This window comes from Edaphosphingomonas haloaromaticamans, assembly GCF_001853345.1.
Classification (GTDB): Bacteria; Pseudomonadota; Alphaproteobacteria; order Sphingomonadales; family Sphingomonadaceae; genus Sphingomonas_E; species Sphingomonas_E fennica.
In genome coordinates this window covers 1825413-1877312 of sequence record NZ_MIPT01000001.1, presented here as the reverse complement: position 1 = coordinate 1877312, position 51900 = coordinate 1825413, and the positions used below count along the sequence as shown (strand labels likewise).

Annotated in this window: 44 protein-coding genes and 1 tRNA gene (1 of these 45 cut by a window edge); 27 read left to right on the top strand and 18 right to left on the bottom strand. The window is 66.7% G+C overall.

What is annotated here, in order from left to right:
* Window positions 1–442, top strand: a 442-nt coding sequence (locus BHE75_RS08540) for an NAD-binding protein (protein WP_191225167.1), incomplete at its 5' end; no start/stop codon positions are given.
* A gap of 24 nt (window positions 443–466) precedes the next feature.
* On the opposite strand, the gene BHE75_RS24420 is transcribed toward BHE75_RS08540, so the two are convergent.
* The gene (locus BHE75_RS24420) at window positions 467–625 is read right to left on the bottom strand and encodes a hypothetical protein (RefSeq protein WP_170112671.1); all 159 of its coding nucleotides are present in this window, start codon (window positions 623–625) and stop codon (window positions 467–469) included.
* Window positions 626–835: 210 nt separating this feature from the next.
* Between BHE75_RS24420 and rimO the strand changes: the two genes are divergently transcribed.
* From rimO to argC, 5 genes are all read left to right on the top strand, one after another.
* Entirely contained in the window at window positions 836–2173 is a 1338-nt protein-coding gene (rimO, locus tag BHE75_RS08535; protein WP_070935653.1) for a 30S ribosomal protein S12 methylthiotransferase RimO, read from the top strand.
* A gap of 63 nt (window positions 2174–2236) precedes the next feature.
* Complete coding sequence (locus BHE75_RS08530) at window positions 2237–3622, top strand: leucyl aminopeptidase family protein (RefSeq protein ID WP_070933616.1); 1386 nt, start codon at window positions 2237–2239, stop codon at window positions 3620–3622.
* Between the two features lie 231 nt (window positions 3623–3853).
* Window positions 3854–4186 carry a MarR family transcriptional regulator gene (locus BHE75_RS08525; RefSeq protein WP_041864980.1) on the top strand — a complete coding sequence of 111 codons (333 nt, stop codon included), beginning with the start codon at window positions 3854–3856 and terminating at the stop codon, window positions 4184–4186.
* Window positions 4110–5051, top strand: coding sequence for a C40 family peptidase (locus tag BHE75_RS08520; protein WP_254684400.1), 942 nt, complete (start codon window positions 4110–4112; stop codon window positions 5049–5051). The genes BHE75_RS08525 and BHE75_RS08520 overlap by 77 nt, the downstream gene beginning before the upstream one ends.
* A complete protein-coding gene (gene argC / locus BHE75_RS08515) occupies window positions 5048–5986 on the top strand; it encodes an N-acetyl-gamma-glutamyl-phosphate reductase (RefSeq protein ID WP_070933614.1) in 939 nt (312 codons plus the stop codon). The genes BHE75_RS08520 and argC overlap by 4 nt, the downstream gene beginning before the upstream one ends.
* Window positions 5987–6299: 313 nt before the next feature.
* Here the strand turns inward: argC and clpX are convergent, their stop codons facing one another.
* The 6 genes from clpX to BHE75_RS08485 all read right to left on the bottom strand — a co-directional run bounded on the left by clpX (window position 6300) and on the right by BHE75_RS08485 (window position 12805).
* On the bottom strand, window positions 6300–7568 hold the full coding sequence (gene clpX / locus BHE75_RS08510) for an ATP-dependent Clp protease ATP-binding subunit ClpX (protein WP_015460174.1): 1269 nt from the start codon (window positions 7566–7568) through the stop codon (window positions 6300–6302).
* Between the two features lie 110 nt (window positions 7569–7678).
* Entirely contained in the window at window positions 7679–8353 is a 675-nt protein-coding gene (gene clpP, locus BHE75_RS08505; protein WP_015460173.1) for an ATP-dependent Clp endopeptidase proteolytic subunit ClpP, read from the bottom strand.
* Between the two features lie 71 nt (window positions 8354–8424).
* Window positions 8425–9387 carry a glycosyltransferase family 2 protein gene (locus BHE75_RS08500; RefSeq protein ID WP_070933613.1) on the bottom strand — a complete coding sequence of 321 codons (963 nt, stop codon included), beginning with the start codon at window positions 9385–9387 and terminating at the stop codon, window positions 8425–8427.
* Between the two features lie 67 nt (window positions 9388–9454).
* Complete coding sequence (locus BHE75_RS08495; protein WP_070933612.1) at window positions 9455–10486, bottom strand: acyltransferase family protein; 1032 nt, start codon at window positions 10484–10486, stop codon at window positions 9455–9457.
* A gap of 547 nt (window positions 10487–11033) precedes the next feature.
* Entirely contained in the window at window positions 11034–12653 is a 1620-nt protein-coding gene (gene tig / locus BHE75_RS08490) for a trigger factor (RefSeq protein ID WP_070933611.1), read from the bottom strand.
* A 67-nt stretch (window positions 12654–12720) separates the two neighbouring features.
* A tRNA-Leu gene (locus tag BHE75_RS08485) sits at window positions 12721–12805 on the bottom strand.
* A 288-nt stretch (window positions 12806–13093) separates the two neighbouring features.
* Here BHE75_RS08485 and BHE75_RS08480 point away from each other — a divergent pair.
* On the top strand, window positions 13094–14578 hold the full coding sequence (locus BHE75_RS08480; RefSeq protein ID WP_070933610.1) for a DUF1254 domain-containing protein: 1485 nt from the start codon (window positions 13094–13096) through the stop codon (window positions 14576–14578).
* 201 nt (window positions 14579–14779) lie between these two features.
* Here the strand turns inward: BHE75_RS08480 and BHE75_RS08475 are convergent, their stop codons facing one another.
* The gene (locus BHE75_RS08475) at window positions 14780–17035 is read right to left on the bottom strand and encodes a ribonuclease R family protein (protein WP_438830583.1); all 2256 of its coding nucleotides are present in this window, start codon (window positions 17033–17035) and stop codon (window positions 14780–14782) included.
* Window positions 17036–17191: 156 nt separating this feature from the next.
* Between BHE75_RS08475 and BHE75_RS08470 the strand changes: the two genes are divergently transcribed.
* From BHE75_RS08470 to BHE75_RS08450, 5 genes are all read left to right on the top strand, one after another.
* Window positions 17192–17800, top strand: coding sequence for an NADPH-dependent FMN reductase (locus BHE75_RS08470; protein ID WP_070935647.1), 609 nt, complete (start codon window positions 17192–17194; stop codon window positions 17798–17800).
* Complete coding sequence (locus tag BHE75_RS08465) at window positions 17797–18234, top strand: FKBP-type peptidyl-prolyl cis-trans isomerase (RefSeq protein ID WP_070933609.1); 438 nt, start codon at window positions 17797–17799, stop codon at window positions 18232–18234. Before BHE75_RS08470 ends, BHE75_RS08465 begins: the two co-directional genes overlap by 4 nt.
* 20 nt (window positions 18235–18254) lie before the next feature.
* Window positions 18255–18548, top strand: coding sequence for a putative quinol monooxygenase (locus tag BHE75_RS08460; protein WP_070933608.1), 294 nt, complete (start codon window positions 18255–18257; stop codon window positions 18546–18548).
* Window positions 18549–18919: 371 nt separating this feature from the next.
* The gene (locus BHE75_RS08455) at window positions 18920–20056 is read left to right on the top strand and encodes an FAD-dependent oxidoreductase (protein ID WP_070933607.1); all 1137 of its coding nucleotides are present in this window, start codon (window positions 18920–18922) and stop codon (window positions 20054–20056) included.
* Window positions 20057–20360: 304 nt separating this feature from the next.
* The gene (locus BHE75_RS08450) at window positions 20361–21905 is read left to right on the top strand and encodes a 2-isopropylmalate synthase (protein WP_070933606.1); all 1545 of its coding nucleotides are present in this window, start codon (window positions 20361–20363) and stop codon (window positions 21903–21905) included.
* 48 nt (window positions 21906–21953) lie between these two features.
* On the opposite strand, the gene BHE75_RS08445 is transcribed toward BHE75_RS08450, so the two are convergent.
* Both BHE75_RS08445 and BHE75_RS25195 read right to left on the bottom strand, forming a co-directional pair.
* Window positions 21954–23552 (bottom strand): hypothetical protein, encoded by a 1599-nt coding sequence (locus BHE75_RS08445; RefSeq protein ID WP_015460162.1) that lies wholly within the window; start codon window positions 23550–23552, stop codon window positions 21954–21956.
* A gap of 72 nt (window positions 23553–23624) precedes the next feature.
* Window positions 23625–24197, bottom strand: coding sequence for a serine O-acetyltransferase (locus tag BHE75_RS25195; protein ID WP_302622702.1), 573 nt, complete (start codon window positions 24195–24197; stop codon window positions 23625–23627).
* Window positions 24198–24588: 391 nt separating this feature from the next.
* Here BHE75_RS25195 and rpoB point away from each other — a divergent pair, with 391 nt between their 5' ends.
* From rpoB to ung, 4 genes are all read left to right on the top strand, one after another.
* Entirely contained in the window at window positions 24589–28743 is a 4155-nt protein-coding gene (gene rpoB / locus BHE75_RS08435; protein WP_070933605.1) for a DNA-directed RNA polymerase subunit beta, read from the top strand.
* Window positions 28744–28829: 86 nt separating this feature from the next.
* On the top strand, window positions 28830–33083 hold the full coding sequence (gene rpoC / locus BHE75_RS08430) for a DNA-directed RNA polymerase subunit beta' (protein ID WP_015460159.1): 4254 nt from the start codon (window positions 28830–28832) through the stop codon (window positions 33081–33083).
* Window positions 33084–33142: 59 nt separating this feature from the next.
* Window positions 33143–33322, top strand: a complete 180-nt coding sequence (locus BHE75_RS08425) for a hypothetical protein (RefSeq protein WP_070933604.1) — start codon at window positions 33143–33145, stop codon at window positions 33320–33322.
* An 11-nt stretch (window positions 33323–33333) separates the two neighbouring features.
* A complete protein-coding gene (ung, locus tag BHE75_RS08420) occupies window positions 33334–34020 on the top strand; it encodes a uracil-DNA glycosylase (protein WP_070935643.1) in 687 nt (228 codons plus the stop codon).
* 12 nt (window positions 34021–34032) lie between these two features.
* Here the strand turns inward: ung and hisI are convergent, their stop codons facing one another.
* Window positions 34033–34392: a phosphoribosyl-AMP cyclohydrolase gene (hisI, locus tag BHE75_RS08415; protein ID WP_070933603.1), complete on the bottom strand. Its 360-nt coding sequence runs from the start codon at window positions 34390–34392 to the stop codon at window positions 34033–34035.
* 124 nt (window positions 34393–34516) lie between these two features.
* Here hisI and purF point away from each other — a divergent pair, with 124 nt between their 5' ends.
* Both purF and BHE75_RS08405 read left to right on the top strand, forming a co-directional pair.
* A complete protein-coding gene (gene purF / locus BHE75_RS08410; RefSeq protein WP_015460156.1) occupies window positions 34517–35977 on the top strand; it encodes an amidophosphoribosyltransferase in 1461 nt (486 codons plus the stop codon).
* Window positions 35974–36711 carry an SDR family NAD(P)-dependent oxidoreductase gene (locus BHE75_RS08405; protein ID WP_070933602.1) on the top strand — a complete coding sequence of 246 codons (738 nt, stop codon included), beginning with the start codon at window positions 35974–35976 and terminating at the stop codon, window positions 36709–36711. The genes purF and BHE75_RS08405 overlap by 4 nt, the downstream gene beginning before the upstream one ends.
* A gap of 21 nt (window positions 36712–36732) precedes the next feature.
* On the opposite strand, the gene BHE75_RS08400 is transcribed toward BHE75_RS08405, so the two are convergent.
* From BHE75_RS08400 to BHE75_RS08375, 6 genes are all read right to left on the bottom strand, one after another.
* Window positions 36733–37482: a queuosine precursor transporter gene (locus tag BHE75_RS08400; protein WP_070933601.1), complete on the bottom strand. Its 750-nt coding sequence runs from the start codon at window positions 37480–37482 to the stop codon at window positions 36733–36735.
* Between the two features lie 46 nt (window positions 37483–37528).
* Window positions 37529–38530, bottom strand: coding sequence for an NADPH:quinone oxidoreductase family protein (locus BHE75_RS08395; RefSeq protein ID WP_191225165.1), 1002 nt, complete (start codon window positions 38528–38530; stop codon window positions 37529–37531).
* Between the two features lie 44 nt (window positions 38531–38574).
* The gene (leuD, locus tag BHE75_RS08390) at window positions 38575–39168 is read right to left on the bottom strand and encodes a 3-isopropylmalate dehydratase small subunit (RefSeq protein WP_070933600.1); all 594 of its coding nucleotides are present in this window, start codon (window positions 39166–39168) and stop codon (window positions 38575–38577) included.
* Complete coding sequence (locus BHE75_RS08385) at window positions 39168–40016, bottom strand: N-acyl homoserine lactonase family protein (protein ID WP_084653026.1); 849 nt, start codon at window positions 40014–40016, stop codon at window positions 39168–39170. The genes leuD and BHE75_RS08385 overlap by 1 nt, the downstream gene beginning before the upstream one ends.
* Window positions 40013–41452: a 3-isopropylmalate dehydratase large subunit gene (gene leuC, locus BHE75_RS08380; protein WP_070933599.1), complete on the bottom strand. Its 1440-nt coding sequence runs from the start codon at window positions 41450–41452 to the stop codon at window positions 40013–40015. The genes BHE75_RS08385 and leuC overlap by 4 nt, the downstream gene beginning before the upstream one ends.
* 61 nt (window positions 41453–41513) lie before the next feature.
* Window positions 41514–42845, bottom strand: coding sequence for a serine hydrolase domain-containing protein (locus BHE75_RS08375; RefSeq protein ID WP_015460149.1), 1332 nt, complete (start codon window positions 42843–42845; stop codon window positions 41514–41516).
* A gap of 251 nt (window positions 42846–43096) precedes the next feature.
* Here BHE75_RS08375 and rplU point away from each other — a divergent pair, with 251 nt between their 5' ends.
* The 3 genes from rplU to BHE75_RS08360 all read left to right on the top strand — a co-directional run bounded on the left by rplU (window position 43097) and on the right by BHE75_RS08360 (window position 44496).
* The gene (gene rplU, locus BHE75_RS08370) at window positions 43097–43462 is read left to right on the top strand and encodes a 50S ribosomal protein L21 (RefSeq protein WP_015460148.1); all 366 of its coding nucleotides are present in this window, start codon (window positions 43097–43099) and stop codon (window positions 43460–43462) included.
* A gap of 25 nt (window positions 43463–43487) precedes the next feature.
* Window positions 43488–43757, top strand: a complete 270-nt coding sequence (gene rpmA / locus BHE75_RS08365; RefSeq protein ID WP_015460147.1) for a 50S ribosomal protein L27 — start codon at window positions 43488–43490, stop codon at window positions 43755–43757.
* Window positions 43758–43932: 175 nt separating this feature from the next.
* Window positions 43933–44496, top strand: coding sequence for a GNAT family N-acetyltransferase (locus BHE75_RS08360; protein ID WP_015460146.1), 564 nt, complete (start codon window positions 43933–43935; stop codon window positions 44494–44496).
* 84 nt (window positions 44497–44580) lie between these two features.
* On the opposite strand, the gene BHE75_RS08355 is transcribed toward BHE75_RS08360, so the two are convergent.
* Window positions 44581–45426 carry a metal-dependent hydrolase gene (locus tag BHE75_RS08355; RefSeq protein ID WP_070933598.1) on the bottom strand — a complete coding sequence of 282 codons (846 nt, stop codon included), beginning with the start codon at window positions 45424–45426 and terminating at the stop codon, window positions 44581–44583.
* A 44-nt stretch (window positions 45427–45470) separates the two neighbouring features.
* On the opposite strand from BHE75_RS08355, the gene BHE75_RS08350 reads away from it, so the two are divergent.
* The 6 genes from BHE75_RS08350 to BHE75_RS08325 form a co-directional block, all read left to right on the top strand.
* A complete protein-coding gene (locus tag BHE75_RS08350; protein WP_041864976.1) occupies window positions 45471–46064 on the top strand; it encodes a TetR family transcriptional regulator in 594 nt (197 codons plus the stop codon).
* 31 nt (window positions 46065–46095) lie between these two features.
* Window positions 46096–47145, top strand: a complete 1050-nt coding sequence (gene obgE, locus BHE75_RS08345; protein ID WP_070933597.1) for a GTPase ObgE — start codon at window positions 46096–46098, stop codon at window positions 47143–47145.
* Window positions 47130–48272 carry a glutamate 5-kinase gene (gene proB, locus BHE75_RS08340; RefSeq protein ID WP_015460142.1) on the top strand — a complete coding sequence of 381 codons (1143 nt, stop codon included), beginning with the start codon at window positions 47130–47132 and terminating at the stop codon, window positions 48270–48272. Before obgE ends, proB begins: the two co-directional genes overlap by 16 nt.
* 11 nt (window positions 48273–48283) lie before the next feature.
* Window positions 48284–49189, top strand: a complete 906-nt coding sequence (locus BHE75_RS08335) for an NAD-dependent epimerase/dehydratase family protein (protein WP_070935638.1) — start codon at window positions 48284–48286, stop codon at window positions 49187–49189.
* A 546-nt stretch (window positions 49190–49735) separates the two neighbouring features.
* Window positions 49736–51346, top strand: a complete 1611-nt coding sequence (locus BHE75_RS08330) for a hypothetical protein (RefSeq protein WP_254684399.1) — start codon at window positions 49736–49738, stop codon at window positions 51344–51346.
* A 286-nt stretch (window positions 51347–51632) separates the two neighbouring features.
* Window positions 51633–51900 carry the 5' portion of a PDZ domain-containing protein gene (locus BHE75_RS08325; RefSeq protein ID WP_051128757.1) on the top strand. The gene runs 179 nt beyond the window's last position, so the window shows 268 of its 447 coding nt (coding positions 1–268); it begins with the start codon at window positions 51633–51635; its stop codon lies beyond the right edge, outside the window.

Sequence of the window (51900 nt, the reverse complement as noted above, 5' to 3'; positions counted from 1 at the left end):
GCGCGCCCGCGCAATGATCATATCGGCGGGCCGCGACGACACGTCGATCCTGATCGTGCTGACGGCGCGCAGCCTGGCGCCCGACCTGCCGATCAGCGTGGTGATCCGTTCGGAGGATAACGAGGCCCTCGCGCGGCAGGCGGGCGCCACCACGGTCATCAATCCGGTGAGTTTCGCGGGGCTGCTGCTGGCGGGATCGACTCAAGGGTCGCACATCGCCGAATATATGGCGGATCTTGCCGCGGCGGACGGCAGGGTAGCGCTGAACGAACGGCCCGTCACCGCGGAGGAGATCGGGCGGCCGCTGTCGAGCATCGCCACGGGCCTTGGCCTGCGCATCTATCGCGACGGCAAGCCCCACGGCGCCTGGGACGACGCCGCGTCGGAGCTCAGGGCCGGGGATGTCATCGTCGAGATCAAGCCCCGACGCCCCCGGCCCTGACGGCACCGGTTCATATATTTCCTCTTATCCGACCGATCCGGCCTTGTCCCGGCACTGCTCCAGGCAGCGTTCCAGTTCCTCGGCATAATCGATCAAGATCTTGACAACGCTTTGATTATGAGAGAGCGCCGCTATACGGCGGGCTCGTTCAGCCTCCTTCTTGATGGCCTCGGGCCGTTCCATTTACTAACTCCAAACGCTACACGCCCCATGCGATTGCGCCCTCCTCAATTCGCGGGATACGGGGGTTGAACACCTGTCGCGTCACAAGACGGACCCAACCGGCACAAACCTTGACCATGGTTGAGATTCGATAAATTTTTGCGCCGCAGCACGGCGAAATCGCTCCCCCTCTCGCAAAATGCCTCGCGATCCACTATGTGGCGCGCGCTCATGACAACGACACTCCCCTCCGCGCCGAAGGTCGGCATGGTTTCGCTCGGCTGCCCGAAGGCGCTGGTGGACAGCGAACGCATCCTCACCAAGCTGCGTGCGGACGGCTACGAAATGTCCGGCAATTACGACGATGCCGATGTCGTGCTGGTGAACACCTGCGGCTTCCTCGATTCCGCCAAGGAGGAAAGCCTGGAGGCGATCGGCGAGGCGATCGCGGAAAACGGCCGGGTGATCGTCACCGGCTGCATGGGCAATGAAGCGGAGGTGATCCGCCAGCGTTTCCCCGGCGTGCTCGCCGTCACCGGCCCGCACCAGTATGAAGCGGTGGTCGGCGCCGTGCACGAGGCCGCGCCCGTGCCCCCTTCCCCCTTTCTGAACCTGGTGCCGGAACGCGACCTGAAGCTGACCCCGCGTCACTACAGCTATTTGAAGATTTCCGAAGGCTGCAACCATCGCTGCGCCTTCTGCATCATCCCTTCGATCCGGGGTGATCTCGTCAGCCGCCGGCCCGACGCGATCCTGCGCGAGGCGGAAAAGCTGGTCCAGGCCGGGACGAAGGAACTGCTGGTCATCAGCCAGGACACCTCGGCCTATGGCGTGGACATCCGGCACCAGCCCCGCGCCTGGAAGGGCGGCGAGGTCCGCGCGCACATGACCGATCTCGCCCGCGAGCTGGGCAGGCTGGGCGCCTGGGTGCGGCTCCACTACGTTTACCCCTATCCCCATGTCGATCAGGTCATCCCGCTGATGGCCGAGGGGCTGGTGCTCCCCTATCTCGACATTCCCTTCCAGCATGCGAGCCCCAAGGTGCTGAAGGCGATGAAGCGCCCGGCGAACGAGGCCAAGGTGCTGGAACGGCTGAAGGCGTGGCGGGCCATCTGCCCGGATATCGCAGTCCGATCCTCCTTCGTCGTCGGCTTCCCCGGCGAGACGGAGGAGGACTTCCAGTATCTGCTGGACTGGCTGGACGAAGCCCAGCTCGACCGCGTCGGCGCCTTCCGGTTCGAGCCGGTCGAGGGCGCTGCCGCCAATGCGCTGCCCGATCCGGTGCCGGAAGAGGTTAAGGAAGAGCGCTACGCCCGGGTCATGGAGAAGACCGCCGCCATCTCCGCTGCCAAGCAGCGCGCGAAGATCGGCCGCACGCTCGACGTCATCATCGATGCGGTCGATGCCGAGGACGGCGGCGCCACCGGCCGGTCCAAGGCCGATGCGCCGGAGATCGACGGCGAGGTCCATCTGCGCGATGCGGGCCACCTGAAGCCCGGCGACATCGTCAGCGTCGTCATCGAGGATGCCGACGATCACGACCTGTTCGGGGCGCTGCCCGGCGCCTGAAGCGTGGGGCAAGGCGTGGAAGCCCGTCTCGCGCGCCGCCATTTTATTGGCTAGGAAGGCGTCATGACGGATTTCGCGCCCCTGCTGCAGCCCGATCGCGGGCAGCCCGCCCACCTCCTCTACACCGTCCGCAAATCGGGCTTCGACGAATGGTTCGCCGGCCAGCCCGAACGCGCGCGCGGCGCGCTGGAAGCCGCCTTGTTCAAGGGCAAGGCCGGCCAGTTCGCGCTGATCCCCGGCGCCAAGCCCGATGACTGGGCCGTCGCGCTGGGCCTGCCCGAGGAAACAGGGCCGTGGGATCTGGCCGGCGCGGCGGCGCGGCTGCCGGCGGGCACCTATCGGCTGGCGGAAGGCGATGCCGGGCCGGCGGCGCTGGGCTGGCTGCTCGCCCATCATCGCTTCGATCGCTATCGCGGCGAGGCGGAGCCCATTCCCGAACGGATATTGCTGACCGCCGATCCCGCGCGCATCGACGATATGGTGCGCATCGCCGGCGCCGTCGCGCTGGTCCGCGATCTGGTCGATACGCCCGCCGCCGACATGGGGCCGGCGGAGCTTGCCCATGCGGCGGAGGCTGTGGCCAACGCCAACGGCGCCAACTTCACCGTCACCCAGGGCGACGCGCTGGCCCAGGGCTTCCCGATGATCGCCGCCGTCGGCCGCGCCGCCATCCGCGAGCGCGCGCCACGGCTGATCGAGCTGGAATGGGGCGATCCCGCCCACCCCCGCATCGCCATCGTCGGCAAGGGCGTGTGCTTCGATTCCGGCGGGCTGGATATCAAGCCTTCCTCGGCGATGCTGCTGATGAAGAAGGACATGGGCGGCGCGGCGCATGCGTTGGCGCTCGCCTCGCTCGTCATGCAGGCGCGCCTGCCGGTGCGGCTGCACCTGCTGATCCCGGCCGTCGAGAATGCGGTTTCCGGCGATGCCTTCCGCCCGGGCGACATCCTCAGGAGCCGCAAGGGCCTCTCCGTCGAGATCGGCAATACCGATGCGGAGGGACGGCTGGTGCTGGCCGATGCGCTGGCGCTGGCGGCCGAGAAGGAACCTGCGGTCATCATCGATTTCGCGACGCTCACCGGCGCGGCGCGGGTGGCGCTCGGCCCCGACCTGCCGGCCTTGTTCGCCAACGAGGACAGGCTGGCGGACGACCTGATCGCCGCCGCCGCCGCCGTTTCCGATCCCATATGGCGGATGCCGCTATGGGCCGGCTATGCCGACATGCTGAAATCCACGATCGCCGACATCAACAATGCCGGCGAAGGCGGCATGGCGGGCTCCGTAACGGCGGCCCTGTTCCTCCAAAAGTTCGTGCCGGCCGCCATCCCCTGGGCGCATTTCGATACCTTCGCCTGGCGCCCGTCCGCCAAGCCCGGCCGCCCGCGCGGCGGCGACGCGCTGGGCCTGCGCGCCGCGTGGGAGATGTTGCGGACCCGTTTCGGCGGATAGGCGGCATCTGCAAATCGGCTTGCCGGCGTTTGCGCCAGAATTCGCCGGGGCGAATTTTCAAACCAACGCTCACGCGGCACGCTGCGTCCCCGCGACCCGCAATTTTTTTACGCTGCCGTGACGATGGGATGAAACCAGCAGGGCGCTGGCTGGTTGTTGCGGATGTGGGCCGATCCCCGCCCCCGCCTGCAACGAGGAGTCCCGGTGACGGACAGAGCACTCTCCGACTGGATGGACGCCCTGGTGCGTTATGTCCGATCGGGCAGTCCCGATCTCACCAACCGCCAGATGGCGCTGCTGCTGGCGGTTTACCTTGCCCCCGGGCCACATACGGTCCGCGGCCTCGCCCAATTGCTCGGTGTTTCCAAGCCCGTCGTAACGCGCGCCTTGAACACGCTCGGCAGCCTCGGCTATCTGCGCCGCGAACGGGACGAGTCCGACCGGCGCAACATATTCGTCGCGCGCACGGACAAGGGAGCGGAATTCCTTGCAAGCTTCGCAAGCCTCATCGCGGCTCGGCCAGAGCCGCACCAGCATCGGCACGCCGGCGGCTCCGCGGGCTGAACGCTTTCGCCTGACGGGGCCGAGCGTCCGGCTCGATCCGCGCATCTACGCCGTCCGCAAGGACATTGCCGATATCGCGCTGGCCGACCGGGTCTTCGCCCCCCATTATGCCGAGGCCGAACAGGCGCGCGTCGCCGTGCCGTCCGTGGCGCTCCGCGAAGGCCCTTCGGATGATGCCCGCGCCGTATCCCAATTGCTGTTCGGCGAAGGCTTCGCCGTGATCGACAGCGAGGGCGGCTGGGCCTGGGGCTATGGACTGCACGATCATTATGTCGGCTATCTGCCCGCCGCCGTCCTGGGCGATATGGGTGCGGAGCCCGATCATGTCGTGCGGGCGGCCTCGGCGCTGGTGTTCGCCGATGCGGACATCAAGTCCCCGGTCGTCGCGACGCTGCCGATGGGCAGCCGCTTCGCCGCCACGGCGGAAGGCGCGTTCCTCAGGGCCGAAAACGGCTTCATCCATTCGCGCCATGCCGGCGCCATCGCCGCCGCCGAACAGGATGTGGTGGCCGTCGCCGAACGGCTGCTCGGCCAGCCCTATCGCTGGGGCGGGCGCGGCGGCGACGGCGTCGATTGCTCGGGCCTCGTCCAGACGGCCTTCGCGCTATGCGGGCTGGCCGTGCCCCGCGACACCGATCAGCAGGCCGAAGCGATTGGCGAGGAGATCGCGGACGGCGCGGCGCTGCGACGCGGCGACCTGATATTCTTCCCCGGCCATGTCGGGCTGATGGCGGACGGCGAGACGCTGGTGCACGCCAACGCCCATTGGATGGCCGTCGTCCGCGAGCCGCTGGCCGATGTGATCGCCCGGCTGCAACCTGAACACGAAAAGCCCGTCCTTTCGCGGCGGAGAGTATTGCCATGACAGTGAAGGTCTTCATCGACGGCGCGGCCGGCACCACCGGCCTGGAAATTCGCGAGCGGCTGGCCGACCGGAGCGACGTGGAGCTGCTCCACATCGCCGAGGACCGGCGCAAGGATGCCGATGCGCGCGCCGAGATGCTCAACACCGCCGATGCGGTGGTCCTCTGCCTGCCGGACGATGCCGCGCGCGAGGCGGTGGCCCTGATCGCCAACGATACCACGCGGGTGATCGATGCTTCCACCGCGCACCGCACCGCGCCGGGCTGGACCTACGGCTTCGCCGAGGTGGAGCCCGGCCGCCGGGCGGAACTGGCGACCTCCACGCGCGTGTCCAATCCGGGCTGCTATCCCACGGGCTTCCTGGCCCTGGTGCGCCCCCTCGTCCGCGAAGGGCTGCTGGCGGCGGATGCGCTGCTCTCGGTCAACGCCACGTCCGGCTATTCGGGAGGCGGCAAGTCGATGATCGCCGCGTTCGAGCATGCCCATGTGCCCGACGCCACCGACACCGCCTTCCGCATCTACGGCCTCGGTCTCGGCCACAAGCATGTGCCGGAAATGCAGGGTCATGCGGGCCTTGCCCATCCGCCCATCTTCCTGCCGGCGGTGGCGCGCACCTATCGCGGAATGCTGGTGGAGGTGCCGCTGCACCCGCTATGGCTGAAGGGCGGCCTCGCCGACGTGCGCGATGCGCTGGTCGAGGCCTATCGCGGCAGCCCGGTCGTCCATGTCGAAACGGCCGGCGATCAGGCGCTCCTCACGCTCGAGCAGGCGGCCGGCACCGATCGGCTGGAACTCTACGTGTTCGGCAACGCCGCCACCGGCCAACTCCGCCTCGTCGCCGCGCTCGACAATCTCGGCAAGGGTGCGGCCGGCGCCGCCGTCCAGAACCTCAACCTGATGTGTGGCCTGGGCGAAACGGCGGGGCTGCGACTGTAAAGGCCGCCGCCACCGCGGGGGCAAACCGCCTCCGCAACACACTCGCCATTCCCGCGAAGGCGGGAGCCGTAGGCCAGCGCAGCTAATCCATTGTGTCGGGAGCTATCGGCTCAATCAGGCCGGCCGCATCCGGGGAGGAGGCGTGGGACGCGCTGCTCCAGCTTGCGAAAGTGGCGAGCGAAGCGCAGCGCAAGCATCAGCATCGCCCGGACGACCACCCGCCCAAAACGAACCGCCCGCGAAGCTGCCCAACCTCTCGGCGGGGCATCCTCGCGGGCGGCAATCGCTTTATCAGGTGTGGAGCCTGCCGGCGTCAGGCCGCCGGGCTGGCTTCCTTGCCCTTCTTGGTGAAGACGCGGACGGGCTCCTTGCGGCCCTCGACCACATCCTTGTCGACCATGATCTCGTCCACCCCGTCCATCGACGGCAGGTCGAACATGGTGTCCAGCAATATGCCTTCCAGGATCGATCGCAGGCCGCGCGCGCCGGTCTTCCGTTCGATCGCCTTGCGGGCGATGGCCGAAAGCGCCTCGTCGGTGAAGCCCAGCTTCACGTCCTCCATCTCGAACAGCTTCTGATACTGCTTCACCAGCGCGTTCTTCGGCTCGGCCAGGATCTTCACCAGCGCCGGCTCGTCCAGGTCCTCCAGCGTCGCGATCACCGGCAGGCGGCCGACGAACTCGGGGATCAGGCCGAACTTCAGCAGGTCCTCCGGCTCGCACTGGCGCAGCACCTCGCCGGTGCGGCGTTCCTCGGGCGCGGCCACATAGGCGCCGAAGCCGATCGACTTGCCCTGCAGGCGATCGCCGATGATCTTCTCCAGGCCGGAGAAGGCGCCACCGCAGATGAACAGGATGTTCGTCGTGTCCACCTGCAGGAATTCCTGCTGGGGATGCTTGCGCCCCCCCTGCGGGGGCACGGAGGCGGTGGTGCCTTCCATCAGCTTCAGGAGTGCCTGCTGCACGCCCTCGCCCGAAACGTCGCGGGTTATGGAGGGGTTGTCCGCCTTGCGGCTGATCTTGTCGATCTCGTCGATATAGACGATGCCGCGCTGCGCCCGCTCGACATTATAGTCGGACGCCTGGAGCAGCTTGAGAATGATGTTCTCCACATCCTCGCCGACATAGCCCGCCTCGGTCAGAGTCGTCGCATCCGCCATGGTGAACGGCACGTCGAACGTCTTGGCCAGCGTCTGCGCAAGCAGCGTCTTGCCGCAGCCGGTGGGGCCGACGAGCAGGATGTTGGACTTGGCAAGCTCCACCTCGGCGCCCTTGGCGCCATGGGCCAGCCGCTTGTAATGATTGTGGACCGCGACGGAGAGCACGCGCTTCGCCTGGCTCTGGCCGATCACATAATCGTCCAGCACCTTGCAGATTTCCTGCGGGCTGGGGACGCCGCCATCCTTCTTGCTGACGAGGGCCGACTTCGTTTCCTCGCGGATGATGTCGTTGCACAGCTCGACGCACTCGTCGCAGATGAACACGGTTGGGCCGGCGATCAGCTTGCGCACCTCATGCTGCGATTTCCCGCAGAACGAGCAATAGAGAGTGCTCTTTGAATCGCCGCCACTCAGCTTGGTCATACTTCTTTCCTTCGGCCGGGAAACGCCAGCCGTTCGCAGCGCGGATATCCTAAACCCGCTTTTTCCCGGCGGGCAATGCCGAATCTGCCACCGCCCGCCGTAGAAACAGTTTAAGCCGCCGCAGCCTCCTCGGCCGGCGTGGGACGCTTGTCGAACACCTCGTCGATCAGGCCGAATTCCTTGGCCTCATCGGCCTCGAGGAACTTGTCGCGGTCCATCGCGGTCTCGATGGCTTCCAGCGACTTGCCCGTATATTTCGCATAGAGCGAGTTCAGGCGATGGCGCATCCGCAGGATTTCCTTGGCCTGGATCTCGATGTCGCTGGCCATGCCCTGCGCGCCGCCGGACGGCTGGTGGATCATGATGCGGGAGTTGGTGAGCGCGATGCGCATGCCCGGTTCGCCGGCGGCGAGCAGGAAGCTGCCCATCGAGGCGGCCTGGCCGATGCACACCGTGCCGACGCGCGGGCGGATATATTGCATGGTGTCGTGGATCGCGAGACCCGCCGTCACCACGCCGCCCGGCGAGTTGATGTACATGAAGATGTCCTTCTTCGGATTCTCCGCCTCCAGGAACAGGAGCTGGGCGGTGATGATCGAGGCCATATGGTCCTCCACCGCGCCGGTCACGAAGATGATCCGCTCGCGCAGCAGCCGCGAATAGATGTCGAAGCTACGCTCGCCGCGGTTGGACTGTTCGATCACGATGGGCACCAGCGCGCCGGTGATCGGGTCGACACGATACCCCGGAGGAGCGAACTGGCCGGTCTCGAACGGATTGTGCATGGGAAAATCTTGGTCCTTGTGCCTCTCTAGCCTTCGCAACATCGGCGTTCGCGGAGCCGAGTTCAAGGGGATTAGGCGCGCGCCCGGGATTCGCCGCCCGCCCCCGGCGCCGGCAGCGCCAGATAGGCCAGCCGCCTCACCTCCCGCCGGCCGCGCACCACCGTATCGAGGATGATGCCGCAAAAGCCGTTCAGGAAGGCGAGAATCATGAGGCCGGTGGAAAGCAGCGCCGTGGGCATGCGGGGGACGAGGCCGGTCTGCGCATAGGTGATCGCCAGCGGGATCGCGAGGATGACCGCAAGCGCCGCAAGCGCCGCGCCCACCACCCCGAAATAGACCACCGGCCGCTCGATCCGGAACAGGGTCAGGATCGTGTTGAGGATGCGCCAGCCGTCGCGATAGGTGGAAAGCTTGGAGGCCGATCCTTCCGGCCGCGCGCCATAAGCGGTGACGATCTCCGCCACCGGCATGCGCAGCTCCAGCGCGTGGACGCTGATCTCGGTCTCGATCTCGAACCCTTCGGAAAGCACCGGGAAGCTCTTGACGAAGCGGCGGGAGAAGACGCGGTAGCCGGACAATATATCGCTGAAAGTGCGCCCGAAAATGCGCGCGAGAATGCCCGTCAGCAGCCGGTTGCCCAGCCGGTGGCCCCGGCGATAGGCGGCCTCCACCTCGGATTTGCGCGCGCCGACCACCATGTCCAGCCGCTCCTCGACCAGCAGGCGCACCATCTCCGGCGCGGCGGAGGCATCGTAGGTCGCGTCTCCGTCCGCCATCACATAGACGTCCGCCTCCACGTCGGCGAACATGCGGCGGACGACATGGCCCTTGCCCTGCATCCGCTCCGTGCGGACGATCGCGCCCGCGGCCTCGGCGACGGCGGGCGTCCCGTCCGTGCTGTTATTATCATACACATAGACGACCGCATCGGGCAGCGCGGCGCGAAATGCCGCGACGGTGCCGGCAATGGCGGCGGCCTCATTATAGCAGGGCAGGATCACCGCGATGCGGGTTGGGGCGGCCTCGAATGTCATGGGCCGCGTCTCTAATGGGCAAAGGTTGAAATGTCTCTAGCCCGGCGATCCCGATTTCCGGCCGGCCTCACCCCCCGCCGCTCAGCGCCAGCGAGGGTTCCGAGCGGGGCCGCCGCCGGGGCTGGCCGATCAGGAAGCCCAGCGCGGGCGCGAATCGCATCATCGCCACCTCGACGAGGATCGGCCCCGCCAGCCCCAGCACGATCCCGATCACTGTGACGGAAAACAGATCGAAGCCGATGCGGTTCGCCAGCGACAGAAAGACGAAATGATAGAGGTAGATGGTGAAGGAATAGACGCCGATCCGCGCAAGCAGCCCGATCCGGGGGAAGAAGATCAGCAGCCCCCCGCAGGCGAGCAGGCCCAGCGCCAGCGCCGCCGGCGAATCCCGCCCGCTGCTCATGCCCCGCGCCATAAGCATGAAGTTGATGGCATAGACGATGATCGTCGCCGCCAGCAGCCACGGCCAGCCCCGCGCCATCCGCGGCGTGATCTCATCCCGAAAGAGGTAGATCGCCGCCCCTCCGAAGAAGAAGGGCGCCAGATAGAAGGCGTTGCCGATGGCATAAGCCTGGATCTGCCGCAGCGGACTGAAGAAAAGCAGGCATGCCGCCGCCAGCGCGATCAGCGTCGCGCGGCGGCGCTGCTGGGGGAACAACACGTCCAGCGCGGCCGCCGCCACGAACACGCAGAATATCGCCGGCAGGAACCAGAGATGTTCATAGGGCAGGACCAGATGGCCCAGCATGCAATCGGTGTCGCACGGCGCGCGCCGCCCCAGCATGTTCTTGGCCAGGATCAGGATGATCGTGGTGAAAATGCAGGGGACGAGGATGCGCCAGCCCTTCTTCCGCACGAAACGGGCATAGCCGCCCGGCGCCACCGGATGCATGGCGTAGATGCACCCCGCGATCATGCTGAACAGCGGCATGCGGATGGAAAGGAACGCCTGCTCGGCGATCAGCGAAAGCGTCCGATCGCCATGCCCCATCGCCTCGGTCGCGCTCGTCACGCTGTGAAAGGCGACGAGCAGCAGGCAGGCGAGCCCCCGCACCGAATTGATGCGCTCCCTGTCGGAAAGCGATCCTGCCGCGATCATCGCATCCCCGGATTCGGATAAAGCCCGAGTCCAGTCGCCTTCGCCGGCCGGCGCAAAGGCGATAAGGCATATCAGCCATAAGGAAGGCCACCCTATCCTTATGGGCATCATATCGGGTGGAATCGGCATGGCCGCACGCCACCCGAACCCGAAGCTCCGTCACCCCGGACCTGATCCGGATCGATCGTGCGCTGACGTATCGAGGAGCGGCAACCTCGAACCAGCCCCTCACCATCAAGCGTCATGCCAGCGCAGGCTGGCATCGTCTCGACATTTATGCCGCGTCTGCCGCGCACATGGAAACGGACCGAGCAGCTCCGAAGGGAAGGAGCCGCTTGAACCGCTCGCGATGCCAGCCTGCGCTGGCATGACGTTTCGGGTTCGCCGTTTCACTTGGCGTTGCGGGCATGGGCATGGGCTTGCGCGCCCACCCAAGCCGCCGAACACAGGTCGCCAGCCTCGCGCGCTCCGGTCCAACCCACCCCATCAGAAAACAAAAAGGGGGACGTTTCCGCCCCCCTTCTTCGTTCATCTGACCGGCAAGGCCTTATTCGGCGGCCTTCTTCTTGGCCGGAGCCTTCTTCAGCTTGGCCGGAGCCTCGGCGGTTTCCTCCACCGGAGCGTCCGCCTTCTTGGCGGCGGCCTTCTTCGCCGGCGCCTTCTTGGCGGGCTTTTCCTCGGTCACGGCTTCGGCCGGGGCCTCATCTTCCTTGGTGGCTGCCTTCTTCGTCGCAGCCTTCTTGGCCTTGGGCTTCTCGGCATGGTCGTGATCATGGTCATGATCGTGGTGATCATGGCCGCAGCCGGGGCCGTGGACATGGCCGCTGCCGATGCTGTCGTCATCCGCCTCGATCGCGGCTTCCAGCTCCTCGCGGGTCACGGCGCGGTCGCTGATCTCGGCCTTGTCGAACAGGAAGTCGACGACCTTGTCCTCATAGAGGGGAGCGCGGAGCTGCGCGGCCGCCATCGGGTCCTGCTGGACATATTGGATGAAGCGCTCGCGATCCTTGGGGCCATACTGCTGGGCGGCCTGGATGATCAGGCGCTGCATTTCCTGCTGGCTCACCTCGACGCCGTTCTGCTGGCCGATTTCCGACAGCAGCAGACCCAGGCGCACGCGGCGCTCGGCAATCGCCTGATAATCGGCGCGATCCTTCTCCATCTCCGCGCGGGCGGCTTCCGGGTCGGCCTCGTGGCTCGCTTCATGCTCGAGCTGCGCCCAGATCTGGCCGAATTCGGCCTCGACCATCGACGGCGGCACCGGGAAGTCGTGGCTCGCGGCGAGCTGGTCGAGCAGCTTGCGCTTCATGTGGGTGCGGGTCAGGCCGTTCAGTTCCTGCTCGATCTGGCCCTTCAGCAGATCGCGGAGCTGATCGATGCCCTCCAGGCCCAGGCCCTTGGCGAATTCGTCATCCGCCTTGGTTTCCTTCGGCGTCTTCAGCTCGGTCACCTCGACCTCGAAGATCGCTTCCTTGCCCTTCAGCGAATCGACCGGATAGTCGGCCGGGAAGGTCACGACGACGCTGCGCGCCTCGCCCTGCTTGATACCGATCAGCTGGTCCTCGAAACCGGGGATCAGGCGGCCGGAGCCGATCTCGATCGACATCGCCTCACCGGTGCCGCCTTCGAACGGCTTGCCGGCGACCGAACCCGCGAAGTTCATGACGACCAGGTCGCCTTCCACGGCCGGATGGCCTTCGGCGGCCGGGTCATAGCTCTTCTGCTGCGAGGCGATGCGATCGACGGCGGCGGCGATCTCGTCCTCGGTCGGCTCCACCGTCAGGCGCTCGAGCTTCAGGCCCTCGATCGCGGGGGTGGGAACGTCGGGCAGCACTTCCAGGCTGATCTTCACCTCGGCATCCTTGCCGGGGGCATAGCCTTCGTCCAGCTCGACGGCCGGCTGCACGGCCGGACGGAGCTTCTGCTCGACGATCAGCGACTGCACGCCTTCCTGAACCGCCTTGTTCAGCGCTTCCTGCTCCAGCGCGGGGCCGTGCATCTTCTTGACGAGGTTCGCCGGCACCTTGCCCGGCCGGAAGCCCGGCATGCGGATCTGCGGGGCGACCTGCTTCACCTCGGCGTCGACGCGCGCGAGAATGTCCTTGGCCGAAATCGTCAGCGTGTAGGCGCGCTTCAGCCCCTCGTTCAAAGTCTCGACAGTCTGCATCGGGTTTCTTCCAGAGCCTTCCGGGTTGAATTTCGTTTGGCGCACTCCGCGAACATGTCGCGGAATCTGGTGCGGGCGAAGGGACTCGAACCCCCACATCTTGCGATACTGGAACCTAAATCCAGCGCGTCTACCAGTTCCGCCACGCCCGCAGGGACCGCCGGTCGGCGGGGTCTATAGCAGGAGACACGCGCGGAGCAAGCTGGAACGGTGCCAAACCCCGCCCCCACGCGCATCATTGCGTCAATATTGTTTCGGGACCGTGCGAGAATGGGGCCACGCCCATCCGGAGGGCGCCGACCCTCCCGCAGCGTTGGCGGCATGGCACCTTGATCGCGCGCGCCACCGCGAATTTCCTGAGCTTCGTTTGCGGGTATGTCCCGATGGTTAGTCCATCGAGGGCAATCTAACCTCGCCCCGGAAGATCGAGGTGAGCTGCCATGACGGACATCCCCTATGTCACACGCCAGTTCATGCCGGCGCATCCCGATCTGAAGAACGGAGCCGGCATCCCCGCCAGCCTCGGCTACCAGGCCTATGTCGAATCGCTCGCCCGGATCATCTATTATTGGGGCTATCCCGCAGTGGATGGCTTCGGGCGAACAAGCTCCTGGGACGTCATGAAGGAAGCCGGTCCGGGCGCGACGATGGGCCTCTTCCCCGGCGCCCCCAAAAACCGCATGGGCTATCTCGACGATTATATGTCCCCGGCCCAGCGCAAGGTCGTCACCCCTAATGCGGATACCATCTACGGCGTCAGCTTTGCCGACCTCAGCGTCGAACCGCTGGTGATCCAGACGCCCGTCGATGTGCCGCCCGGTCATTACTGGACGATACAGATCGTCGACATCTTCACCACCGTGACGCATCAACTCGGCTCGGCCTCATACACACCCGGCGGCAAGCTTCTGCTGGTAGGGCCCGGCTGGCAGGGCGAGAAGCCGGATGGCTTCATCGATGTGCTGCATTCGGCAACCGCCGTGGCCGGGCTGTTCGGACGCAGCTTCACCGCCCATTCGCCAGAGGACAAAGCCAGGGCGCGTCGCGTGCTCAACCAGATCGGCGTCTATCCGTTGAGTGAGGACGCACCCGAACGCAAAACCTTCGATTGCGAGGCCAGCGCGCGCAACAAGGTCTATCCGGCGGGCGTCACCGCAGAAATGCTGGAACGAGATCCCGATCTGCTGCGCATTCGCCCGGTCGATGCGCGAAAGTTCTGGGACGATCTGGAAAAAATGCTCGATGCCAACCCGGTTGTCGGGCCGGACGATGCGCCCATGGCGGAACAGGCGCGCGCATTGCTCGCCCTGCGTAAATCATCCGATCAATGGCGAACGCTGCTCGACCGCGTGGCGCTCGCCGCCGATGCCGAACTGCACGCCGCCGCTCGCTATGATCAGGTCGGCGTCGACGCCGGAAACGGCTGGCAGCGGCAGGAAAATAGCGGCGTCTGGGGTAGCGACTGGTTCGGTCGCGCACTCGCCGCGGTGATCTATATCTACGTCAACGATTATCACGAGGCGATCTACTTCATCCGCGGCACGGACGCTGATGGCGCGCTGTTGCAGGGCCGCTATCGCTATGCGATCCGGTTCGAGAAGGGTCAGCTTCCACCGGTCGATCCAGCCCGCGGCGGTTTCTGGTCGCTCACCATGTATGACCGGGATTATTATATGCTGGCACGGAGCCCGAACGACCGAAACAATATCGGCCGGGTCAATCTCGACGCGAACGAGCTTAAATTCGCCGATGATGGCTCGCTGACACTGATCCTCTCGCACGAGGAGCCCACGGACACCGAGGGCAAGGCGAACTGGCTCCCTGCCCCTGACGACCAGTTCGCCCTGCTGATGCGAACTTACGTGCCGACCGAACCGATCCTCAACGGCAATTACAAATTGCCCGATGTGAAGCGGGCCGGCTGAAATACTCGCCTGCCCACAGAGCGAGTCACATCCTCAACGCCTGTTCCCCCGCTCGACCTTCCGAACGAAGGGCGACAATCGGCCCACAAACTCCCAAAGCGGCCGTGGTCCGCATTTGCCCACACTGCCCACATCGTTCGAAAATCCGCGAAGGCCGGCGCCCAGACAAAATGCGCCTTTCCGCATCTTCAAACGGCTCTTTCAGCGCCCCCGTCCCTGATGGCGGATATTGCCGGGCCGTCCGCGCCGTCCCATCACGCGCCTGTCCTTGCCGCCCCGGCGCACGGGCATGTGGCTGGCGCCTTCGGCCAGCTCGAAACGCAGGCTGCCGCTGATCGGATTGGCCTCCACCAGCCGCAGCTTCAGCTTCATGCCGGGCGTATAGCGATCGCCGGATTCCTCGCCCTCCAGCGCCTGCGCGGCCTCGTCGTAACGGAAGCGCTCGGCCCCCAGCGTGGATACCGGCACCAGCCCGTCGCCCCCCAGCCCTTCCACCGTGGCGAAGAAGCCGAAGCTCTGCACCCCGGTGATCCGCGTATCCATGAGGTCGCCGACATGGGTGGCGAGATAGGCCGCGACATAGCGGTCGATCGTCTCGCGCTCCGCCTCCATGGCGCGGCGCTCGGCCTGGCTGATCGCGGTGCCCAACCGCTCCATCGCGGCGGCGTCCTCCGCCGTCAGCCGCGTCGCCTTCGCATCGGGATCGAGGCCATAGGCGCCCACCAGCGATCGGTGGACGATCAGGTCGGCATAACGGCGGATCGGGCTGGTGAAATGGGCGTAGCTGCCCAGCGCCAGCCCGAAATGGCCGGCATTGCGGGGCGCGTAATAAGCCTGCGTCTGGCTGCGCAGCACCTGTTCCATCACCTGCGGGCGGAAATCCACATCCTCGCCGATACGAGCCAGAAGCTGGTTGAAGGTGGCCGGGCGGATCACCTGCCCCAGCGCGAACTCGACCCCGAAGGTCTTGAGATAATCCTTCAGCGCGACCAGCTTTTCGCGGCTCGGCGGCTCGTGGACGCGATACATCACCTCCGCCTTCTTCGCCTCCAGCGCCTTGGCGGCGGCGACATTGGCGGCGATCATATAATCCTCGATCAGGCGGTGGGCATCCAGCCGCTCGCGCGGGGCGACCGAAAGGATGCGCCCCTTCTCGTCCAGCACCACGCGCCGCTCGGGCAGGTCGAGGTCCAGCGGCTCGCGTGCGTCGCGGGCGCGGGCCAGGGCCGCCCAGCACGCCCAGAGCGGGCGGAGCGCGCCTTCCACAAGCTCCCTCGGGAAGGGATCGCCCACGAGATCGCCATCGATCGCCGCCTGCGCATCCTCATAGGCGATGTTGGCCGCGATGCGGACGAGCGCGCGGGTGAAGCGCCAGGCGACCAGCTTGCCGTCCTTCGATATGGTCAGGTGGCAGGCCATGGCCGCGCGATCCTGCCCGGCCTTCAGCGAGCACATGTTCGCGCTCAGCGTCTCGGGGAGCATCGGCACCACGCGATCGGGGAAATAGACGCTGTTGCCGCGCTTGCGGGCCTCCTTGTCCAGCCGGCCGCCGGGGCGGACGTAGAAGCTGACGTCGGCGATGGCGACGATCGCGCGGAAGCCGCCGGGATTGGCGGGGTCGTCGTCGGGCGCGGCCCACACCGCATCGTCATGGTCGCGCGCGTCGGCGGGATCGATGGCGACGATCGGCAGCGCGCGCAGATCCTCGCGCCCATCGCCCAGCGGCAGCGCGGCGACGCGCTCGGCCTCCTCGATCGTTTCAACCGCGAAGGCGTTGGGAATGCCGTGCTTGTGGATCGCGATCAGGCTGAAGCTGCGCGGCGCGAAAGGATCGCCCAGCCGCTCGCTCACCTTCACCGTCATCCGCGGCGGGCGGCCGGTCTTTTCGGCCAGCACCAGATCGCCCGGCTCAGCCTCGCCGGCATCCGAAACCGGCCAGTCGCGCTTCTCCCGCTTGTCGACCGGCTTCAGCCACAGCCGATCGCCCTCGGCATGGAGCACGCCCAGCACCAGCTCCTCGCCGCGTGCCAGCTTCTTCATCGGGTGGGCGATCCAGCCGGCGCCCTTCTCCTCGGTGCGGGCGAGGATGCGATCGCCCGGCCCCAGCGCGGAACGGCGGCCGCGCTCCTGCACCCGGAGGCGTGGCGGCGGGGTTTCCGCCTGCCAGCTTTCCGGAACCGCGATCGGCTGGTCCCCATCCACGTCGACGATGCGCAGCACCGTGACCTTGGGCACCCCGCCCATCCTGTGGAAGGCGCGGCCGGGGGCGCTGTCGATCAACCCTTCGTCGGCCATGTCCTTCAACAGGGCCTTGAGCGCGATCTTGTCCTGCGCGGAAAGGCCGAAGGCGCGCGCGATCTCCCGCTTGCCGGCGGGTTGATCGGACTGGGCGATGAAATCCAGTATCTGCTGGCGGCTCGGCAGGCCGGGGCTTTGGCGACGGGGCATCGCCGTCATGTAGGCCGAAGCCCGGCCGCCGTCACCCCGGCCCGGGCTCTTTTGCCGGAAGGCCATCGCCATGGCGGGATGGCCACGCCGCACGCCCTGTCCGTTCGGACGTTGCGAAGGCCGGGGGCGCATGGCAATCGCATCGCCACCATAAGGGAGACAATGATGCCGGATTCGACCGCCACCAAGCCGTTCATCGTCGGAATCGGGGNCACTGCCAGCGCCAATTCCTCGACCGAGCAGGCGCTGGCGATCGCGCTCACCTCGGCCGAGCGGGCCGGCGCGGAAGTCAAGCTGTTCGGCGCGGCGACGCTCGCCGCCCTGCCGCATTACATGACCGAGGCAAGCCCCGCATCCAGCGAGGGCCGCGAGCTGGTGGAGGCGGTGCGCCGCGCGGACGGCGTGATCATCGCGAGCCCCGGCTATCACGGCTCGATCTCCGGCCTGGTGAAGAACGCCATCGATTATCTGGAGGAAACCGCGAAGGACGCGCGCGTCTATCTGGATGGCGTGCCGGTGGGGCTGATCGCCACGGCCTATGGCTGGCAGGCGACCGGCAGCACGCTCGCCACGCTGCGTTCGATCGTGCACGCGCTGCGCGGCTGGCCGACCCCGCTGGGCGCCGCGATCAACAGCTCGGGCGGCATCTTCAAGGCGGGCGTGTGCAGCGATGCCGGCGCCAATAACCAGCTCGAGCTGGTGGGCAAGCAGGTGTTCGAGTTCGCCCGGCTGCGCCGCGCCGATCCCAGCGTGACGGAGACGACGGCGGGATGAGGCCGCTTGCCGCGCTGATCGCGCCCGCCATTGCCATCGCCCTTCCCCTGCCCGCCACCGCCGCGCCGACGGCCCAGCCGGCGATGCAGAAGACGGCATCCGGCATCCAGTATCAGGTGCTGCGCCCGGCCAGGACGAAGGGCAAAGGCCCCCACCCGGCCGCCACCGATCGCGTGCAGGTGAATTATCGCGGCATGCTGGCGGACGGCACCACTTTCGACGCGAGCCGTTATGACGAGCCGGCCACCTTCGCGCTGGACGAGGTGATCCCCGGCTGGACGGAGGGCGTGCAACTGATGGAGCCGGGGGCGAAATATCGCTTCATCATCCCGCCGGAACTGGCTTACGGTGAGGGCGGCGCCGGCGGTGTGATCCCGCCCAACGCCACGCTGACTTTCGATATCGAGCTTCTTGCCATCAACCCGCCGGAATGACGGCAGACAGGAGGAAGACCATGACAGTCGCCAGGCACTATATCATGAATGCCGTGGAAGGCAGGGACGCCACGCTGGAAACCGCGCTGCGCGACCTGGCGGACAAGGTGCGCGCAATATCCGGCTGCCAGGGCGTGGAATTGCTGCGCGACATCGGCAACGAACGCCGCTTCATCTTCATCGAGAAGTGGGATTCGGTGGACGCGCACAAGGCGGCGGGCCCGCAGCTCGGCAAGGATGCGCTGGCGCCGATCCTCGCGGTGCTCGATGGCCCGCCGGACGGCGATTATCTCGATTATCTGAAAGTGGTCTGATCCACGCGCGCCCCGGCCGGCCAGCGGCTCCGGGGCGCTTTTTTTTCAAGCCCGGCCCACGCGGACGATTGCGGCCATCGCGGTGCGATCGGCTGCCTTCGGGCGTGGCAGAGGCAGCATCTTTCGAAAATTGGCACGTCGCGCCTCGGCGGGGCGTTGTCCGACACGGCGGACTGGTCTAGCATCGGCGCCGTCGCGAAAAACGACCGCCGGGTCAGAGCATCAAATGCTTGCCAGGCCGTCGAATATACGTCGGCCATGCGATCGGCATGGTCCGGCCAGCGTCTCCGTAAGCAACCGCCTGACGACCTGTCGGGTCGATGGCAGCCGCCAGCGTCGATCGACGCTGGCGCGACAATTGGAGCGCTGAAATGCGAAAGGAGATTGCGATCGTCGGTGCCGGGCTGGGCGGCCTCATGCTGGCCCGCGTCCTGCACGTGAACGGCATCCCCGCGACGATCTACGAAGCCGAGGCAACGGCCAGCGCGAGGGCGCAAGGCGGCCTGCTCGACATCCACGAACATAATGGCCAGCGCGCATTGCGGGATGCGGGCCTGCTCGATGCATTTCAGGGCCTCGTCCGCCCCGGCGAGGATGCCAAACGCGTCGTCGACCAGAACGGCAACATCCTGTTCGACAGCCCCGGCGATCGCGCCTCCACCCGTCCCGAAGTGGATCGGGGCGAGCTTCGAGACATGCTGATCGGGTCGCTTCCGGCCGGAACGATCCGATGGGGCCGCAAGGTCACCTCCATCGCGACGGATCGCGGCCGCCACATGATAATCTTTGCCGATGGCGCGACAGTCGCGGCCGATATGGTCGTGGGCGCGGACGGCGCCTGGTCGAAGGTCCGGCCGCTCCTCTCCGATGCCAGGCCCGTCTATGCCGGCACCTGCTTCATCGAGATAGCGCTGCTCGACGGCAGCGCGCGCCATCGGGCATCCATCGACGCGATTGGCAGCGGCACGCTCATTGCGGCCGCTCCGGGCAAAGGCATCATGGCCCACCGCTACGCGGACGGGACCGGGCGCGGCTATGCGGCGCTGGACAAGCCCGAGGATTGGATCCGCACCATCGACTTCGGCGATGCGCGGGCCGGCCTGGCACATGTCGCGGGCCATTTCGAAGGATGGGCGCCGCATCTGACCGCGTTCATCATCGACAGCCAGATCGAGCCGCTCCTTCGCCCGATCTATGCGCTGCCGGCCGCACATCGCTGGAATCGGGTGCCGGGACTAACGCTGGTCGGCGATGCGGCGCATCTGATGTCCCCTTTCGCCGGCGAAGGGGCCAACCTGGCCATGCATGACGGCGCGGAACTGGCCAAAGCGATCATCCGCCACCCCGACCACATCGAAGCCGCGCTCGCGGCTTATGAAACTGATCTGTTTCCCCGCAGCCGCGAAGCCGCCGAAGCATCCGCCCGGAACCTGGCGCGCTTTTTTGGCGATGGCGCGCCGTGGAGCGTGGTCGAGCTGTTCCAGCAGATCGCGCATGCGGTCGCCTGAAGCGGATTGCCCTAACGGCCTGTGCCGGGGCGAGGCGCCCTCCGCCGGTTGCGGGACCGCGGGCTCGATCGCGGCAGCCGCCCGCCTCAACGCAATAATATTACGCAGAATCGCGCTGGACTTTGTTAACCGATCCACGTTAAGGCCCATGGCATGTTGTCGTGCCGCGGCCTTCTCCTGCTTCGACTTACGCGCCCTTAGGCGCGCGATTTCGCTTGGCCCCATCCATGGGGCTTCAGGCCACGGCGTCTAAGGGCAAGGCAAACCACCCCGAACGACAACCCTGCGACAGGAGCAGGCCCCCGTGACTACCAACGACACCATTCTGATTTTCGATACCACGCTGCGTGATGGCGAGCAGTCGCCCGGCTGCTCGATGAACCTCGAGGAAAAGCTCCAGGTCGCGGCCCAGCTCGAAACCATGGGCGTGGACATCATCGAAGCCGGCTTCGCCATCGCCAGCCAGGGCGATTTCGAGGCGGTGAGCGAGGTCGCCCGCCAGTGCCGGAAGGCGACCGTGGCCAGCCTCGCCCGCGCGGCGATCGCCGATATCGATCGCGCCTGGGAAGCCGTGCGCCATGCGGCGAAGCCGCGCATCCACACCTTCATCGCCACCTCCCCGCTCCACATGCGCGTCAAGCTCAACAAGAGCCCGGAGGAAGTGCTGGAAGCGATCCAGCGCACCGTTTCCCACGCCAGCGGGCTCTGCCCCGACGTGGAATGGTCCGCCGAGGACGCGACCCGATCGGAGCCCGATTTCCTCGCCCGCGCCATCGAGACCGCGATCGCCGCCGGCGCCCGCACGATCAACCTGCCCGATACGGTGGGCTATGCGACGCCGGAAACCTATGGCGCGATGTTCCGCGACATGATCAACCGGGTGCCGAACGCGGACCTCGCCGTCTTCTCCACCCATTGCCACAATGATCTGGGCCTCGCCGTGGCCAACACGCTTTCGGCGGTGATGGCGGGCGCCCGCCAGGTGGAATCGACCATCAACGGCATCGGCGAGCGCGCCGGCAACGCCGCGGTGGAGGAAATCGCCATGGCGCTGAAGGTGCGGCACGATGTGATGCCGGTGCGCACCAACATCGTATCGACCGAAATCACCCGCGCCAGCCGCATGGTTTCGGGCATCACCGGCTTCCAGGTGCAGCCGAACAAGGCGATCGTGGGCGCCAACGCCTTCGCGCACGAAAGCGGCATCCACCAGGACGGCATGCTGAAGGATGCCTCCACCTACGAGATCATGACCCCGGAAAGCGTGGGCGTATCCACCTCCAACCTCGTGATGGGCAAGCATTCCGGCCGGGCGGCCTTCCGTTCCAAGCTGGAGGAGCTGGGCTATTCGCTGGGCGACAATGCCTTCCAGGATGCCTTCGTCCGCTTCAAGGCGCTGGCCGATGCCAAGAAGGCCGTGTTCGACGAGGATATCGTCGCCCTCGTCGACGACGAGGTGCTGCGCGGGCACGACCGCATCCAGGTGAAGGAGGTGGAGATCCACTGCGGCACCGGCCCGGCCCGCGCCATCCTGACCCTGGAGATAGACGGCGAGGAAAAGACCGCCGCCACCCGCGGCAGCGGCCCGGTGGACGCGCTGTTCGCCGCGATCGGCGAACTCGTGCCCCACGATCGCGGATCGCTGGAACGCTATGAGGTCCATGCCGTCACCGGCGGCACCGATGCGCAGGCCGAGGTTTCGGTGCTGCTTTCGGAGGATGGCCGCACCACGCGCGGGCGCGGCGCGCACCATGACACGCTCGTCGCCTCGGCGCGGGCCTATGTGAACGCGCTCAACAAGCTGATGGTGAAGCGCGGCCGCGCGCCGGTGGACGTCGCCGCCGGCTGAGGCCCGGAAGGAGGGCGGCGGACGACCGGCATCGCCCCTCGCCCTCCCTTATTTGCCGGCGAGGAAATCCTCCGCCGCGCGGCGCTTGGGCGTCTGATCCATCGGCTGGCCGCCATATTCGCGCAGGCCCCAGGCCCCGAACGGGCCATAGGGGCCGGTGGCGGCATAGAGCGTCATCGTATCGCCGACCCGGCTTTTCCACGCCGCCAGATATTTGCGATAGACGTCATACATCCGGGGATCGCGGTTGAGCTGCGCCACTTCGGCGGCGTGCGGCGGATAGACCAGATGCTGCCCCGCCTCATAGGCGATGTAGCGCTTGCCGTAACGGGTCGCGACCGCCTTGTTCGCCAGCGCCTTGCCGATGGCGGCGTCGACGTCCTTGTCGAGATAGGCGAAGATGTTGGCCGGATCGAGGATCGTCGCGCGCTCGCCCCGGAAGGTCGAGTTGCCGAAATAGGGCGCCGTCGCCACGGCATCCACGAATTTGGCGGTGTCGCGGAAGCCCAGCACCGCCTCCGTCCCCTGCGGCCCGGCATTCTGGGTGGCGACGACGCGGACCAGCCGGCCGGGATCGGCCTTGAACACGTCGGTCCAGATCCTGTTCATCCACGTCGCCTTTTCGGCATAGCGGAGCACGATCACCCGATACTGGTCGCTGTCCAGCCCCTCCTTCAGCCCTTCCGCCTGCGCCTGCTTGGTCACGGGGAAGGCCAGGTTCCAGACCTCGTTGGACATTTCGACATAGGCCTTGCGGCCGGGCGCCAGATTGTCCCGCACATATTCGGCGAAGCGGCGGACATAATCCTCGTCCGCATTCCAGTGCATGTGAAACCAGGGATCGACCTTCGCCTCGTTGGCGAGCGCCACCATATATTCCACGGCAGGCCCCGCCGGCCCGTTCTGCTCGAGGCTCCCGGTCGTGGCGCGGGTGGCCCAGCTCACCTCGGCATTCCCGTTCACCTTCTGCCAGTCGAGGAAGCGGACGAGGCTGAAGCCCGAAAGCGACTGGAGGAAAGCCGGCGCGAAAAGGGCCGTCGGCGAGGCCGATTTCTCCCGGCAATCGATCCCGCGCACCGGATCGGCCGCGTCGATCCGGCTCAGCGATATCCAGGCGCCCTTGGGCTTGCCGCCGTTGCTGCCCGGCCAGTCGAAATCGAAGGCATTGCCCGATTGCGAGGCGTTGCGCGCGCCGCCGCCGGGGGCAAGGCTGCCCTTCCCCTGCCAGGTGCAGCGGATGCGGACCGCATTGGCGCCATAGACGCCCTCGGGTATCGCCAGCGATCGGTGCATGACCTCGCCGTCCTGAAGCGAAATAGGCATGCCCGCGGCATTGAGGCGCGTCGCATCGATCTTCTTCCAGCCGCGCTGCCCCTTGATCTCGCTGGCCCAGCCCCCGCCGATCGCGAGGTTCATGAAGGTGCGCTCGCCGCCCCAGGTGCTGAGGCCGGCCAGGTTGAGGCCGAGCGTGGTGGGCGGCACCGGGCCGGGCGCGACGGGCGCGGCCGGCGCATCCCCGCCGCCGCCGATCAGCAGCGCCGCGCCGAGCCCGCCCGCCGCCAGCGCCGCCGTCGCGATGCCGACCAGGATACCGGCGCGGGCCTGGCGCCTACCGCCCCCGGAAGCCGTGTTCAGCCGCAGCGCCATCCTCTCATCCCCATTCCACGCCCGCCAGCGGGCCGCCTGATCCTTATGACGGGCAAAGCCGCCGGACGCGACCTAAAGCGTCTCCTGCTCGCGACCGCGCAGTTCCGCCTCGTCCCTCACGCCCACCGGCCGCGCCGGCGCGCCGACCATGATCGTGCGCGGCGGCACGTCCGAAAGCACCACCGCGTTGGCGCCGATCAGCGCGTGATCGCCGATCGTGACGCCGCCCAATATCCGGGCGCCCGCGCCGGCCTCCACCCAGCAGCCCAGCTTGGGCGCGCCGCCCGGCCCGCGCTTGCCGATCGTCACCTGCTGGAACAGGCAGCAATTGGGGCCGATCTCCGCCTCGGGATGGATGACCACGCCGTTGGGATGCGGCAGCAGCATTCCCCCGCCGATGGAGACGTTGAGCGGAATATCCGCCCCGGTCACGACGCTCCAGAAGCGATGGCGCAGGATGGCCGATCGCCGCGCGATCGCCGCGAACGGCCCGTGCCGGGCGGCCGCCCGCTGATAATCGCGAATGCTGCCGATCAGGGCGCGCGAGGGCGTCCAGGACCAGCGCCGGCGCCGCTCGCGCGACCAGTCCGGCCGCCAGCCGGCTTCGTCCCGCGCCAGATCGCCACTCCTGATATCGCCCTTCACCCGCCTCACCTTCATCCGACCGGCCACTTGCCTTCGCGACCATGGCTATCCAAATGAAGCGCCGGGCGAAACCGCTAATCGGCCATGCCGGCAAACGGGTGCGGTGAAACCCCTTGGCGAAATCCAACAGCCGCCCTATATAGCCCCCATACGGATTTCACGGCCTTTTCGACCCGCCTTGGGAGGGGAAGGCCGCTTCGTCCGCTTCCGGGACACGGCCTGCTTTGCGCACAGGCCGCGACGAATGGGGAGTTTGGCGAGGTTCTACCAGACGCAGGCAGTGCGGTTCCGACGGCCCGGACCCGCACTTTTTTTCGTGGGACCTACCCCGCGAATCGGCTGCGATCCGCTGCGAGGCGGGTGAATTTTTGATCGGACGCGAGGACAAAATATGGCGACCCAGGCGGCATCCGGCCAGGCCCTCATCAACACAGCGAAGAAGCGCATCCGCAAGGTTTTCGGCAACATCCACGAAGTGGTGCAGATGCCGAACCTGATCGAGGTGCAGCGCGAAAGCTACGAACAGTTCCTGCGCTCCCGCCCCGAGGACGCTTATGTCTCCGGCCTGGAAAAGACGCTGCGCTCCGTCTTCCCGATCCGCGATTTCGCCGGCACCGCCGAACTCGACTTCGTGAACTACGAACTCGAGCCGCCGAAATATGACGTGGACGAGTGCCGCCAGCGCGGCATCACCTATGCGGCGCCGATGCGCGTCACGCTGCGCCTGATCGTGTTCGAGGTGGACCCCGATACGGAAACCCGCTCCGTGCTCGATATCAAGGAGCAGGACGTCTACATGGGCGACATGCCGCTGATGACGGAGAACGGCACCTTCTTCGTCAACGGCACCGAGCGCGTGATCGTTTCGCAGATGCACCGTTCGCCGGGCGTGCTGTTCGATCATGATCGCGGCAAGACGCACGCTTCGGGCAAGTATCTCTTCGCCGCCCGCGTCATCCCCTATCGCGGCTCGTGGCTCGATTTCGAGTTCGATGCCAAGGACATCGTCAACGTCCGCATCGACCGCAAGCGCAAGCTGCCGGTCACGACCCTGCTCTATGCGCTGGGCCTGAACGGCGAGGAAATCCTCAACCATTTCTACGGCCGCCTCACCTGGGTCCGTGGCGAGGGCGGCTGGAAGGTGCCCTACACCCCGGAGAACTGGCGCGGCCAGAAGCCGAATTTCGACGTGGTGAACGCCGATACCGGCGAGGTCGTGTTCACGGCCGGCACCAAGATCAGCCCCCGCGCCGCCAACAAGGCCGGCAAGGACGGCCTGACCATGCTGCTGATCCCGACCGACGAGATCTACGGCAAATATTCGGCCTATGACCTGATCGACGAGCAGACCGGCCGCATCTGGATCGAGGCCGGCGACGAAGTGACGCCGGAAAATCTCGAGCTGCTCGACCAGGCCGGGCTCGAGAAGCTCGAGCTTCTCGACATCGACCATGTCTCGACCGGTCCGTGGATCCGCAACACGCTGAAGGCCGACAAGGTCGAGGACCGCGATCACGCGCTGTCCGAAATCTACCGCGTCATGCGCCCCGGCGAACCGCCGACGAAGGAAACCGCCGAAGCGCTGTTCGCCGGCCTGTTCTTCGATCCCGAGCGCTATGATCTCTCGGCCGTGGGCCGCGTGAAGCTCAACATGCGCCTCGACCTCGACGCCGAGGATACGGTGACGACGCTGCGCAGCGAGGACATCCTCGCCGTGGTGAAGACGCTTGTCGACCTGAAGGACGGCAAGGGCGAGATCGACGACATCGACAATCTCGGCAACCGCCGCGTGCGTTCGGTGGGCGAGCTGCTGGAGAACCAGTATCGCGTCGGCCTGCTCCGCATGGAGCGCGCCGTGAAGGAGCGCATGTCCTCGGTCGACGTGTCGACCGTCATGCCGAACGACCTGATCAACGCGAAGCCGGCGGTCGCCGCCGTGCGCGAGTTCTTCGGCTCCTCGCAGCTCTCGCAGTTCATGGACCAGACCAACCCGCTGTCGGAAGTGACGCACAAGCGCCGCGTCTCCGCCCTCGGGCCGGGCGGTCTCACCCGCGAGCGCGCGGGCTTCGAGGTGCGCGACGTGCACCCGACGCACTATGGCCGCATCTGCCCGATCGAAACGCCGGAAGGCCCGAACATCGGCCTGATCAACTCGCTGGCCTCGTTCAGCCGCGTCAACAAGTACGGCTTCATCGAGACGCCGTATCGCAAGGTCGTGGACAACAAGGTCACCAACGAGGTGGTCTACCTCTCCGCCATGGAAGAGGCCAAGCACACGATCGCCCAGGCGAACGCGGAGCTGGATGCCGAGGGCCGCTTCGTCGAGGAACTCGTCTCCTCCCGCCAGGCCGGCGAGTTCCTGATCGCCCCGCGCGACCAGATCACGCTGATGGACGTGAGCCCGAAGCAGCTCGTGTCGGTCGCCGCCTCGCTGATTCCGTTCCTGGAAAATGACGACGCCAACCGCGCGCTCATGGGATCGAACATGCAGCGCCAGGCCGTGCCGCTCGTCCGCGCCGAGGCGCCGTTCGTCGGCACCGGCATGGAAGAGACGGTGGCGCGGGATTCGGGTGCCGCCATCGGCGCCCGCCGCTCCGGCATCGTCGACCAGGTGGACGCGACCCGCATCGTCATCCGCGCGACCGAGGAGGTCGAGGCCGGCAAGTCGGGCGTCGACATCTACACGCTGATGAAGTTCCAGCGCTCCAACCAGTCGACCTGCATCAACCAGCGTCCGCTGGTGAAGGTGGGCGATGTCGTCCGCAAGGGCGACGTGATCGCCGACGGCCCGTCGACCGAGTTCGGCGAGCTGGCGCTGGGCCGCAACGCGCTCGTCGCGTTCATGCCCTGGAACGGCTACAACTACGAGGACTCGATCCTCATCAGCGAACGGATCGTGAAGGACGACGTGTTCACGTCGATCCACATCGACGAGTTCGAGGTGATGGCCCGCGACACCAAGCTGGGGCCGGAGGACATCACCCGCGACATCCCGAACGTCGGTGAAGAAGCGCTGCGCAACCTCGACGAGGCCGGCATCGTCTACATCGGCGCCGAGGTGGAGCCGGGCGACATCCTGGTCGGCAAGATCACGCCGAAGGGCGAAAGCCCGATGACGCCGGAAGAAAAGCTGCTGCGCGCCATCTTCGGCGAAAAGGCCAGCGACGTGCGCGACACCTCGCTCCGCCTGCCGCCGGGCGTGGCCGGCACGATCGTCGACGTCCGCGTGTTCAACCGCCACGGCATCGACAAGGACGAGCGCGCGATGGCGATCGAGCGCGAGGAGATCGATCGCCTGCGCAAGGACGCCGAGGACGAACGCGGCATCCTGAACCGCGCGACCTTCGCGCGGCTTCGCGAAATGCTGCTGGGCCAGGTGGCCACGGCGGCGCCCAAGGGCGTGAAGAAGGGCGTGGAAATCGACGCCGAGGTGCTGGATTCGGTCGAGCGCCACGAATGGTGGAAGTTCGCCGTGCAGGACGACGCCCGCCAGGCCGATCTGGAAGCCGTGAAGGCGCAGTATGACGACGCCGCCGGCGTCATCAAGGCGCGCTTCGAGGACCGGGTCGAGAAGCTGCAGCGCGGCGACGAGCTGCCGCCGGGCGTGCTGAAGATGGTCAAGGTGTTCGTCGCGGTGAAGCGCAAGCTGCAGCCGGGCGACAAGATGGCCGGCCGTCACGGCAACAAGGGCGTCATCAGCCGCATCCTGCCGGTCGAGGACATGCCGTTCCTGGAGGACGGCACCCCGGTCGATCTCGTGCTCAACCCGCTGGGCGTGCCTTCGCGCATGAACGTCGGCCAGATCTTCGAGACCCATCTCGGCTGGGCCGCGCGCGGCCTGGGCAAGCAGGTGACCGAGGCGCTGGAAGCGTGGCGCGAAGCCAATCCCAACCCGGAGGCGGCGGCCCCGCCGGCCGCGGTGGTGGAACGGCTGAAGACGATCTACGGCAATCAATATCATGCCGAGATCGACGCCCGCAGCCCCGACCAGATCGTCGAGATGGCGAAGGTGCTGAAGAATGGCGTGCCGATGGCGACGCCGGTGTTCGACGGCGCCCGCGAGGCGGACGTGTCGGCGATGCTGACCATGGCGGGTTACGACACGTCGGGTCAGGTGGAGCTGTATGACGGCCGCACCGGCGAGGCGTTCGATCGCCGCGTCACCGTGGGCTACATCTACATGCTGAAGCTCCACCACCTGGTCGACGACAAGATCCACGCGCGTTCGATCGGGCCGTACAGCCTCGTCACCCAGCAGCCGCTGGGCGGCAAGGCCCAGTTCGGCGGCCAGCGCTTCGGTGAAATGGAAGTGTGGGCGCTCCAGGCCTATGGCGCCGCCTACACGCTCCAGGAAATGCTGACGGTGAAGTCCGACGACGTGGTCGGCCGCACCAAGGTCTATGAAGCGATCGTCAAGGGCGACGATACCTTCGAGGCCGGCATCCCGGAGAGCTTCAACGTGCTCGTCAAGGAAATGCGGTCGCTGGGCCTCAACGTCGAACTCAAGAGCATCGAGGACGACGGCCTGGCCGAGGCGGCGGAATAAGGGGTTCCGGGCGCTGCCTTTTCGAAGGCCGCGCCCGCATCCTCCCCCCAGCCGTCCGTAGATTTGCCCTCTAGAGGGAAGAGAAAATGAACGAACTCACCAATTTCGCCAATCCGATCGCGAAGCCCGAGACCTTCGACCAGATCCGCATCGGCATCGCCTCGCCGGAACGCATCCGTTCCTGGTCGTTCGGCGAGATCAAGAAGCCCGAGACGATCAACTACCGCACGTTCAAGCCCGAGCGTGACGGCCTGTTCTGCGCGCGCATCTTCGGTCCGATCAAGGATTACGAATGCTTGTGCGGCAAGTACAAGCGCATGAAATACAAGGGCATCGTCTGCGAAAAGTGCGGTGTCGAAGTCACCGTCTCGAAGGTCCGCCGCGAACGCATGGGCCATATCGAGCTGGCGGCGCCCGTCGCGCACATCTGGTTCCTGAAGTCGCTGCCGTCGCGCATCGGCCTGCTGCTCGACATGCAGCTCAAGCAGCTCGAGCGCGTGCTCTACTTCGAAGCCTATATCGTCATCGAGCCGGGCCTGACCCCGCTTGAGAAGTATCAGCTCCTCACCGAGGACGAGCTTCTCGAGGCGCAGGACGAATATGGCGAGGACGCCTTCACCGCCGGCATCGGCGCCGAAGCCGTGCGCAAGATGCTCGAAAGCCTCGATCTCGAGGGCGAGCGCGTCGATCTTCTCAAGGAACTGGCCGAGACCAAGTCGGAGCTGAAGCCCAAGAAGATCATCAAGCGCCTGAAGGTCGTCGAAAGCTTCATCGAATCCGGCAACCGCCCGGAATGGATGATCCTGGAAGTGATCCCGGTCATTCCGCCGGAACTGCGCCCGCTGGTGCCGCTGGATGGCGGCCGCTTCGCGACGTCGGACCTGAACGACCTCTATCGCCGCGTCATCAACCGCAACAACCGCCTGAAGCGGCTTATGGAGCTGCGCGCGCCGGACATCATCGTCCGCAACGAAAAGCGCATGCTGCAGGAAGCCGTCGACGCGCTGTTCGACAATGGCCGTCGCGGCCGCACCATCACGGGCGCCAACAAGCGTCCGCTGAAGTCGCTGTCCGACATGCTCAAGGGCAAGCAGGGCCGCTTCCGCCAGAACCTGCTCGGCAAGCGCGTCGACTATTCCGGCCGTTCGGTGATCGTGACCGGTCCGGAGCTGAAGCTCCACCAGTGCGGCCTGCCGAAGAAGATGGCGCTCGAGCTATTCAAGCCGTTCATCTACGCCCGCCTGGACGCCAAGGGTCTCTCCATGACCCTGAAGCAGGCCAAGAAGTGGGTCGAGAAGGAACGCAAGGAAGTCTGGGACATCCTGGACGAGGTGATCCGCGAGCATCCGGTGCTGCTGAACCGCGCGCCGACGCTCCACCGCCTCGGCATCCAGGCGTTCGAGCCAGTGCTGATCGAAGGCAAGGCGATCCAGCTTCACCCGCTGGTCTGCTCGGCCTTCAACGCCGACTTCGACGGCGACCAGATGGCCGTGCACGTCCCGCTCTCGCTTGAGGCGCAGCTGGAAGCGCGCGTCCTCATGATGTCGACCAACAACATCCTGTCGCCCGCCAACGGCAAGCCGATCATCGTGCCGTCGCAGGACATGGTGCTCGGTCTCTACTATCTCTCGATGGAGAAGCAGGGCGAGCCGGGCGAAGGCATGCTGCTGGCGGACATGATCGAGGTCCACCAGGCGCTCAACACCGGTGCCGTGACGCTCCATACCAAGATCGTCAGCCGCGTCCCGCAGACGGACGAGGCCGGCAACCAGTATATGAAGCGCTACGAGACCACGCCGGGCCGCATGCTGCTGGGCGAATGCCTCCCCAAGAGCCACAAGGTGCCCTTCGAGACGGTCAACCGCCTGCTCACCAAGAAGGACATCGGCGACGTGATCGACGAGGTCTATCGCCACACCGGCCAGAAGGAAACGGTGCTGTTCGCCGACGCGATCATGGCGCTGGGCTTCCGTCACGCCTTCAAGGCCGGCATCTCGTTCGGCAAGGACGACATGGTGATCCCGGCGGCGAAGGACCCGCTGGTCGAGGAGACGCGCACGCTCGTGAAGGATTACGAGCAGCAGTATCAGGACGGCCTGATCACCCAGCAGGAAAAGTATAACAAGGTGATCGACGCCTGGTCGCGCTGCGGCGACCGCGTGGCGGCCGAGATGATGAAGGAGATCCAGGCGGTCAAGACGGACCCGGAGACCGGCCGCGAGAAGCCGATCAACGCCATCTACATGATGGCGCATTCCGGTGCCCGTGGCTCGGCCGCCCAGATCAAGCAGCTTGCCGGCATGCGCGGCCTGATGGCCAAGCCTTCGGGCGAGATCATCGAGACGCCGATCATCTCCAACTTCAAGGAAGGCCTGACCGTCCTTGAGTACTTCAACTCCACCCACGGCGCCCGCAAGGGCCTCGCGGATACGGCGTTGAAGACCGCGAACTCGGGTTATCTCACCCGTCGTCTGGTCGACGTGTCGCAGGATTGCGTCGTCGTCGAGCTGGATTGCGGCACCGAGCGCGCGCTGGAGATGAAGGCGATCGTGCAGGGCGGCGCCACCATCGCCTCGCTGGGCGAGCGTATCCTGGGCCGCACCACGGCCGAGGACATCGTCGACAGCAAGACGAACGAGGTGGTGATCCCCGAGGGCACGCTGCTCGACGAGGCGCACATCGTGCAGATCGAGGCGATCAGCCTCCAGTCGGTCAAGATCCGCAGCCCGCTGGTCTGCGAATCGAAGAACGGCGTCTGCGCGGCCTGCTACGGGCGCGATCTCGCCCGCGGCACGCCGGTGAACATCGGCGAGGCCGTCGGCGTCATCGCGGCGCAGTCGATCGGCGAGCCGGGCACGCAGCTGACGATGCGGACCTTCCACATCGGCGGCGCCGCCCAGCTCAACCAGGAATCGAACCTGGAAGCCGTGGCGGACGGCACGCTCGTCTATCGCGACGTGCCGACGATCATCGACCCGCGCGGCCGCCGCCTGACGCTGGCCCGCAACGGCGAGATCGCGATCCTCGACATGGATGGCCGCGAACGCGCCACCCATCGCCTGCCCTACGGCGCCACCCTGCTGGTGGAAGACGGGGCGATCGTCTCCAAGGGCGATCGCATCGCGGAATGGGACCCCTCGTTCAGCCCGGTCATCACCGAAAAGGGCGGTATCGTCCGCTTCCAGGACATGATCGAGAACCGCACGGTTCGCGAGGAAACCGACGAAGCGACCGGCATTTCGCAGCGGGTGATCGTGGAAGATCACCTCAAGTCGAAGAAGGACGACTTCCGTCCGCGTATCACCCTGCTCGACGAGAGCAGCGGCGAGACCGGCGTGTCGCGCCTGATCCCGGGATCGATCGTCGCGGTCGAGGACGGCCAGACCGTGCAGGCCGGCGACGTGCTTGCCCGCGTGCCGCGTGAAGCCGCCAAGACCCGCGACATCACGGGCGGTCTGCCGCGCGTGGCGGAGCTGTTCGAAGCGCGCAAGCCGAAGGAAAATGCGATCATCGCCAAGGTCTCCGGCCGTGTCGAATTCGGCAAGGACTATAAGGCGAAGCGCAAGATCCTGATCCGTCCGGAAGATGGCTCGGAAGCGATCGAATATCTGATCCCGAAGTCGAAGGTGATCGACGTTCAGGAAGGCGACTACGTGAAGCGTGGCGACAACCTGATCGGCGGCAGCCCGGATCCGCACGATATTCTGGAAGTGCTCGGCATCGAGCCGCTTGCCGAATATCTCGTGTCGGAAATCCAGGAAGTCTATCGACTGCAGGGCGTGAAGATCAACGACAAGCACATCGAGACGATCGTCCGTCAGATGCTGCAGAAGGTTGAGATCACGGCGGCCGGCGATTCGACGCTGCTTCCGGGCGAACAGCTCGACCGGATCGAGATGGACGAGGTGAACGAGAAGCTGGTCGCCGAGGGCAAGCTGCCCGCGGAAGGCAAGCCGGTGCTGCTGGGCATCACCAAGGCCTCGCTCCAGACCCGCAGCTTCATCTCGGCCGCGTCGTTCCAGGAAACGACCCGCGTGCTGACCGAGGCTTCGGTGCAGGGCAAGATCGACACACTCGATGGCCTGAAGGAGAATGTGATCGTTGGCCGCCTGATCCCGGCCGGCACCGGCGCGGGCATGAACCGCCTGCGCGTCACCGCCTCCAGCCGCGACGCGGCGCTCCGCGCCTCCCAGAAGGCGTGGCAGGCCTCTCTCGTCGCGCCGGAAACGGCCGCCGAGGAGCACGCCGCGGAACTCCGCCGCCCGGTGGAGGACGACACGGGTGACGATCCCCTGGGCGCGGTGGTCGGCGAGGACTTCACCACCGAAGACCTCGAATAGGACCAGCCCGTCCGGGCAGGAATGAACGACCCCGCCGGAGCGATCCGGCGGGGTTTTTCATGGCCGGCAGGGGCCGCCGCCCGAAGGGGCTGGCATCCGCCACCGCCCCGCTTTATCCTCCCGCCATGATCGCCAAAGTCATCATAATCGCGCTTCTGGCGCTGTTGCTGCTGCCGATGCTCGCGGGCATCCGCGCCTTCCGCCGGCTCCCCCGCGATCAGCAACCGCCCGAGGAATGAACGCCACCGCGATGTCCGATACGATCAAGCTGCACCAAAGCTGGAAAGGCCCGCTGGCGCCCGAATTCCAGGCTCCCCACATGGCCGCGCTCAAGCAGTTCCTGCTCGACGAGAAGGCGCGCGGGCGGCGCATCTTCCCCAAGGGCAGCGAATATTTCCGCGCGCTGGACCTGACGCCGCTGGAGGATGTGCGCGTCGTCATCCTCGGCCAGGACCCCTATCATGGCGAAGGGCAGGCGCATGGCCTCTGCTTCAGCGTGCAGCCGGGCGTGCGGACGCCGCCGTCGCTGGTGAACATCTACAAGGAAATGCAGGCCGATCTCGGCATCACCCCCGCCCGCCACGGCTTCCTGGAACATTGGGCGAAGCAGGGCGTGCTGCTACTCAACAGCGTGCTGACCGTGGAGATGGGCCGCGCCGCATCCCATCAGGGCAAGGGCTGGGAACGCTTCACGGACGCGGTGATCCGCCTCGTCAACGAACGGGCCGAGCCCACGGTGTTCATGCTCTGGGGCGCCTATGCGCAGCGCAAGGCGGCCTTCGTGGACGACAGCCGCCATCTGGTGCTGAAGGCGCCCCACCCCTCCCCGCTATCGGCGCATAACGGCTTCTTCGGCTGCCGCCATTTCTCGAAGGCCAACGCCTTCCTCACCGCCAAGGGGCGAGAACCGATCGACTGGGCGCTGCCGGACGTGTGAGGGCGGGGTGGATCACGCCCGCACCAGCACCCCGCCTTCGATCCGGCGATAGAAGCAGTTCGGCGCCCCCGTATGGCAGGCGGGGCCGGCCGGCTCGGCCTTGATCCAGATCGCGTCCTGATCGCAATCGACGCGCATCTCCGCGACCCGCAGCACATGGCCGCTGGTTTCCCCCTTGCGCCACAGGCTGCCGCGCGAACGCGACCAGAAATGCGCCTCACCGGTTGCGATCGTCCGCTCGATCGCTTCTGCGTTCATATGCGCCACCATCAGGACGTCCCCATTACGGACATCGGTGACGACGGCGGTAACAAGCCCCGCCGCATCGAATTTCGGTTGGAATTCCGTGCCGGTTTCGCGATCCTGATCCATGGATCGGGGCCTATCGCGGCGGATGGAATCCTACAAGCTGCAACGACACGGTTACAAAGGGGCGACAAATGGGAAAGGCATCCCTATATGCCGCGCCAACAGGATCACCCGACGGGCGCACGCGATGATCACGACTAATCCTTTCGACGACGACAAGCTCCGCGAGGAGTGCGGCATTTTCGGCATCTGGGGCGCGGAGACCGCGTCCGCCATGGTGGCCTTGGGCCTCCATGCCCTCCAGCATCGCGGCCAGGAAGCCGCGGGCATCGTAAGCTGGGACGGCCGCGCCTTCCACGCGCACCGCGCGATGGGCCACGTCGCCGGCAATTTCGACCGCGACGACGTGATTCGCGGCCTGCCGGGCAATGTCGCCTGCGGCCACGTCCGCTATTCGACGACCGGCGAGACGGCGCTGCGCAACGTGCAGCCTCTGTTCGCCGAGCTTTCGTCCGGTGGTTTCGCGGTCGCGCATAACGGCAACCTCTCCAACGCGATGAAGCTGCGTCGCGAACTGGTGCGCCGCGGCGCGATCTTCCAGTCGACCAGCGACACAGAAACGATCATCCATCTGGTCGCCACCTCCACCTATCGCACGCTGCTCGATCGTTTCATCGATGCGCTGAAGCGGGTGGAAGGCGCTTATTCGCTGATCTGCATGACGCCCGAGGGCATGATCGCCTGCCGCGATCCGCTGGGCATCCGCCCGCTGGTGATGGGCCGTATCGGCGATGCCTATATCTTCGCGTCCGAAACCGTGGCGCTGGACGTGGTTGGCGCCACCTTCCTGCGCCAGGTGGAGCCGGGCGAGATCGTGATCGTCTCCGAACAGGGGATCAAGTCGCACCGGCCGTTCGCGCCGGTCAGCCCGCGCCCCTGCATCTTCGAGCATGTCTATTTCTCGCGCCCCGATTCGATCGTGGACGGTTCCTCCGTCTACGGCGTGCGCAAGCGGATCGGCGCGCAGCTCGCCATGGAAAATCCGGTCGAGGCCGATCTGGTCGTCCCCGTGCCGGATTCGGGCGTGCCGGCGGCGATCGGCTATGCCCAGCAATCGGGCATCCCGTTCGAGCTCGGCATCATCCGGTCGCATTATGTGGGCCGCACCTTCATCCAGCCCGGCGATCAGGTCCGCCACCTCGGCGTGAAGCTGAAGCATAACGCCAACAAGGAATTGCTGGACGGCAAGCGCATCGTGCTGATCGACGATTCGATCGTGCGCGGCACCACCAGCGTGAAGATCCTGCAGATGCTGCGCGATGCGGGCGCGGCCGAGGTGCACCTGCGCATCGCCAGCCCGCCGACGCGGCATAGCTGCTTCTACGGCGTCGACACGCCGGAACGCGCCAAGCTGCTCGCCGCGCAGATGACGGTGGCGGAAATGGCGACCTATATCGGCGCCGACAGCCTTGCCTTCGTCTCGGTCGACGGCCTCTACCGCGCACTGGGCGAGGACATGCGCGAGGAAGGCACCCCGCAATATTGCGACGCCTGCTTCACCGGAGATTATCCGACCCACCTGACCGATCAGGACGAAGTGGCCCCCGCCGATCAGCTTTCGCTGCTCGCCGAACGGGTGGTCGCATGACGGCGAGGCCGCTGGAAGGCCGCACCGCACTCGTCACCGGCGCCTCGCGCGGGATCGGCGCGGCCACGGCCGAGGCGCTGGCCGCGGCCGGCGCCCATGTGATCCTGACGGCGCGCACCGCCGGCGGGCTCGAGGAAGTGGAAGGCCGCATCCACGCGGCCGGCGGCACCGCCACCATCGCCCCTCTGGACCTGACCGATGGGGAGAGCATCTCCCGCCTCGCCACAGCCATCGCCGGCCGCTGGCCGAAGCTCGACATCCTCGTGCTCAACGCCGCCACCCTCGGCACGCTGGCGCCCGTGCCTGCGATCGACGGCAAGGAATTCGCCAAGGTGCTGGCGCTGAACGTGGTAGCGCAGCAGGCGCTGATCGCGGCGTTCGATCCGCTGCTGAAGGCGGCGGATGCCGCGCGCGTCATCGGCATCACCTCCAGCGTCGGCGGGTCTCCCAGGGCCTATTGGGGGGCCTATGGCGCCTCCAAGGCGGCGCTGGAAACGCTGCTGCTGGCCTATGCGGACGAAGTGGCCAATCTGGGCGACGTCCGCGTGGCGATCGTGGATCCGGGTGCCACCGCGACGAAGATGCGCGCGCGCGCCTTTCCCGGCGAGGACGCAGCCACCCTCAAACCCGCATCCGTGGTGGGTAACGCGATCGTGGAGCTGCTGGCCCGCGATTTCCCGACCGGCCACCGCGTGCGAGTGGAAAGCGCGCCGGCAGCCCAGGCGGCGGAATAACCGGCCGCCGCAGCCCGGCGGTTACAAACGTGTTCGGAAGGGCGTGAAATTGGTGTCCTCATCGAAGATGTCGACACCTTCGCGGCGCTTGAGGAAGCCGACGACGACATAGGTGACGGGCGTCAACAGCGCCTCCCAGCTCACCTTCAATATCCACTGCGTTATCAGCACCTTGAAAACGAGGGCATGGGTCCATTCCGCGGCGCCCCAGAAGGCCAGCGGATAGAAGATCAGGCTATCCACGCCCTGCCCGACGACCGTGGAACCGATCGTGCGGGTCCAGAGATGCCGGCCCTGCGTCCACACCTTCATCCGGGCCAGAACGTAGGAATTGGCGAACTCGCCAGCCCAGAAGGCGGTGATGGACGCGAAGACGATGCGCGGCACCTGGCCGAACACCTGCTCATAGGCGGCCTGCCCGCCCCAGCTTTCGGCCGGCGGCAGCGCCACCACCACCCACGACATCAGCGCCATGAACAGGAGGGCGACGGTGCCCACCCAGATGCAGCGCCGGGCGCGGGCATAGCCATAGACCTCGGTCAGGACATCGCCGATCACATAGCCCAGCGGGAAGAAGAGGATGCCTGCACCGAACGGCCAGAGGCCGATGCCCGGCAGGTCGATCACTGCCACCTTGCCTGCGCCCAGCACGTTCGACAGCAGCATGATCGCGACGAAGGCCGCCATCACGAAATCGAAATAGCGCAGCGGACGCGCGCCCAGCGCCCCCGCCTCGACCGCGATCGGCCGCCCCTGCTCTGCCCCGTCCATGACGGTGGAGACTAGAGCCGAGCGCGCCTGATGCAAGTGCCCGCGGTCACTCCGAAATCTTCACGACCAGTTTGCCGATCGCGCCGCGCGAGCCCATTTTCGCAATGGCATCCCCCCCTCGGGCGAAGGGGAACACCTCCGACACCACCGGCGCGATGCGCCCCTGTTCCCACAGGTCGAAAAGCTGGGCGATCCGCGCCCGGTTCGCCTTGGGGTCACGCGCCGCCCAGGCACCCCAGAACACGCCGCAGACGTCGCAGCTCTTGAGCAAAGTGAGGTTGAGCGCGAGCTTGGGGATGCCGGCCGGGAAGCCGACCACCAGATAACGCCCTTCCCAGGCGATCGAACGCAGCGCCGGCTCGGCATAATCGCCGCCGACCGGATCGTAGATCACATTGGCGCCGTCCGGGCCGACCGCCGCCTTGAACTGTTCGGCCAGCGCCTTCGACTGATCCTTGTCGAACGGCGCGCGACCATAGATCACCACCTCGTCCGCGCCGGCCTTGCGCACGGCCTCGGCCTTTTCCTCGCTGGAGACGGCGGCGACCACGCGCGCGCCGAACGCCTTGCCCAGTTCCACGGCCGCCAGGCCGACACCGCCGGCCGCGCCCAGCACCAGCAGGGTTTCACCCGCCTTCAGATGCCCGCGATCGAGCAGGGCGTGGATGGTGGTGGCATAAGTGAGGAGCAGCGCCGATGCTTCGACGAAATCGCGGCCTTCGGGCAGACGGTAGCATTTGACCGCATCGACGGCGACCTTCTCCACCATCCCGCCATGGCCGGTGGTCGCGACCACGCGATCGCCGATGGCCCAGCCTTCCACGCCTTCGCCCACCGCCGCGACGGTGCCGGACACCTCGGCGCCCGGCGCGAAGGGGCGCTGCGGCTTGAACTGATATTTGTCCTCGATGATCAGCACATCGGGATAGTTGATCGCGCAGGCCTTTACCGCGATCAGCAGTTGTCCGGGGCCGGCAACCGGATCGGCAAGGTCGAGCAGCTCGAGCGTTTCGGGGCCGCCGGGAGTGGTGGACAGCAGGGCCTTCATGCGCGTCTCCTCATATCAATTCTGTTTTTCGCCTGTTCCGGCGATCAGCCGGCCTTGGCGGCCAGCCAGGGCCGCTCGCCCGCGATCCTCGCCTCATAGGCGGAAATCGCTCCGTCCCGCGCCAGCGTAAGGCCGATTTCGTCCAGCCCCTGCATCAGGCAGTCGCGGCGGAAGGGATCGATCTCGAAGACGAAGCGGTCCTGGAACGGTGTCGTCACGGTGCGGCTTTCGAGGTCGACCGTGATGGGGTGATCCTTTGCCACCTCCAGCAGCCGGTCCACCGCTTCCTGCGGCAGGACGACGGTGACGATGCCGTTCTTGAAGGCGTTGCCGGAGAAGATATCCGAGAAGCTGGGCGCGATCACCGCCTTCACGCCCATGTCGCCGAGCGCCCAGGCGGCATGCTCGCGGCTGGAGCCGCAGCCGAAATTGTCGCCGGCGATCAGGATCGGCGCGCCGGCATAGGCCGGATCGTCGAAGACGTTGCCCGGTTCGGCACGGATCGTCTCGAACGCGCCCCGGCCCAGGCCCGCGCGCGTGATCGTCTTCAGATAATGCGCCGGGATGATGACGTCGGTATCGACGTTCTTGCGGCCGAGCGGATAGGCCCGGCCCTCGACGGTGGTGATGGGGTCCATCAGTCTGCGGCCTCCGGAAATGCGGGGAGCCGGGCGACGTCGGCCGGCTCATGTTCGATGATGACGGTGGGCTTCAACGCCGCGACGATCGCGTCGAAGCGCTGCTGGCTGGAAAGCGTGGCCACCCGATCCATGTTGAAGCGCGCGACGCCGTGGACGGGTATCTGGTCAGAGACATGGTAGAGATCGCCGGTGATCAGCACTGGCCCCTTGTTGGAAAGCCGGACCAGGAGGCCGTGATGGCCGTTGGTGTGGCCGGGCAAGGCGAGCATGACGACGCTGCCGTCGCCGAACACGTCCTTGTCGCCCACCACGCCCTCGCTGGGGGCGCCGCCCTTGAGCCACGGATCGAGCCGGGCGGCATCGACCAGCGGATTGCGGGTGCCGGACTGGAGTTCGGCCAGGTCCGCCGCGCCGATCAGCAGCTTCGCCTTCGGGAAGCTGGCCGCCTGGCTGGCGTGATCATAATGCATGTGGCTGATGCCGAGGATCGACACGTCCTGCGGCCGGACGCCGATATCGCGGAGCTGATCGACCAGGGTGCGGGCCAGGCTGACGCGGACGCCGGGCACGGGTTCCTCCTCCCGCCCCGCCAGCTCCGCGCCGAAGCCGGCATCCCACAGCATATAATCCTGGCCGTGACGGATCAGGTAGCAGCTTATCACCATGTCCTTGCGCTTGCCGGCGAGGGCATAGCTGTCCGCGAACATGTCCAGATCCGCGTTCTTCACCCGCCCGCAATCGAGCCGCCAGAGCTTGACGCCGGCTGCGGGGGCGGGCGGCGCGGACGGGGCGGGAGCGGCCGCGACGAGCGCGAGGCCCGCCGCCAAGGCCGCCCGCAGCCTCAAGCCGATCCTCCGACGAGATCGCGCACGTCGGTGAGCCGGCCGGTGACCGCCGCCGCCGCCGCCATGGCGGGCGAAAGCAGATGGGTGCGCGCGCCCGGCCCCTGCCGGCCGACGAAGTTGCGGTTGCTGGTGGACGCGCAGCGTTCGCCCGACGGCACCTTGTCCGGGTTCATCGCCAGGCACATCGAGCAGCCCGGTTCCCGCCACTGGAAGCCGGCCTCGATGAAGATGCGGTCGAGCCCCTCGGCCTCGGCCTGCCGCTTCACCAGCCCCGATCCCGGCACGATCAGCGCCTGGCGGACATTGGATGCCACGCGGCGCCCGCGGGCGACGGCGGCGGCGGCGCGCAGATCCTCGATCCGGCTGTTGGTGCAGGAACCGATGAAGATATTCTCCACCGCCACGTCCTGCATGCGGGTGCCGGGCGTGAGGCCCATATAAGCGAGCGACTTGCGCGCGGCTTCCTGCTTGGACGGATCGGCGAAGCTTTCCGGATCGGGCACGACGCCGGTGATCGGCACGACATCCTCGGGGCTGGTGCCCCAGGTGAGGCTGGGGGCGATATCCGCCGCATCCAGCACCACCACCTTGTCGTAACGCGCGCCGGGATCGGTGGCGAGCGTGCGCCACCAGGCGACGGCCGCATCCCAATCCTGCCCGGCGGGCGCCATCGGCCGGCCCTTCAGATAGGCGAAGGTCGTCTCGTCCGGCGCGACCAGACCGGCGCGCGCGCCGCCTTCGATCGACATGTTGGAGACGGTGAGCCGCCCTTCCACGGACATGTCGCGGAACACGCTGCCGGTATATTCGATGACATGGCCGGTGCCGCCCGCAGCGCCGATGCGGCCGATGATCGCCAGCACCACATCCTTGGGGCTGACGCCGAAGCCCAGCGCGCCATCGACGCGGACCTCCATCGTCTTCGACGGCGACAGCAGCAGCGTCTGGGTGGCGAGCACATGCTCCACCTCCGACGTGCCGATGCCGAAGGCCAGCGCCCCCAGCCCGCCATGGCAGGAGGTATGGCTGTCGCCGCAGACGATGGTGGCGCCGGGCAGCGAGAAGCCCTGTTCCGGCCCGACGACATGGACGATGCCCTGTTCCGGCGCGGTGGCATCGATATAGCGGATGCCGAATTCCGGCGCGTTGCGTTCCAGCGCGGCAAGCTGCTGCGCCGATTCCGCATCCGCGATGGGCAGGCGGTGGCCCGCCGCATCCACGCGCGGCGTGGTCGGCAGGTTATGATCCGGCACCGCAAGCGTAAGATCCGGCCGCCGCACCCTGCGCCCCGCCACGCGAAGGCCTTCGAAAGCCTGCGGGCTGGTGACTTCGTGAACCAGATGGCGGTCGATGAAGATCAGGCAGGTGCCATCGTCGCGGCGTTCCACAACGTGCGCGTCCCAGATCTTCTCATAGAGGGTGCGAGGTGCGTTCATAATGCCCCCGCTTTATGCCCTCCCCCGCCATTTTCAAGCGGCCGGCCGCGCAGACTTTATATCAGCGTCCCTGCTTGCGCTTCTTGTCCAGTTCCAGCCAGTCCTCGAAGGGGCGGCCGTAAAAGGCGTCGAACACCTCGTTCTGGACGCCCAGCGGCTTGCCGCTCTGCGAGTTCCAGAGCATCGCCACGCCGTTCTTCGTTTCGGGATCGAAGAAGACGAGCGAGCGATAGCCCGCCACCGCGCCGCGATGGCCGACGATATGGTGGCCGGCATATTTCATGTCGCGCCAGCCCATGGCGTAGCGCTGGTCGGTCACGTCGCGATCGTAGCGCGAGCGGGCGTGGCGGCGCTCCACATCCACGCGCGGCTCGTGGATCACCTGGATCAGCGCGGGATCGAGCACCTGCGGCTCGCCGCCCATCTGCGCGCGCAGCCACAAGCCCAGATCGAAGATGGAGGAGTTGACCCCGCCGGCCGCCGGCACATGATAATAAGCGTCCGACACCTTGAGCGTGCGGTGGCCGACATGCGGCCGCGCCCAGCTTGGCGAGGCTTCCAGGCCGGCGCGCGTCACCGTCGCGCTGGTCATGCCCAGCGGCACGAACAGCTTGCGCGCCACCATTTCGGCATAAGGCCGCTTGGTCGCGTTGACGACCGCCTCGCTCGCCGCGTCATAGGCGACATTCTGATAGGTATGGCAGGTGCCCGGCTTGCAATAGGCCTGCAGCGCGCCAAGCTCGGTGCGGATCTGATGCGGGTCCTCGCCCGCCTCCAGCTTGTCGTCATAGGCATTGTGGACGATGCCGGTGCGGTGGGCGAGCAGATCGGCGACCGCCACCACATCCTGCCCGTTGCCCGGCAGCTTCAGCGAGGGTGCCCAGCGCGAGATCGGATCGGCCAGCGAAAGCCTGCCCTCCTCCGCCAGCTTGGCGACGAGGGTGGCGGCGACGCCCTTGGAGAGCGAGGCCCAGCGGAAGACGGTGCCGGTCGTCACCCTGTCGTCCCCGCCCGCCTGGGTGACGCCATAGCCCTTCACGAAGCTGATCTGGCCCTTCTCGACCACGGCGATGGCGAGGCCGACCATATCGTCCTCGCCCACCAGCCGGGTCAGCCGCTCATCCAGGCGCTTATAATCCACGAGGTGCGGGCCGGCGGTGGGCACGCCCGGCTTGATCGCGATCCGCCCCGGGGAGACCGGGCGCACGGCGCGTTCGGGAACCCACTTGTCGGCATCGAAGGTGGCATAGCCATAGCCGACGGCGACCGCGAACAGGCCGGTGCCGATCAGCGCCGCCCGCTTCCAGGAGCGCCGCGCCCGCGATACGCCCGAATCGGCCGGACCGGGCCTGGTATCGTGGAGGATATCCCGCTTGGGATCGGCATCAGCCACGATGGGGGTTCCGGAGCGGATTCCCGCCGCGTTCGAATGGATTCAGGCTCATGAACCCTTCCCTTAACGACGGGATTCCGGCAGTCAAACACCGATCGGCGCACATTTTGCTCGATCCGGCGCTGCATTCGCGACGCTAGGAAGTTGACAGCGCGCCGGGGTTCAAGTAGCAGCGCGGCCTTCCCGTGCGGGGGTTTAGGCCGCAGCCTTTATCTATGCGCGGGTCCAGCTTTTGAAAAGTGATGAGGGCCATGTTCGCTATCGTGCGCACGGGCGGCAAGCAGTATCGCGTTGCCGCAGGAGACAAGATCGTCGTCGAGAAGATCGCGGGTGACGCGGGCTCGACCGTGCAGCTCAGCGACGTGCTGCTCGCCGGCGAAGGTTCGGAACTGAAGGACGTGAACGGCCTGACCGTCGCGGCCGAGATCATCGCCCAGGCTAAGGGCGAAAAGGTGATCGTGTTCAAGAAGCGCCGCCGCCACAATTATCGCCGCCGCAACGGCCACCGCCAGCAGCACACGATCCTGAAGATCCTGTCGATCGGTGGCGAGCAGCCCAAGGCCAAGAAGGCGTCGAAGAAGGCCGAGGCCGAAGCGCCCGCGGCTGCCGAAGCCTGAGCCCCAGCGGAAGGAGTAAGAGAAAATGGCACATAAGAAAGCAGGCGGCTCCTCGCGCAACGGTCGCGATTCGGCTGGCCGTCGTCTCGGCGTGAAGAAGTTCGGCGGCCAGGAAGTGGTCGGCGGCAACATTATCATCCGCCAGCGCGGGACGAAGGTCTATCCCGGCCGCAATGTCGGCATGGGCAAGGATCACACCCTTTTCGCGCTCGTCGACGGCCGCGTGGCCTTCCACGAAGGCAAGCTTGGCCGGAAATACGTAAGCGTGGACGCGGTGGCGCAGGCCGCCGAATAATCGGACGAACCGGTTTTCGGGTCGTCCAGTGGGCGACCCGGAAGGTCCTGTAGACGGACCGTGAGGGAGACGGGTCGCACCGCCTCCCTTTTTGCTGTCTCCCTCAGAAAACTGTCGTCGCCTTGTAACCCTTTGCGGGCAGAGGCGTTGCACAAGCCGAGGGAGAGGCTTCTCTATGTTTGCACGTACCGAACGGCTGCTGTTGCGGCCAGCCTGGGATGAGGATGCCGATGCGCTGCACGCGGCGATCGGCGACGAGACCGTCGTCCGCAACCTCGCCAAGGCGCCCTGGCCCTACCGGCTGGAGGATGCGCGGAGCTTCGTGGGCGCCGCCCGCGACGCGGCCCTGCCCGATTATCTGATCTTCGCGCGCACCCATGGCACGCCGCGCCTGATCGGCGGGATCGGCCTGGCCCGGGAAGATCATGGCGACGAGACCGGCACGATCGAGCTCGGCTACTGGATCGCGCGGCCTTATTGGGGACTCGGCTTCGCGACCGAGGCGGCGCGCGCCGTGGTCGCCACCGCCGATCACACCCTGCGCATCCCGCGCCTGACGGCCAGCCACTTCCTGGACAATCCGGCATCCCGCAACGTCCTCTACAAGCTGGGATTCCGGCCGACGGGCGAGGTGTTCATGCGCCGCAGCGTCGCCCGGCGGCGCGAGGTCGCCTGCGCGCGGTTCGTCCGCGAGGCCGGCGCCGAGGGCGAAAGCTCCAACCCGGCGCTTGCCGCCTGATCCAGATGCCCGGAAAAAAGGGGCGCGCGACCTGAGTCGCCCGCCCCTTTTTCATGCGCCGGCCATGCCGGCCTGCGCGATGGATCAGCGCGCCAGAACGGCGTTCCCTGCCCCCGCTTTCGATTCGCCGCGATCGATCAGCGCGCGATCATCATGCCTCCACGGATGGAAGCCGGGCAGGAAGAAAGCGAGCCAGGACGCGAAGATGCGCCGCATCATGCCGGGCCGGACGAAGGCGAACCAGAACATCCGCGCCCAGATGCGCGGGCCAGACAGCCCATCCTGACGCAGCAGATCGATCATGCCGCGCGTGCGATCGACCGTGAAGTTGCGGGTGACGAGCATCATCACCTTAGCCTTCACCGACCAGCGCCTGAAGCGGGGCCAGTTGCGCGTCGCATGCAGCCAGGTATCGTAGGCGACGCCCTTATGCTCGATCTCCTCCATCGCGTGCCAGCGCCACATCGCCGCGGCATCGGGATCGGCGCCGGCCAGGTGGCGCGGATCGGCGAGCAGCTCATGCGCCAGGATCGCGGTGAAATGTTCCAGCGCCATCGTCGCGGCAAGGCTGGCGATCGGCGGCTTGGAACGGACCAGCGCCAGCCGGCGATCCACCGCCGCCTCCAGCCGGGTCACATCGTAGCCGGCATCGGTAACGCGGCGGTTGAAGGCGACATGCTCGCGCGTGTGCATCACCTCCTGCTTCGTGAAGGCGGCGATTTCGCCGGCCAGCCGGGGCGGCGTGCCTTCGCGGAACTGGCGCACGCTATCGATGAAGAAACCCTCCCCCTTGGGAAAGGTGGCCGAAAGGCAATTGTAGAATGCGGTTGCAACCGGATCGCCGGCCAGCCACCAGCGATCCATGGAGAGACCGCGACCGAAGCGGCGGTCGCGGGGGGTGATGGTAAGGTCCGTCGGCGTTCTGGTCATCCGCGCCTCCCTGATCCGGGTGCAGGATAAGGCTACTAACATCAATGTCAATAATACGACCCAGATTGAGCGCCGAAGACAGCCGCCTTGCCGCGCTGGAGGCGGCCCGCCTGCTGCTGATCGAACAAGGCCCCCAGGCGGTGACGCTGAAGGCGGTGGGCGCCAGGATCGGCCGCACCCACGCCAATCTGCTGCATCATTTCGGATCGGCCGCCGGGCTGCAGCAGGCGCTGGCCGCCAGCATGGCGGACCGGATAACGGCGCAGATCGGCGCCGTGGTGCTGCGCGCCCGCGCCGGCGAGGCGGACCCGCGCGAGATCGTGGACCTCACCTTCGACGCCTTCGACAAGGAAGGGGCCGGCGCGCTCGCATCCTGGATGATCCTGTCCGGGGATCGCGCCGCGCTGGACCCGATCGTCGGCGCCATCCACCGTCTGGTGGACGAGCTCGGCCCGCATGAGGACCGCCCCGTCCACGCCATAACGCTCGCGCTCACGCTTTCGGCGCTCGGCGACGCCCTGATGGGGGAGGCCATGGCCGAGGCGCTGGGCCTGCCGCGCGGCACGGCGCGCGAAATGGCGCTGGCCCAGATCCTCTCCTTCGCCGGCAAGGACAAGGAAACGACTCAGCCGGGGTGACGTTTTCCGCTTATTCGCTATATGCGCGACCATGCATTTCCTTGACCAAGCCAAGATCTACGTCCGCTCAGGCGCCGGCGGCCCCGGTGCCGTGAGCTTCCGGCGCGAGAAGTTCATCGAATATGGCGGCCCTGACGGCGGAAACGGCGGCAAGGGCGGCGATATCGTGTTCGAAGCGGTGGCCGGCCTGAACACGCTGATCGACTTCCGCTACACCCAGCATTTCCGCGCGCCCCGCGGCAAGGGCGGCGCCGGATCGAATCGCACGGGCGCGGGCGGCGAGGACCTCGTCATCAAGGTGCCGGTGGGAACGCAGGTGCTTTCCGAGGACAAGGAGACGGTGCTGCTGGACTTCACCGCCCCCGGCCAGCGCCACGTGTTCCTGCGCGGCGGCGACGGCGGGCGCGGCAACGCCAGCTACAAGACCTCCACCAACCGCGCGCCGCGCCAGCACGGCACCGGCTGGCCCTATGAGGAAGCCTGGGTGTGGCTGCGGCTGAAGCTGCTGGCCGATGCCGGCCTGGTCGGCCTGCCCAATGCCGGCAAGTCCACCTTCATCAACGCCGTGACCAACGCCAAGGCCAAGGTGGGGGATTATCCCTTCACCACCGTGCGCCCGCAGCTCGGCGTCGTCACCCGCCACGCCCGCGAATTCGTGATCGCCGACATTCCCGGCCTGATCGAGGGCGCGGCCGACGGCGCGGGCATCGGCGATCGCTTCCTGGGCCATATCGAACGCTGCCGCGTGCTGCTGCACCTGATCGACGCCAGCGGCGAGGACCCGGTGGAGGCTTATCACATCGTCCGCGAGGAGTTGGACGCCTATGGCGCCGGCCTTGCGGACAAGCCGCAGGTGCTGGCGCTGAACAAGATCGACGCGGTCGATGAAAAGACGCTGACGAAGCTCCGCAAGAAGCTGGAGAAGGCGGCGGACGGGGAGGACGTGCTGCTGCTTTCGGGCGCGGCCGGAACCGGCGTGGAGGCGGTGCTGGACCGGCTGGTCGAGGCGATCGGCCCGCTGGAGGAGGCCAGCCCCGCCGGCGAGGACGGGGGAGAAGCATCCGAATGGTCGCCGATCTGAAGGGCGCGGCCGCGCGCTTCGCACCCGATGCGTGCCCCCGGCTGGTGGTGAAGATCGGATCGGCCCTGCTGGTCGATCCGTCGGGCGAAGTGCGGCGGCCGTGGATGGCGGGCGTCGTGGCCGACATCGCCGACAGGATCGCCGCCGGGCAGCGCGTGGCGGTGGTATCATCCGGCGCGATCGCGCTCGGCGCGCGGCGGCTGGGGCTTCCCAAGGGCGGGCGCGCCAGCCTGGAGGACGCGCAGGCGGCCGCGGCAACGGGCCAGATCGCGCTTTCGCACTGCTGGGCCGAGCTGCTCGGCGAACGGGGCCTCACGGCGGCGCAGATGCTGGTGACGCTGGACGATCTGGAAGATCGCCGCCGTTACCTCAACGCATCCGCCACGCTCGACCGGCTGATGGCGCTGGGCGTGGTGCCCGTCATCAACGAGAATGATTCGGTGGCGACCGAGGAGATCCGGTTCGGCGACAATGACCGGCTTGCCGCGCGGATCGGCCAGGCGGCGGCCGCGCGCGGCGTGATCCTGCTTTCGGATATCGACGGGCTCTATACCGCCAATCCCCACCGCCACGCCGATGCCGAGCTGGTGGCCGAGGTGACGCGCATCGACGCGCGCATCCGGGCGATGGCGGATGGCGGATCGGCTTCGGGCATGGGTTCCGGCGGCATGATATCCAAGCTGGAGGCCGCCCGGATCGCGATGAGCGCCGGCGCGCATCTGGCGATCATATCGGGCAAGGTGGAACGCCCCCTCGCCGCCTTCGCGGCGGGCGGGCGCGGCACCGTCTTCGTCGCGGAGCGCGGCGCATCGGCCCGCAAGGCCTGGCTGGCCGGCCGCCTGACGGCCAGGGGCTCCATCCACGTCGATGCCGGCGCGGCCGAGGCGCTCGGCAACGGCCGCAGCCTGCTGCCGGCGGGCGCCGTTTCCGTGGAAGGCCGGTTCGAACGCGGCGACGTGGTGGACATTATCGGCCCGGATTCCGCCCCCGTCGCACGCGGCCTTGCCGAATATGACGCCACGGACGCGGCCCGCATCGTCGGCCGCCGATCGGACGCGCTGGAGGCGCTGCTCGGCTACGCGCCGCGCGCCGCTTTGGTCCATCGCACCCATATGGTCCTGCTGTGAGCGACGCGAGGGTGCCGATCGCCATCACCGGCGGCACCGGCTTCGTCGGCGGGCACGTGCTGCGGATCGCGGCCGAACGGAGCGTGGCCGTGCGGGCGCTGACCCGCAGGGCGCAACCGCCCGCGCCCGGCGTGGAATGGGTGGCCGGCACGCTGGACGACCGCGACGCGCTCGCGCGCCTTTGCGACGGCGCCCGCGCGGTGATCCACATCGCCGGCGTCATCAACGCGCCCGATCGGGCCGCCTTCGCCGCCGACAATATCGCGGGAACCGAAGCGATGCTGGCGGCCGCGCAAGCGGCGGGTGCGGCGCGCTTCATCCATGTCTCCTCCCTCGCCGCGCGGGAACCGGACCTGTCCGATTATGGCTGGTCCAAGGCCGAATCGGAAAAGCCGGTCGCCGCCTCCGCACTGGCATGGACGATCGTCCGCCCGCCGGCCGTCTATGGCCCCGGCGATCGCGAGATGCTGGAAATGTTCAGGATGGCCGCCAGGGGCTTCGTCGCGCTGCCCCCCGCCGGCTGCCTTTCGGTGATCGAGGCGAGCGACCTTGCCCGCCTTCTCCTCGATCTGGTCGACGCGCCCGAGGCCGCGGGCCATATATACGAACCGGATGACGGCGTGGCCGGCGGCTGGAGCCATCGCGATTTCGCGCTGGCGCTGGGGAATGCGGTGGGCCGTCCGGTAAGGACTATCGCCCTGCCCGCCTCCCTGCTGCGCCTCGGCGCCTTGGCCGACGGCCTCGTGCGCGGCAAGGCCGCCAAGCTGACACCCGATCGCGTGCGCTATTTCTGCCACCCCGATTGGGTGTGCGGCCCCCACGCCCGCCCGCCGGCAACGATCTGGCGGCCACTGGTGGAAACGCCGGCAGGCCTGAAGGCAACCGCGCAGAGCTATCGCGCGATGGGCTGGCTTTAGATTGGGCCACTCCACGCCTGCGCCCTGAATGGCCGTGGCAGGCCCTGTTTGCTGGGGGGCGGACAGTTGGACGTTCCAGCATAGCGGCCTTCTCCCCCGTTCGCGGGAGAAGGCGCGCGCGCCGCAGCAGGCGGTGGGTGGATGAGGGTCTTCTTCTTGTTTCAGATGGTTGAAGGAAGAACCCCCTCACCCAGCCCTCTCCCGCGAAAGCAGGAGAGGGCTCAGATTGCCGTCCGCTTCCTTCGACGGCGTCGTCATTGAAAGGTGGCGCCGAACTGGCGCATTCTCGACAATCGGCGCACCGATACGTGACAGGCAGCTTCCCGTGGATTCCGCCGAAATCCCGCCTATCAGGATACGACGACTTATCGGCGTCCTAGGAGGCACCCGAGCAATCCGGAAGCCGCCATCCGTTCAAGGCGTAATTGCCTTATCGCAAGGGTCCGCACTCACCCCTTCTAAGGGTCCGCCCTAGTTACGCACTTTGTCGACAAGGCTATGTTGGCGCACGCCAGAGTTGGGCGGACGAACTTTATCGATCTCGTGATGTCGGCGCTCGTCGCTATCCGAACGATGCGCGATGCGACAAAGGAGGATCACGCACTGCCCCATCATCACACAGCCACTGCAAGCTTCCCGGCGCGCAACCCGTATCTGACCGATAGCGTCTACCCGATGGCGCATTTCAATCCCGGCGCCACGGACTCTGTCCCCCATGCTGGGCCAACGAAGGGCCGCAAACTTGTCCCGTCGGATGTAAAGGCAGTGATGCTGCCGTTCACTTCCAACCCCACGGTGAAGAAGATTGGCGACAGCACAATCGTAATCGCCGGCTGTACCGACGGTATCCGAAAGATCGACGCGACAGGCGACAAGTTTGAGCTGGTCTCAATCCTTCCTTATCCGGGCATGGAGCAGTTGCCGGAGCAATCTACCGACGCTGCGTTGGAAGGGCTGATCGCGCAACTCGACGCGGCGGCACGCGCGCGCGACGATGCGAAGATCGTCGCACTTACCAAGCAGGCTGAGGAGCTGAACTTTTCCCGCAAGCTCATGGCCAATGGTGCGTACGGCTTCATCGATCGCGACGGGTGCCACTATGCGGCCTTTGCTGCGACCAAGATCCTCAAAAGCACCGACGACAATGATCCGGCGAAGCCGCTTCGCATCCTTCAGGTGGCCGATCTGGCCGAGCATCTGCCCGAGGGTACGCACCTCGTCGTCGCAGCACAGCTTTATGACGGACACATCGCCGCGATGGCCTATGGTCACATGTTGCTGCTTGACCGCGATCTCAAGCCGCTGGGGAGCCTGTCGTTCGACGGCGAGCCAGTTGAGAACAGCGTCTGCTTCGACGAAACGGGTCTCTACGTCGTGACATCCCGGCACATGCACAAGATCGTCTGGACCGGCTCAAAACTTTCCTATGACGAGGCCGATGGCGGGTGGCGCAGTGAATACAACACCATGTCGCGTGAGCAGGCGACAGCGGCGGGTTCACTTACTCAATCGGGCGGGTCAGGAACGACCCCCGTGCTGATGGGGTTCGAGGACGGCGATGACAAACTAGTGATTATCGCCGACGGTGACCCTGAAGGCACCAATCTTGTTGCCTTCTGGCGCGATACAATCCCCGACGGTTTCCAGCAGAAGCCCGGCACGAAGTCGCGGCGGATTGCCGACCAAATCCGCATCGCTATCTCGAAGGTGACAATTGAACCTTCGCCTGAAGTTTTGGGCACGGGCGTGATCGTCCTCAACTGCAGCTTTCCTCAGCCAGTGGCCGACATTTTCGGCGATACCTTTACTGGCGGCCTCACGCGGCCGGCCGCGAAAGGCGCCCAAAAGTTCGAGTGGGACAGCGAAAAGCATGCGTTTGAAAGCAGCTGGATCAACTCCGAAATCGACAACACCGATGTGATGGTGCCGGTGATCTCAGCGGCGACATCAATGATCTATATGGCTTCCAAGGCGGATGGGAATTACGTTTATCTCGGTCTTGATTGGGAGACCGGCGAGGAGCGCGCGCGATGGGAGTTCCCCGACGATAGCCGCCGCTGGAATGCCTATGGTGGCATCACCACGCTGCTCGAAAATGGCGACTTGATGCTCGGGGGCATCTTTTCCGTAAAACGCGTTTGCATCGGGGAGGGATAATAAATGGAGTCGTCTCCAGACTATGAATGATGGGCTGGTTTCACCCTTTTCGGCTCATTAGCGGACTGGCCGGATACCATGGCGGTCGCAAGCTCGGGATGGTCGCGCAGAAAAGGCCGGATCGGGGCAGCAGGCGCGGAGGGCAACCGAACGGAGCGAACAGGTAGGGTTGCGAATTTGCCGGCGGCGCCCCTGGGTTAGGGCGCGAGCCTGCCGGCCGTCACATGACCGATCTGTCATTTGCGCATCATCTGGCCGCCATTTGGGGGCGGCTAGCGTGGCGGGCATGCTTGGCTCCTCCTTATCAGGCCCGATACGGGATCGGCTGATCATCGTGGCTGCGGCGGCGATGCTCGCCCTCGCGGCGGCGGCGTTGATCGGCCACTGGATGACGGCACCTGCCGCCGGCGCCTGCCGGGACGACGCGCAGCCTTACGCCGCCGCCGCGCCGCTGCCGGGCCTGACGCTGGAGCCGATCGCCGCCCTCCACGCCCTGGCCGTCACCAGCCTGCGTTCCGGCGGGCAGGCCCAGCGGATGGGAGTGCGCGTGGGCG

Excerpts from the sequence above, each read along its gene's own strand:
- BHE75_RS24420 (WP_170112671.1), bottom strand. The coding sequence starts at position 625 with ATGGAACGGCCCGAGGCCATCAAGAAGGAGGCTGAACGAGCCCGCCGT.
- rimO (WP_070935653.1), top strand. The coding sequence starts at position 836 with ATGACAACGACACTCCCCTCCGCGCCGAAGGTCGGCATGGTTTCGCTC.
- BHE75_RS08530 (WP_070933616.1), top strand. The coding sequence starts at position 2,237 with ATGACGGATTTCGCGCCCCTGCTGCAGCCCGATCGCGGGCAGCCCGCC.
- BHE75_RS08525 (WP_041864980.1), top strand. The coding sequence starts at position 3,854 with ATGGACGCCCTGGTGCGTTATGTCCGATCGGGCAGTCCCGATCTCACC.
- argC (WP_070933614.1), top strand. The coding sequence starts at position 5,048 with ATGACAGTGAAGGTCTTCATCGACGGCGCGGCCGGCACCACCGGCCTG.
- clpX (WP_015460174.1), bottom strand. The coding sequence starts at position 7,568 with ATGACCAAGCTGAGTGGCGGCGATTCAAAGAGCACTCTCTATTGCTCG.
- clpP (WP_015460173.1), bottom strand. The coding sequence starts at position 8,353 with ATGCACAATCCGTTCGAGACCGGCCAGTTCGCTCCTCCGGGGTATCGT.
- BHE75_RS08500 (WP_070933613.1), bottom strand. The coding sequence starts at position 9,387 with ATGACATTCGAGGCCGCCCCAACCCGCATCGCGGTGATCCTGCCCTGC.
- BHE75_RS08495 (WP_070933612.1), bottom strand. The coding sequence starts at position 10,486 with ATGATCGCGGCAGGATCGCTTTCCGACAGGGAGCGCATCAATTCGGTG.
- tig (WP_070933611.1), bottom strand. The coding sequence starts at position 12,653 with ATGCAGACTGTCGAGACTTTGAACGAGGGGCTGAAGCGCGCCTACACG.
- BHE75_RS08480 (WP_070933610.1), top strand. The coding sequence starts at position 13,094 with ATGACGGACATCCCCTATGTCACACGCCAGTTCATGCCGGCGCATCCC.
- BHE75_RS08475 (WP_438830583.1), bottom strand. The coding sequence starts at position 17,035 with ATGACGGCGATGCCCCGTCGCCAAAGCCCCGGCCTGCCGAGCCGCCAG.
- BHE75_RS08465 (WP_070933609.1), top strand. The coding sequence starts at position 17,797 with ATGAGGCCGCTTGCCGCGCTGATCGCGCCCGCCATTGCCATCGCCCTT.
- BHE75_RS08460 (WP_070933608.1), top strand. The coding sequence starts at position 18,255 with ATGACAGTCGCCAGGCACTATATCATGAATGCCGTGGAAGGCAGGGAC.
- BHE75_RS08455 (WP_070933607.1), top strand. The coding sequence starts at position 18,920 with ATGCGAAAGGAGATTGCGATCGTCGGTGCCGGGCTGGGCGGCCTCATG.
- BHE75_RS08445 (WP_015460162.1), bottom strand. The coding sequence starts at position 23,552 with ATGGCGCTGCGGCTGAACACGGCTTCCGGGGGCGGTAGGCGCCAGGCC.
- rpoB (WP_070933605.1), top strand. The coding sequence starts at position 24,589 with ATGGCGACCCAGGCGGCATCCGGCCAGGCCCTCATCAACACAGCGAAG.
- rpoC (WP_015460159.1), top strand. The coding sequence starts at position 28,830 with ATGAACGAACTCACCAATTTCGCCAATCCGATCGCGAAGCCCGAGACC.
- BHE75_RS08425 (WP_070933604.1), top strand. The coding sequence starts at position 33,143 with ATGGCCGGCAGGGGCCGCCGCCCGAAGGGGCTGGCATCCGCCACCGCC.
- ung (WP_070935643.1), top strand. The coding sequence starts at position 33,334 with ATGTCCGATACGATCAAGCTGCACCAAAGCTGGAAAGGCCCGCTGGCG.
- hisI (WP_070933603.1), bottom strand. The coding sequence starts at position 34,392 with ATGGATCAGGATCGCGAAACCGGCACGGAATTCCAACCGAAATTCGAT.
- purF (WP_015460156.1), top strand. The coding sequence starts at position 34,517 with ATGATCACGACTAATCCTTTCGACGACGACAAGCTCCGCGAGGAGTGC.
- BHE75_RS08405 (WP_070933602.1), top strand. The coding sequence starts at position 35,974 with ATGACGGCGAGGCCGCTGGAAGGCCGCACCGCACTCGTCACCGGCGCC.
- BHE75_RS08400 (WP_070933601.1), bottom strand. The coding sequence starts at position 37,482 with ATGGACGGGGCAGAGCAGGGGCGGCCGATCGCGGTCGAGGCGGGGGCG.
- BHE75_RS08395 (WP_191225165.1), bottom strand. The coding sequence starts at position 38,530 with ATGAAGGCCCTGCTGTCCACCACTCCCGGCGGCCCCGAAACGCTCGAG.
- leuD (WP_070933600.1), bottom strand. The coding sequence starts at position 39,168 with ATGGACCCCATCACCACCGTCGAGGGCCGGGCCTATCCGCTCGGCCGC.
- leuC (WP_070933599.1), bottom strand. The coding sequence starts at position 41,452 with ATGAACGCACCTCGCACCCTCTATGAGAAGATCTGGGACGCGCACGTT.
- rplU (WP_015460148.1), top strand. The coding sequence starts at position 43,097 with ATGTTCGCTATCGTGCGCACGGGCGGCAAGCAGTATCGCGTTGCCGCA.
- rpmA (WP_015460147.1), top strand. The coding sequence starts at position 43,488 with ATGGCACATAAGAAAGCAGGCGGCTCCTCGCGCAACGGTCGCGATTCG.
- BHE75_RS08360 (WP_015460146.1), top strand. The coding sequence starts at position 43,933 with ATGTTTGCACGTACCGAACGGCTGCTGTTGCGGCCAGCCTGGGATGAG.
- BHE75_RS08355 (WP_070933598.1), bottom strand. The coding sequence starts at position 45,426 with ATGACCAGAACGCCGACGGACCTTACCATCACCCCCCGCGACCGCCGC.
- BHE75_RS08350 (WP_041864976.1), top strand. The coding sequence starts at position 45,471 with ATGTCAATAATACGACCCAGATTGAGCGCCGAAGACAGCCGCCTTGCC.
- obgE (WP_070933597.1), top strand. The coding sequence starts at position 46,096 with ATGCATTTCCTTGACCAAGCCAAGATCTACGTCCGCTCAGGCGCCGGC.
- proB (WP_015460142.1), top strand. The coding sequence starts at position 47,130 with ATGGTCGCCGATCTGAAGGGCGCGGCCGCGCGCTTCGCACCCGATGCG.
- BHE75_RS08330 (WP_254684399.1), top strand. The coding sequence starts at position 49,736 with ATGTCGGCGCTCGTCGCTATCCGAACGATGCGCGATGCGACAAAGGAG.